This window comes from Vibrio hangzhouensis, assembly GCF_900107935.1.
Taxonomy (GTDB): domain Bacteria; phylum Pseudomonadota; class Gammaproteobacteria; order Enterobacterales; family Vibrionaceae; genus Vibrio; species Vibrio hangzhouensis.
The window spans coordinates 1-56,896 of the sequence record NZ_FNVG01000005.1; the positions used below are offsets into that span (position 1 = coordinate 1).

Annotated in this window: 58 protein-coding genes (1 of these 58 cut by a window edge); 25 read left to right on the forward strand and 33 right to left on the reverse strand. The window is 47.6% G+C overall.

What is annotated here, in order from left to right; genetic code table 11:
• Positions 1-118: 118 nt before the first annotated feature.
• The 3 genes from C4S60_RS06410 to C4S60_RS06420 all read right to left on the reverse strand — a co-directional run bounded on the left by C4S60_RS06410 (position 119) and on the right by C4S60_RS06420 (position 2,493).
• Positions 119-604, reverse strand: coding sequence for a VOC family protein (locus C4S60_RS06410; protein WP_103879518.1), 486 nt, complete (start codon positions 602-604; stop codon positions 119-121).
• A 188-nt stretch (positions 605-792) separates the two neighbouring features.
• Positions 793-1,470 carry an SDR family oxidoreductase gene (locus tag C4S60_RS06415; RefSeq protein WP_103879519.1) on the reverse strand — a complete coding sequence of 226 codons (678 nt, stop codon included), beginning with the start codon at positions 1,468-1,470 and terminating at the stop codon, positions 793-795.
• 153 nt (positions 1,471-1,623) lie between these two features.
• Positions 1,624-2,493 carry an AraC family transcriptional regulator gene (locus C4S60_RS06420; RefSeq protein ID WP_103879520.1) on the reverse strand — a complete coding sequence of 290 codons (870 nt, stop codon included), beginning with the start codon at positions 2,491-2,493 and terminating at the stop codon, positions 1,624-1,626.
• Between the two features lie 181 nt (positions 2,494-2,674).
• Here C4S60_RS06420 and C4S60_RS06425 point away from each other — a divergent pair, with 181 nt between their 5' ends.
• A complete protein-coding gene (locus tag C4S60_RS06425) occupies positions 2,675-3,826 on the forward strand; it encodes an aminotransferase-like domain-containing protein (protein ID WP_103879521.1) in 1,152 nt (383 codons plus the stop codon).
• A gap of 40 nt (positions 3,827-3,866) precedes the next feature.
• On the opposite strand, the gene C4S60_RS06430 is transcribed toward C4S60_RS06425, so the two are convergent.
• From C4S60_RS06430 to C4S60_RS06475, 10 genes are all read right to left on the reverse strand, one after another.
• Positions 3,867-5,003, reverse strand: a complete 1,137-nt coding sequence (locus C4S60_RS06430; RefSeq protein ID WP_103879522.1) for an AI-2E family transporter — start codon at positions 5,001-5,003, stop codon at positions 3,867-3,869.
• Positions 4,996-5,682 (reverse strand): potassium channel family protein, encoded by a 687-nt coding sequence (locus C4S60_RS06435; protein ID WP_103879523.1) that lies wholly within the window; start codon positions 5,680-5,682, stop codon positions 4,996-4,998. The genes C4S60_RS06430 and C4S60_RS06435 overlap by 8 nt, the downstream gene beginning before the upstream one ends.
• Positions 5,683-5,711: 29 nt before the next feature.
• Positions 5,712-6,593 carry an HlyD family secretion protein gene (locus tag C4S60_RS06440; RefSeq protein WP_103879524.1) on the reverse strand — a complete coding sequence of 294 codons (882 nt, stop codon included), beginning with the start codon at positions 6,591-6,593 and terminating at the stop codon, positions 5,712-5,714.
• A gap of 12 nt (positions 6,594-6,605) precedes the next feature.
• Positions 6,606-6,809 (reverse strand): DUF1656 domain-containing protein, encoded by a 204-nt coding sequence (locus C4S60_RS06445; protein WP_103879525.1) that lies wholly within the window; start codon positions 6,807-6,809, stop codon positions 6,606-6,608.
• Positions 6,810-8,432, reverse strand: a complete 1,623-nt coding sequence (locus tag C4S60_RS06450) for a TolC family protein (RefSeq protein ID WP_103879526.1) — start codon at positions 8,430-8,432, stop codon at positions 6,810-6,812. It lies immediately after the preceding gene.
• A gap of 11 nt (positions 8,433-8,443) precedes the next feature.
• Positions 8,444-10,636, reverse strand: a complete 2,193-nt coding sequence (locus C4S60_RS06455; protein ID WP_103879527.1) for an FUSC family protein — start codon at positions 10,634-10,636, stop codon at positions 8,444-8,446.
• 144 nt (positions 10,637-10,780) lie between these two features.
• Positions 10,781-11,878: a permease gene (locus tag C4S60_RS06460; RefSeq protein WP_103879528.1), complete on the reverse strand. Its 1,098-nt coding sequence runs from the start codon at positions 11,876-11,878 to the stop codon at positions 10,781-10,783.
• A 185-nt stretch (positions 11,879-12,063) separates the two neighbouring features.
• The gene (locus C4S60_RS06465) at positions 12,064-13,434 is read right to left on the reverse strand and encodes an L-cystine transporter (protein WP_103879529.1); all 1,371 of its coding nucleotides are present in this window, start codon (positions 13,432-13,434) and stop codon (positions 12,064-12,066) included.
• A 156-nt stretch (positions 13,435-13,590) separates the two neighbouring features.
• On the reverse strand, positions 13,591-14,274 hold the full coding sequence (locus tag C4S60_RS06470) for an NAD(P)H-binding protein (protein ID WP_103879530.1): 684 nt from the start codon (positions 14,272-14,274) through the stop codon (positions 13,591-13,593).
• 77 nt (positions 14,275-14,351) lie between these two features.
• On the reverse strand, positions 14,352-15,233 hold the full coding sequence (locus C4S60_RS06475; protein WP_103879531.1) for a sigma-70 family RNA polymerase sigma factor: 882 nt from the start codon (positions 15,231-15,233) through the stop codon (positions 14,352-14,354).
• Between the two features lie 505 nt (positions 15,234-15,738).
• Here C4S60_RS06475 and C4S60_RS06480 point away from each other — a divergent pair.
• The 5 genes from C4S60_RS06480 to C4S60_RS06500 all read left to right on the forward strand — a co-directional run bounded on the left by C4S60_RS06480 (position 15,739) and on the right by C4S60_RS06500 (position 19,478).
• Complete coding sequence (locus C4S60_RS06480; RefSeq protein ID WP_103879532.1) at positions 15,739-16,056, forward strand: hypothetical protein; 318 nt, start codon at positions 15,739-15,741, stop codon at positions 16,054-16,056.
• Between the two features lie 388 nt (positions 16,057-16,444).
• Positions 16,445-17,473 carry a nicotinate-nucleotide--dimethylbenzimidazole phosphoribosyltransferase gene (gene cobT / locus C4S60_RS06485; RefSeq protein ID WP_103879533.1) on the forward strand — a complete coding sequence of 343 codons (1,029 nt, stop codon included), beginning with the start codon at positions 16,445-16,447 and terminating at the stop codon, positions 17,471-17,473.
• Positions 17,470-18,258, forward strand: a complete 789-nt coding sequence (locus C4S60_RS06490) for an adenosylcobinamide-GDP ribazoletransferase (RefSeq protein WP_103879534.1) — start codon at positions 17,470-17,472, stop codon at positions 18,256-18,258. Before cobT ends, C4S60_RS06490 begins: the two co-directional genes overlap by 4 nt.
• Before the next feature lie 30 nt (positions 18,259-18,288).
• Positions 18,289-18,837 (forward strand): bifunctional adenosylcobinamide kinase/adenosylcobinamide-phosphate guanylyltransferase, encoded by a 549-nt coding sequence (cobU, locus tag C4S60_RS06495; protein ID WP_103879535.1) that lies wholly within the window; start codon positions 18,289-18,291, stop codon positions 18,835-18,837.
• Positions 18,838-18,854: 17 nt separating this feature from the next.
• Entirely contained in the window at positions 18,855-19,478 is a 624-nt protein-coding gene (locus C4S60_RS06500; protein ID WP_103879536.1) for a histidine phosphatase family protein, read from the forward strand.
• On the opposite strand, the gene C4S60_RS06505 is transcribed toward C4S60_RS06500, so the two are convergent.
• A complete protein-coding gene (locus C4S60_RS06505) occupies positions 19,475-21,184 on the reverse strand; it encodes a bifunctional protein-serine/threonine kinase/phosphatase (protein ID WP_103879537.1) in 1,710 nt (569 codons plus the stop codon). The genes C4S60_RS06500 and C4S60_RS06505 overlap by 4 nt on opposite strands.
• Before the next feature lie 31 nt (positions 21,185-21,215).
• A complete protein-coding gene (locus C4S60_RS06510) occupies positions 21,216-22,052 on the reverse strand; it encodes a formate/nitrite transporter family protein (protein ID WP_103879538.1) in 837 nt (278 codons plus the stop codon).
• Between the two features lie 379 nt (positions 22,053-22,431).
• On the opposite strand from C4S60_RS06510, the gene C4S60_RS06515 reads away from it, so the two are divergent.
• From C4S60_RS06515 to btuD, 4 genes are all read left to right on the forward strand, one after another.
• Positions 22,432-24,231 carry a M3 family oligoendopeptidase gene (locus C4S60_RS06515; protein WP_103879539.1) on the forward strand — a complete coding sequence of 600 codons (1,800 nt, stop codon included), beginning with the start codon at positions 22,432-22,434 and terminating at the stop codon, positions 24,229-24,231.
• 188 nt (positions 24,232-24,419) lie between these two features.
• Positions 24,420-25,448: a succinylglutamate desuccinylase gene (locus C4S60_RS06520; RefSeq protein WP_103879540.1), complete on the forward strand. Its 1,029-nt coding sequence runs from the start codon at positions 24,420-24,422 to the stop codon at positions 25,446-25,448.
• 45 nt (positions 25,449-25,493) lie between these two features.
• Positions 25,494-26,492, forward strand: a complete 999-nt coding sequence (gene btuC / locus C4S60_RS06525; protein WP_103879541.1) for a vitamin B12 ABC transporter permease BtuC — start codon at positions 25,494-25,496, stop codon at positions 26,490-26,492.
• Complete coding sequence (gene btuD, locus C4S60_RS06530) at positions 26,476-27,234, forward strand: vitamin B12 ABC transporter ATP-binding protein BtuD (protein WP_103879542.1); 759 nt, start codon at positions 26,476-26,478, stop codon at positions 27,232-27,234. The genes btuC and btuD overlap by 17 nt, the downstream gene beginning before the upstream one ends.
• A 57-nt stretch (positions 27,235-27,291) precedes the next feature.
• On the opposite strand, the gene C4S60_RS06535 is transcribed toward btuD, so the two are convergent.
• The 3 genes from C4S60_RS06535 to C4S60_RS06545 form a co-directional block, all read right to left on the reverse strand.
• Entirely contained in the window at positions 27,292-27,864 is a 573-nt protein-coding gene (locus C4S60_RS06535) for a nucleoside triphosphate pyrophosphohydrolase family protein (RefSeq protein ID WP_103879543.1), read from the reverse strand.
• A 521-nt stretch (positions 27,865-28,385) separates the two neighbouring features.
• Complete coding sequence (locus tag C4S60_RS06540; protein WP_103879544.1) at positions 28,386-28,646, reverse strand: hypothetical protein; 261 nt, start codon at positions 28,644-28,646, stop codon at positions 28,386-28,388.
• A 254-nt stretch (positions 28,647-28,900) separates the two neighbouring features.
• Positions 28,901-29,116, reverse strand: a complete 216-nt coding sequence (locus C4S60_RS06545; RefSeq protein WP_103879545.1) for an acetyltransferase — start codon at positions 29,114-29,116, stop codon at positions 28,901-28,903.
• A 172-nt stretch (positions 29,117-29,288) separates the two neighbouring features.
• On the opposite strand from C4S60_RS06545, the gene C4S60_RS06550 reads away from it, so the two are divergent.
• Both C4S60_RS06550 and C4S60_RS06555 read left to right on the forward strand, forming a co-directional pair.
• On the forward strand, positions 29,289-30,338 hold the full coding sequence (locus C4S60_RS06550; RefSeq protein WP_103879546.1) for a cysteine synthase A: 1,050 nt from the start codon (positions 29,289-29,291) through the stop codon (positions 30,336-30,338).
• Between the two features lie 350 nt (positions 30,339-30,688).
• Positions 30,689-31,177, forward strand: coding sequence for a c-type cytochrome (locus C4S60_RS06555; protein WP_244183036.1), 489 nt, complete (start codon positions 30,689-30,691; stop codon positions 31,175-31,177).
• 113 nt (positions 31,178-31,290) lie between these two features.
• Here the strand turns inward: C4S60_RS06555 and C4S60_RS23865 are convergent, their stop codons facing one another.
• The 3 genes from C4S60_RS23865 to C4S60_RS06565 all read right to left on the reverse strand — a co-directional run bounded on the left by C4S60_RS23865 (position 31,291) and on the right by C4S60_RS06565 (position 33,361).
• Entirely contained in the window at positions 31,291-31,419 is a 129-nt protein-coding gene (locus tag C4S60_RS23865) for a hypothetical protein (RefSeq protein WP_261314705.1), read from the reverse strand.
• Between the two features lie 105 nt (positions 31,420-31,524).
• Positions 31,525-32,088, reverse strand: coding sequence for a DUF1415 domain-containing protein (locus C4S60_RS06560; RefSeq protein WP_103879547.1), 564 nt, complete (start codon positions 32,086-32,088; stop codon positions 31,525-31,527).
• Between the two features lie 64 nt (positions 32,089-32,152).
• The gene (locus C4S60_RS06565) at positions 32,153-33,361 is read right to left on the reverse strand and encodes an MFS transporter (protein WP_103879548.1); all 1,209 of its coding nucleotides are present in this window, start codon (positions 33,359-33,361) and stop codon (positions 32,153-32,155) included.
• Between the two features lie 103 nt (positions 33,362-33,464).
• Here C4S60_RS06565 and C4S60_RS06570 point away from each other — a divergent pair, with 103 nt between their 5' ends.
• Positions 33,465-34,334 (forward strand): LysR family transcriptional regulator, encoded by an 870-nt coding sequence (locus C4S60_RS06570; protein ID WP_103879755.1) that lies wholly within the window; start codon positions 33,465-33,467, stop codon positions 34,332-34,334.
• Positions 34,335-34,414: 80 nt separating this feature from the next.
• On the opposite strand, the gene C4S60_RS06575 is transcribed toward C4S60_RS06570, so the two are convergent.
• On the reverse strand, positions 34,415-34,645 hold the full coding sequence (locus C4S60_RS06575; protein ID WP_103879549.1) for a glutaredoxin family protein: 231 nt from the start codon (positions 34,643-34,645) through the stop codon (positions 34,415-34,417).
• 147 nt (positions 34,646-34,792) lie between these two features.
• Positions 34,793-35,686, reverse strand: coding sequence for a DMT family transporter (locus tag C4S60_RS06580; RefSeq protein ID WP_103879550.1), 894 nt, complete (start codon positions 35,684-35,686; stop codon positions 34,793-34,795).
• A gap of 117 nt (positions 35,687-35,803) precedes the next feature.
• On the opposite strand from C4S60_RS06580, the gene C4S60_RS06585 reads away from it, so the two are divergent.
• On the forward strand, positions 35,804-36,286 hold the full coding sequence (locus C4S60_RS06585; protein WP_103879551.1) for a MarR family winged helix-turn-helix transcriptional regulator: 483 nt from the start codon (positions 35,804-35,806) through the stop codon (positions 36,284-36,286).
• Positions 36,287-36,324: 38 nt separating this feature from the next.
• Here C4S60_RS06585 and C4S60_RS06590 read toward each other — a convergent pair whose 3' ends face one another.
• Positions 36,325-36,762: a GlcG/HbpS family heme-binding protein gene (locus C4S60_RS06590; RefSeq protein WP_103879552.1), complete on the reverse strand. Its 438-nt coding sequence runs from the start codon at positions 36,760-36,762 to the stop codon at positions 36,325-36,327.
• Positions 36,763-36,857: 95 nt separating this feature from the next.
• Complete coding sequence (gene aceB, locus C4S60_RS06595; RefSeq protein ID WP_425275111.1) at positions 36,858-38,456, reverse strand: malate synthase A; 1,599 nt, start codon at positions 38,454-38,456, stop codon at positions 36,858-36,860.
• A 330-nt stretch (positions 38,457-38,786) separates the two neighbouring features.
• Here aceB and gcl point away from each other — a divergent pair, with 330 nt between their 5' ends.
• The 5 genes from gcl (at position 38,787) to C4S60_RS06620 (ending at position 43,465) form a co-directional block, all read left to right on the forward strand.
• Positions 38,787-40,577: a glyoxylate carboligase gene (gene gcl, locus C4S60_RS06600; RefSeq protein WP_103879554.1), complete on the forward strand. Its 1,791-nt coding sequence runs from the start codon at positions 38,787-38,789 to the stop codon at positions 40,575-40,577.
• 11 nt (positions 40,578-40,588) lie between these two features.
• Entirely contained in the window at positions 40,589-41,365 is a 777-nt protein-coding gene (gene hyi, locus C4S60_RS06605) for a hydroxypyruvate isomerase (RefSeq protein WP_103879555.1), read from the forward strand.
• 25 nt (positions 41,366-41,390) lie between these two features.
• Positions 41,391-42,284 (forward strand): 2-hydroxy-3-oxopropionate reductase, encoded by an 894-nt coding sequence (locus C4S60_RS06610; protein WP_103879556.1) that lies wholly within the window; start codon positions 41,391-41,393, stop codon positions 42,282-42,284.
• 260 nt (positions 42,285-42,544) lie between these two features.
• A complete protein-coding gene (locus tag C4S60_RS06615; RefSeq protein ID WP_103879557.1) occupies positions 42,545-43,159 on the forward strand; it encodes a TetR/AcrR family transcriptional regulator in 615 nt (204 codons plus the stop codon).
• Between the two features lie 54 nt (positions 43,160-43,213).
• Positions 43,214-43,465: a hypothetical protein gene (locus tag C4S60_RS06620; protein WP_103879558.1), complete on the forward strand. Its 252-nt coding sequence runs from the start codon at positions 43,214-43,216 to the stop codon at positions 43,463-43,465.
• Between the two features lie 51 nt (positions 43,466-43,516).
• Here the strand turns inward: C4S60_RS06620 and C4S60_RS06625 are convergent, their stop codons facing one another.
• The 4 genes from C4S60_RS06625 to uraH form a co-directional block, all read right to left on the reverse strand.
• Complete coding sequence (locus C4S60_RS06625; RefSeq protein WP_103879559.1) at positions 43,517-44,878, reverse strand: 8-oxoguanine deaminase; 1,362 nt, start codon at positions 44,876-44,878, stop codon at positions 43,517-43,519.
• Positions 44,879-45,018: 140 nt separating this feature from the next.
• Positions 45,019-46,428 (reverse strand): nucleobase:cation symporter-2 family protein, encoded by a 1,410-nt coding sequence (locus tag C4S60_RS06630; RefSeq protein WP_103879560.1) that lies wholly within the window; start codon positions 46,426-46,428, stop codon positions 45,019-45,021.
• 167 nt (positions 46,429-46,595) lie between these two features.
• Positions 46,596-47,939 (reverse strand): NCS2 family permease, encoded by a 1,344-nt coding sequence (locus C4S60_RS06635; protein WP_103879561.1) that lies wholly within the window; start codon positions 47,937-47,939, stop codon positions 46,596-46,598.
• 238 nt (positions 47,940-48,177) lie between these two features.
• Entirely contained in the window at positions 48,178-48,531 is a 354-nt protein-coding gene (uraH, locus tag C4S60_RS06640) for a hydroxyisourate hydrolase (protein WP_103879562.1), read from the reverse strand.
• A gap of 357 nt (positions 48,532-48,888) precedes the next feature.
• On the opposite strand from uraH, the gene puuE reads away from it, so the two are divergent.
• The 5 genes from puuE (at position 48,889) to C4S60_RS06665 (ending at position 53,326) form a co-directional block, all read left to right on the forward strand.
• Positions 48,889-49,809, forward strand: a complete 921-nt coding sequence (puuE, locus tag C4S60_RS06645; RefSeq protein WP_103879563.1) for an allantoinase PuuE — start codon at positions 48,889-48,891, stop codon at positions 49,807-49,809.
• Positions 49,810-49,820: 11 nt separating this feature from the next.
• The gene (gene uraD, locus C4S60_RS06650) at positions 49,821-50,336 is read left to right on the forward strand and encodes a 2-oxo-4-hydroxy-4-carboxy-5-ureidoimidazoline decarboxylase (protein ID WP_103879564.1); all 516 of its coding nucleotides are present in this window, start codon (positions 49,821-49,823) and stop codon (positions 50,334-50,336) included.
• A 144-nt stretch (positions 50,337-50,480) separates the two neighbouring features.
• Positions 50,481-51,467: an allantoicase gene (gene alc, locus C4S60_RS06655; RefSeq protein ID WP_103879565.1), complete on the forward strand. Its 987-nt coding sequence runs from the start codon at positions 50,481-50,483 to the stop codon at positions 51,465-51,467.
• Between the two features lie 20 nt (positions 51,468-51,487).
• The gene (locus C4S60_RS06660; RefSeq protein ID WP_103879566.1) at positions 51,488-52,057 is read left to right on the forward strand and encodes an ureidoglycolate lyase; all 570 of its coding nucleotides are present in this window, start codon (positions 51,488-51,490) and stop codon (positions 52,055-52,057) included.
• Positions 52,058-52,078: 21 nt separating this feature from the next.
• A complete protein-coding gene (locus C4S60_RS06665; RefSeq protein ID WP_103879567.1) occupies positions 52,079-53,326 on the forward strand; it encodes a urate hydroxylase PuuD in 1,248 nt (415 codons plus the stop codon).
• Positions 53,327-53,370: 44 nt separating this feature from the next.
• Here C4S60_RS06665 and C4S60_RS06670 read toward each other — a convergent pair whose 3' ends face one another.
• Together C4S60_RS06670 and C4S60_RS06675 are read right to left on the reverse strand one after the other, a co-directional pair.
• Positions 53,371-53,922 (reverse strand): DUF2301 domain-containing membrane protein, encoded by a 552-nt coding sequence (locus C4S60_RS06670; protein WP_103879568.1) that lies wholly within the window; start codon positions 53,920-53,922, stop codon positions 53,371-53,373.
• 2 nt (positions 53,923-53,924) lie between these two features.
• Positions 53,925-54,860: a putative 2-dehydropantoate 2-reductase gene (locus tag C4S60_RS06675; RefSeq protein WP_103879569.1), complete on the reverse strand. Its 936-nt coding sequence runs from the start codon at positions 54,858-54,860 to the stop codon at positions 53,925-53,927.
• 101 nt (positions 54,861-54,961) lie between these two features.
• Between C4S60_RS06675 and C4S60_RS06680 the strand changes: the two genes are divergently transcribed.
• A complete protein-coding gene (locus C4S60_RS06680; RefSeq protein WP_103879570.1) occupies positions 54,962-55,432 on the forward strand; it encodes a DMT family transporter in 471 nt (156 codons plus the stop codon).
• 13 nt (positions 55,433-55,445) lie between these two features.
• Here the strand turns inward: C4S60_RS06680 and guaD are convergent, their stop codons facing one another.
• A complete protein-coding gene (gene guaD / locus C4S60_RS06685) occupies positions 55,446-56,780 on the reverse strand; it encodes a guanine deaminase (RefSeq protein WP_103879571.1) in 1,335 nt (444 codons plus the stop codon).
• 66 nt (positions 56,781-56,846) lie between these two features.
• Positions 56,847-56,896 carry the final stretch of a xanthine dehydrogenase accessory protein XdhC gene (gene xdhC / locus C4S60_RS06690; protein ID WP_103879572.1) on the reverse strand. Its footprint extends 775 nt past the window's final position, so 50 of the gene's 825 nt are visible here — the last part of the coding sequence; its start codon lies off the right edge, out of view — the gene reads right to left on this strand; its stop codon occupies positions 56,847-56,849.

Genomic DNA, 56,896 nt, shown 5'->3' on the forward strand with positions numbered 1-56,896 from the left:
TTTCTGCGTCAAATAGCTTCGAAAGGGAATAGCCATTCCTTCAACTATTTTCCTTGAACTGAACACCTTGATGCAGCTCTGAGTCCTGCATCTTGGGGTCACTTGAGTAAATCGGGACTTACTCGTAATCAGAAGCGTAAGTTTCTTCGTAAGTGTGCGAATATAGCTCGAAGAGGTTACCAAACGGGTCTTCCAGATACACCATTTTAGCTGGCTTGCTGTCATCTTCTGGGTGGTAACGCATAATGTCCATGCGAACCTTACCACCGTATTGTTCAGTACGTGCGATAGCACCCTCGAAATCATCCGTCTGAAGACAGAAGTGGAAGATTCCTAAGCGAGAAAAATCAACTTCGTGGCGTTCTTGACGCTCTTTCATTTCAAATAGTTCAACACCAATACCGTCAGTAGTGACAAGGTGAGCGATATTAAAGCCTTTGAAGCCTTCACCGAATACAGCAATACACATTCTGCCAATAGCGGTTTCACGCTCTTCAATTACTTTTGTGTTATCCATAACGATGTTAAGACCAAGCGCTTTGGTGTAAAACTCTACTGCCTGGTTCATGTCGCCAACCATAATGCCTACGTGATTCATTTTCATAATCTGCTCCGAATTCTGTAACGTGTCTGTTTCGATGAGGAGAGTATAGGAGGAAAGGTGAATCACCTGAAATTATTATTAATGATTATAATAATAACATTTGGTTATTGATTGTTGCGAGAGAACAATCGCCTCAGCATTAGATTCTGATGAACGCGCCGAGGCGGGTAGGAATGACAATGATCAAGCTATTCGAGCTCTACAGGGGGCCGAAAGGTCATTTCATGCATGACTACGTCATCGGGCAGTTCCAACAGAAGGGCGATAGTCTGTGCCACACTGGCTGGATGCATGTATTCAGGACGCTCCGCTTCTCTAAAGTTGGTATCTGTACCTCCCGGGAAAAGAGAGCTGACTTTAATGCCGTGAGGCTGTGCTTCTTTCATCAAGATGGCGCTAAAACCGGCGAAGCCTTGTTTCATTGCCGTGTATACACTCATAGTTTCATTTGCGCGTTTGGCCACTGTACTGACAATGTTAATGATGTGTCCGGATTTGTTGGGCTTCATGACTTTCAGAGCTTCTCTGCTCAAAAGTGCAGGCGCACGCAAATTGACAGCGTACTGGGCGTCAAATTCTTCCAAAGTAAACTCATCGATAGGACATTTTCGAGAGTTCATCCCGGCATTATTGATCAACACATCGAGGCCATCTAACGCCTGGTGTGCCATATGGAACATCTCGAGAGTTTCGTCTGCGTTGCCGAGATCGGCAGCGATGGTATGGCAACCAGTTTGCTGCTGAAGCTTGGCCAGCTGGTTTTCATTACGCCCTGTTGCAACCACACGGTGCCCTTTTGCACATAATGCCTTGGTAAGTTCATAACCAATGCCACTGGTGGCACCTGTGACTAAGACCTTTTTCATAAGTAGTATTCCTGAGAAAGAAGAGTGAATTTAATCATCACATAAGGGTCGCGGATAAATGAGAAAATTACTAGAGTGCGTTACGATTTGTGACGTTTTTGGGCGTATCGACTGCCATTTTGGATCCATTAACCGTATCGCATTACTCTGGGTTCAGTAAAACCCAATAGGTAGATAAAAATCGAGCTCGAAGCTTTCGTCCGGTTCCAAAAAGTGGTTTCGGTGATAATGCACATAAGCGGGTGTCGAGCCAGCTTTGAAGCCCGAACGAGGTAGCCATTTTTCCTGTATCCGGCTGATTTGTGGTAGTAGCTCACCGTATACGCCTTTTAATCTGAAGATAGCGTGCAGACCTCCAGGAATGGTCATCTGATTGACTACACCACGAAGTTTTACCGGAGTATCGATTTCCAGACAGGCGACATAACGACAGCGATCCAATTCCACCCAGGCGGGATTGGAGTGATGTAGACCAAACTGCGATGTAAAAGGGCGCTTTTCCGATGTCGCCCATGCCTGTAAAACCCGCCACGCATTCTGTATTGAACGGTTATAACCAACATGTCGAATGTAGGCCACACGTCTTGCGGCGGTGTCGACAATTCTGGGCGAGGGAATGGGTTGCTCTGCAGTACGAGCATAACCTGCCGCGACATCGGGATCGGCCAGATATGGTTTATGGGAAACTTGCAAATCGTGTTTGCGCCACTGACCGGGCGACATACTGAAATGGGATTTAAAGGCGCGCGAAAAAGACGATACCGAACTGAAGCCACTTTTGTTGGCGATTTGTAGAATGCTGGAATCCGTATCGAACATCAGTTGATTCGCTGCATATTCGAGACGTGTTCGACGAATATATTGATGAAGTGATTCGCCGACGACTTCTTTAAATACACGATGAAAGTGTTGTTCAGAGTAGGCCCCAACGGTCGCAAGCGCCTTTCCTGAAAGCTCGCCACTGATATCGCTGTGTATGTAAAACAGAACATCGTTGATTCTGGACAAGTGACGGGATTTCATGGGCTAAAATATCGCATAAATGGACATGTCTATAAGCATATATGGACATGATGAGGACTGCAATAGTGTGTAAGCTGCTAGGCAGCATAATGTCGCAATAGAATTTTACGCTTGTTTCTCGTCAATGACAGTTAAAGATAGAAATAATGCACCGCGTTTTATATCAACGATAAGGATAAATATGGAAATCGCTCGCTCACTTCAAAATGTCCCATCCTCCTATATAAGAGAGATTCTCAGTGCAGCCAGCGATCCTAAGGTGATTTCTTTAGCAGGAGGCTTACCCGATCCCAGCACTTTCCCGATCGAACTGATGCGTCCAACCTTTGAAGGCCTTTGTGACACACCAGAAGTATTTCAATATGGCACAACGGCGGGTTATACGCCTTTGCTCGCTTTTCTACGTGACTACTTACGTTTGCCAGAATCGCACGCCGCAGTGGTTTGTACGGGCTCACAACAAGGGCTTGATCTGGTAGCCAGAGCTTATATCAATCCTGGGGATAAGGTAGCGATGGAAGCGCCAAGTTATTTGGGGGCAATGCAGGTTTTTGGACTGGTTGGGGCGAATATGATCACGGTATCACAAGTGGAGTCCGGGCCTGACTTGCTGCAACTTGAACAGTGCTTTAAAACCGAGAAACCGAAAATGTTTTATGCGGTGCCAGACTTCCATAACCCAACGGGTGTATGCTGGACGCTGGAGACACGCAGGAAGGTTGCAGAGCTTTGCATCCAGTATGATGTGGCGTTTATTGAAGATGCGCCATATCGTGAGTTGCGTTTTTCTGGTGAGGCATTGCCATTAGTTTCTTCTTTCTGTCCCGAACACTCTATCGTATTTCGCTCATTCTCCAAGATTGCCTCGCCGGGACTGCGAATTGGGGTGGTAACAGGAAAAGCTGCGTATATCGAACCGATCGTGAAGATCAAACAAGGGGCAGATCTGCACTCCAGTATTCCAATGCAAGCCGCCTTATTGGGCTTGCTAAAACATCAAGATTTTGACGCGCACCTCGACAAAGTCAAAGCCTTGTACCAGTCACGCTATCAAACTTTGTATACTGCTTTGGAGTCTCACATCCCGAAAAGCTGCGCTGTAAAGCCTGTAGATGGTGGCATGTTTGTCTGGGTTAATATTCCTGAGTGTGACACGTTTGAACTGGCTAAGGTACTGTTGTCAAAAGGTGTGGCCGTGGTGCCAAGCCCTGTATTTTATCCAGACGCCAATGGGCAACCCGCAGCCTTGCGATTGAACTTTACCAACTCATCACCAGAAGAGCTGGTGAAAGCGGTGAAGATCTTTTCAGAGGTCATAGAAAACTTTTCTTGAAGATCATAGTGGGCCGAGCAATACGCTCGGCCCACTCAATTTAGTGACTTTCAGTTTCTGATTTGGCCTGTTTTGACGGTTCGGTATCATCATTCGCCAGTTCAGTCTGCTCCTCATAGTTAACCCAGAACAGAAATAATTCATACCAAATGGCCAAAATGATGGCACCGAGGAACAGGCCGATAATGCCTGAAAAGAGCATACCGCCGATAGCACCAATCAGGATGATAGGCATCGGGACATCGACCCCTCTGCCCATCAGCATGGGTTTCAATATATTGTCTGAAAGGCCGCCAGCCAAAGCCCAAATAGTGAAGAGTGTCGTCGTCGTGGTATCCCCCGTTGAGTACACGTAGAAGATAACCGGAAGTACGACCAGAAGTGCCGGTAATTGGGCAATACACAAAATAAGGGTAACTAAAGTAAGCAGTCCCGCTGCGGGTACTTTAAACACAAACATGGCCGCGCCGATAATCGCAGCCTGAATAAAGGCTACGCCAACCACTCCTAGCAAGACACTTCGTATCGTTGCTGCCATCAGACTCGCCCATTGCTGTGCCTTCTGACCTACGGCGCGTACCGCTACGGTTTCTAGTGCCGAGGAGATCTTCTCGGCATGTGCCATAAAGCCTCCGGCGATGGCCAACGAGATGATAAACATCACCAGGCTTGTCAGCGCCCCACCCAGTATAGAAGCAATCGTGGCCAGGAATCCCTTAATTTCTGGCAGAAACTGCTGTATCGCCTTTTCCATATTGGTGGCGAACAGGTGCCAAACAGAGAATAGTTGCTCACCGATGACAGGAATGTCCGCTATTTTCTGGGTCGGTCCTGGGAGTTTGATCTCGCCACTCTGTATTACATCTGTAGTGCGTGCAACGCCCTCGTAGATCGAACCGGAAACCATGACGAACGGAATAACCAGAATGGTGATACATATTAATACGATAAGTGCAGATGCTAATCCGCGCTTCCCGCCGAGTGTACGTTCAAGTTTTTTCGTGACGGGCAACAGAGCCACTGCAATTATGGCACCCCAGAGAACGGGAATGATAAAAGGTTTGATGATGTCATAGGTAAAGGAGAGCAATAGCAAAAGCAAACCGATACGTATTGCAGACTCGACCATATTGTTCACGAAGAGCATACTTTGACGCTGTTCAGTTTGTCTATCCATTATGATGTTCCCTCTGTTCAATATTTGCACTTACTAAGCTAGAAACGACGATAGCCATATAAAATACGCCCACAATAGCCTCCAAATACACGATGACTTGTGCCAAGGGGGTAAGTGGACTGATATCTCCATACCCCAATGTTGTTAAAGTCACGAAACTAAAGTACGCCGCATTAGAAAAATTTTCTCCCCATGAAATGGCTTCCATGCCCGTAAAGGCATTGGGGGAATATTCAATTACGATTAAGTAAACGATAGCCCACATTAAGCCCAGTAGCAGAAATAATGCGACTGAACCTATGACCTTGTTGATGGTGACATCTCCCTGAAACAGAACTTGCTTCGCGGTGGATTTAAACGTGCCAAAGAAGAAGGCGAAGGTGAGAGCGAGCATGATGAAGTCCATTTCCCGGATGCTCAGTGCTAGCTTAATCACAGATACAATGACCCAACAGATGGTCAGTGAAATAAGAAACCTTGACCAGTTGCGATCAAACCGCAGGCTAAACAGGCAGACGATAAATGTAATGATGATAAATAGTTGCAACAGGTGGTTAATTATCCCTGTTCCGACTACTTCGGCCATAGCTGAGCTGATTAACAGCGCGATAAGTGCCAACGTGAGGTAGAAGAAGTTGTTGCCTTCGTCGATTTTTTTTAGTCGTTTGCCCAGTTTCATTATGCTTTCTCCCTTGTGGTGTCCAGGCGTCATTCGTCAGATTCTGAGGCCATCACCATAATAGAGGCCGACAGACCAAATCTAAGATGAACCTCTTCAGGTAGTGCGCTCAAAGAAATGCGAACGGGGATACGTTGCGCCAATCTTATCCACTGGAAAACAGGGTTCACGTTAGGAAGTAAGTTGTAGCCTACGGTTCCATCTTTGGGCGCGATACCCCAACCAATAGAGTCTACTTGTCCTTCGATAGGAGAGTCTGGGTGTGACATCAGAGTCACCTTTGCTTTGCTGCCGGGGTGAATCTGGGCCAATTGGTTTTCCCTAAAGAAACCGAACACCCAAAAACTGTTTTCGTCGATAAGAGCGACCAAAGGTTGATTGGCTACGGCCTGAGTGCCTGTGCGTATATCCAGATTGGAAACATAACCATCAACAGACGCAGTAATTTTTGTGTAGCTCAAGTTCAGGCGTGCGGACTTGATCTGTTCTTCGGAGGCTTTGATCTGTAGTAACGATTCTTGGTAGGCGATTTCTCGACGAATGAGATCTTTGTGAGACACCGCGCCTTTGTCTTTCTTTCTGATATCCAGTAAGCGGTCATACTCAATCTTCTTTCCTTTTGAACTGATGATAGCGCGCTCTAACGAGACTTCTGCTTGTGTCAGCGCAACCTGATAAGTCTCCGGGTCGACTTCAAACAGTAAGTCTCCCCGGCTCACTCTTTGGTTATCGATGACCGCAACGTTGACAATAGGACCGGAGACACGAGGCGCAACTTTGATGATATTGGCTCGGACCTGACCGTCACGGGTCCAGGGGTTGTTAAAATAGTCCTGATATTTCTGGTAACCCAACCACGCAGCACCTCCCAGAATGATAAGATTTAGGACAATAATCAGACTCTTTTTCATGGAATTGTGCTCCTAAAACTTTAAATACAAGTGGTCTATCGCGACCACATAGAGAACCAGGATGGCGAGAAAAGTGAGTGATGGAAACGCGATAAATCGTGACACTCTCACTTTGTTGAAAATCACAACGGTTAGCCAGGTAGCAATCAGTGCTAAAACAAGTACCAGAATCAAAGGAGAGAAATAGACGTCTCCCCATGCAAGTTCATGTGGCATTTATGGTTGCTCCTCCGGGTTTGGGGGCGTTACTGTACCCGTGCGAAGTGATAACGAAGGAACGATGACATTCTCTGGCTCGAGTTGGTCACTCCAGTCCGTACGCTGTTTCATCTGCTCGGCTTGGTCAGGAGAGAGGAATGCTTTACCAGTGTTGATTTGCCACCCCCCTCCTAACGATTTGTAAAGTGCCACCACCTGATTGGCCACATTGCCTTTGATTTGCGCGTAACTGTCTTCGCTGCGCGTCATCTTCTCTACCGAATTGAGCAGACGCTCAAACGAAATCTGTCCATTTTCATACTGAGTCAGTGAAATATTGAATGCTCTTACCGAAGCATTGACGGACTTGAGTCGCAATGCTTTTTGTTGCTGATACAGTTCGTAAGCTTCCAGTGCATTGGTCACTTCCTGTACCGCCTGCAGAACCTTCTTATTGTAATTGGTGAGCGTTTCCTGAAATCTGGCGTCTTCGAAACGAATATTATTTTTTACACGACCGTACTGAAAAATGTTCCAGCTGAATGCAGGTCCGGCAACCAGTGTCAGCGAGTCATTAAAGCTAAAGCTGCTTCCGGCTGGTACTGAGCTGTTTATACCAATGGAGCCAAACAGAGAAAAACTCGGGTAGAGTGCGGCTTCAGCAACGCCAATCTGTGCACTTTGAGCATGGGCCTGAAGTTCAGCGACCTGCAAATCGGGTCGCCGCATCACTAAACTGGCGTCCACTGAGTTTGAAATGGAGGGGGGCTGGGGAACGATGGAGCCATCCTCCTGCTCTGAAATCGGGACTTTTGAACCAGAAGATTTAAAGCGCTGTTCGTATTGAGCTAGTGTTTGTTCCAATTCGTCTTGCAACAGGGGTTCTATTGTCTCTGGTAAGGTGCCAAGGAGCACAGCTAATGCATTTTTAGCCTGCAACATAGCGATATTGAGCCCTGGTAGCGCGGCTTTGGTCGTAAATAATTGATTCTGAGCTTGCTGTACGTCTAGCTCGGTTACGTTGCCCGATTCAAACTGAACCCGGGTTATATTGACAACACGTTCCTGAATTTCAATATTGCGTTGGGACAACAGCATTCGCTCTTGAAAGGTACGATAGTTGATGTAGTTGCGGGCGACCTCAGAGGTGATGGTAACCAGGATATCGTTATATGAAGCGACAGAGGTGTAATAACTGGCTTGTGCCGACTCAATCCCTCGGGCGTATTTTCCCCAGACATCCATTTCCCAGGCTGCATCGAAGCTTAAAGCGGCGTTGTTGAATGAGCTTTCGTTAGCGTATGCTCTGGCAAGGTTGCCAGATACCGATTGCAGTTGAGGGTACCTCAATCCATCTGCAATACCCAGAATAGCCCGAGCTTGCAATATTCGTAGTCCGGCTGCTTCAATATCCAGATTTTGCTGAGCTGCCATCGAGACCAGATTGTTTAATGTAGGGTCATTAAATTGCTCCCACCAATTTGCCGTGGTTAAGGTGCTCTGTTCTGTCTCTGCGTCGCTCCAGGCGCTAGGAAGTTGGGCCGTTTGGCTTGGCTCAAAATCAGGTCCTAGTGTTGTACAGGCAGATACCATTAGGGCTAGTAATATATTGAGGCCATTTTTTATCGGGTTCCGTACCATTATTATTGGTCCTAAAATCGGTGCATTTTGAGGTTGTCGAGATCAATGTGTTCAGAGGCTTCCTTCACTTTTACCAGTGACTGGTACAAGTTACGTTTCAAGTTTAAAAAAATGTAAAAGGCCACGATGTCTCGACGACTGTACTGTTCCAAATTGAGTTGTTGGAAAAAATGCTCTATTTCCAATTCAACGTTTAAAAACTGTTGTTGTGCTTCCTCAAAATAGGATGCCGTTTGTAAGTCACCTTTTCCGGTTCTGAATAAGTGCAGTATTGTCGGAATCACGGTATCGGTGTAGTCGTCTCTAAGCTTAGTAATCAATGGGTTGTTTTGCAGGTTTGAGTGAGCAGCCACAAAGGTATTGACGTGACTGACCAGAATATCGCATTGTCTGGCGTAATGTTCTAAGGCTGGTTGAGAGTTGTTGCTAAAGTAGTTGACGTCCACTTTACCTGCCCAAAGCTTGAGTTTTTTGGCTGAAACGTTGGCTGTTTTGAGGTGTAAAGCCATCGACAACTTGTCGAGGTGCACCGATTGGGGAGATTGAATAATGAGAACCAGCTTATGAAGGTGATGGAATAAACGGTGTCTGACGACCAGAAAAAGATGTTCTGCTTTGCTCGAGAATGGGAAGTAGTGGGCGAACACAAGCATCAGTACGACCAGATAGAACAGTGTTATGACAAGCAGTAAAACCCCAAAGTGATAGTTCATTACATTGTCGATACCGAGAACGAACATCCCCAGCATAAAGAAGATCGTGATGGGACCTTTGAATACATAGAAACCAACAAAAGTATAAGTGAACAGAAAGACGGCGAGTTCTAGTCCCAGTTCTAATTGCGGCAAGATAAAGATGTACGCCGGAACTGCAAATAAAAATCCAAAGGAGAATAGGAACGCCATTGCTTTGGGGTGAACTGGGAGAAAAGAAAGCAACGATACAAAAATGGTTGAGAAAATAACGAAGCTGTACCCTCCAGGAGGATTGAAGAGGATCCAAATTAATGAGGCTACCCAATAGCTGACAAAGACTTTAATAGCCGTCTTAAAATTTTCAGCGTCCCACCACAAAAAGGAATCCCGAGGCGGTGATGGCGTCTCACTGAACGATACCGTTTTAGTTATTGAATCAATACAACTTAAGGTCTCAGCGAGTTTAGACAGGTGACCATGTAATCGGTTAAGCACGTAGCCAAGTGTGAGTACAGAACCACGGGTTAGGTGTGCAGCCTTGTCTAATGCTACCTCATCGATGACAACTTTATTCTCCTGCCATCGGTACTCAGGATCATGGTTATCGCTGAGAAGCTGTCTCTGACATTGTTCAAACAGACACTCAATGTCAGAGACAAAACCGTCACAGTCTACAATGAAGCTTTGACTATCAACCTGTTGGAAATGCGCATGCGATGTGGTGATCAACAATTGAGAGACTTTTTGGGTAAAGTGTAGGGTAAGTTGCCATTCACTGAGATAAGCGGAGACATCGCTGCATTCTTTGCTGACAAGACTATAGTGCTGTTCAAAAGCCGTTTGCGCGGTAAACAGTTTTTCCACCAGCTCATCGATGGTCTCAGCAACGTTTTCATTTTCCTCTAAGGGAGATAGTGATTCGGAGTTATCGACCTTACACTGAGGCTGACTTTGCTGCGGCATCATTAGTGACGCAGTAATCGCTCTGAACAACTGACTTTGGGTATTGAGCACTTCCTTTAAAAGGTGCTGCAGGTTCTGTTCTGTTTTACTTGGAAACAGATAGGTGCCAACCAGGGTGTAAATGATGACACCAAACACCGTCATGTGGGCGCGGTCGATGCCGTAGAGAAAAGCGCCTTCTGCGTCTCCACCGTTTGACATCATAAGAGTCATCACGCCCGTTAACATTAACAGGGTCGGATCTTTCTGGTAGGCATTTCTGAAGTAAAATATGAATGAGATGACCACAGAGACGCTAAGCATGTACAACAATCGATCCTGAGCAAACAGCCCGACCAGTAGCAAGCCAATGAGGGCACCGACGACAGTCCCCAGGATTCTCAATGTCCCTTTTGCTAACGACTCGCGCTGACTGCCTATCGAGGCAATCAGCATGACTGTTGTGGCTGCGGTAGAAGCCTGAGGCCAACCTAACGCAAAGGGAATAAGATAGGCAAGGGTAAGGCTGATAGCGACTTTAGTCGCGAACTGGACTTTGCTATTCATTTTCCGCACGTAACCCTCAATGACCTATAGCAAACTATAGACATTAACGAGCGTTTTGCGGCACAAAGTGGTCTAACGCGCCGCAAAAACAACAAAAGCACTGCCTATGCAGTGCTTTGTACGCGATTCGGGTGGAGCTATACGTTAGCCGAATAGTGAGGTATACAAATAGCCCGCGCTGATTGCCATCCCCAAAATGACCGCTAAGAAGGCAATGATCATTTGGTTTCTGAAGATGGACTTAAGGAGTATCACTTCAGTTAGGCTGGCACCAGCACTACCGATGATCAGGGCCATCACTGAGCCCAGAGCCATTCCTTTTGATACTAATGCTGCGCTTAGCGGTATTACTGCTTCAGCACGAATGTACAAAGGGATCCCAATGACTGCAGCGATAGGAATGGCGTACCAAACGCCTGCACCAGCATATTTGGCAATGAGGTCGGTGGGAATAAAACCGTATATGAAGGATCCAATTAAGATACCCAACATCAAGTAGGGGAATACTTGTTTGAAGTCCTTCCATGTCGACATCCAAATTCGCCACCATCGACTATCTTGTTTCACTACCTTCGAAGAGTCACAACAAGCGGTTCCATCATTATTGATGCTTGTGATCTTAGGTTCATTGTCTTGCTCAGCACAGCAAGATGTCGCGTTCACTGGTGCAGCAAAAGAGCCTTCATTTGAGTCGCTTACCGTAGATGCTACACAACTGGAGGGGGGGATCTTGGCGGAATTGGTATCTTCACAAGATGTCCCACAGCTACTCACCTTTGACGCTGCCTGATAAGCTTCTGGCTTGACGTAGCGTTCGAAACCAAGTTTTTCTAATACATAGCCGGCAGCAACAGACACAAGCATGGCGATGGCAAAGTAAAACAGTGCCACTTTAATCCCAAAGGTTACGACAAATAGGCCGATGATCACTGGGTTGAGCAATGGGCTTGCAAATAAGAATACCATCATCGGACCAAAGCCAGCTCTTGCACGAAGTAGCCCTTTAAGAAAGGGAATGGTGGAGCAGGAGCAAAATGGAGTAATGGAGCCTAAGAGTGCTGCGACCACATAGCCCTTACCATTTTTTGAACTTAGGATTGTCTGGATTTTTTCTGGTGTCAGAAACTCTTGCAGTACTCCGACGATGTAGCTGATGGCCAAAAAAAGAATGATGAGTTCGGTGGCTAAGAAAGCAAACATATTGGCCGTTTCACGGGCCATTTCCAAAATGTCAGTATCCATAACGATTTTACCTTATTAATGTTCACACTGGTTATTCGATATTACGAGAATTATAGAAATATAAACACTGCGATCAAGCTTTATTTCGAACTATTTGGAAATGAAAGTTTAACTCAATGAAAAGAAAATAAAAAAAGCGGCACTAAATTGTGCCGCTGTCCTGGAAGGGGGGGAGCCGTTTAGGTTTAGGCTTGTGCCTGCTCCAGTTTAGGTTCTTGCTTATTCTTGAGCAGTCGACTAGTAATGGTACCCGCTGTCATTGCTCCAGACACATTCAACGCAGTACGTGCCATGTCGATAAGTGGCTCGATAGAAATCAACAGAGCGGCGATTGTGACAGGCAAGCCCATAGCAGGAAGCACAATCAAGGCTGCGAAGGTGGCACCGCCACCGACACCCGCGATACCAAAGGAGCTGACAGTAATAATGGCAACCAGAGAAAGAATGAAATTGAAATCCATTGGGTCAATTCCAACGGTTGGAGCAACCATGACCGCCAGCATCGCCGGATAAATTCCTGCACAACCGTTCTGTCCAATCGTTGCACCAAATGATGCAGATAAGTTTGCGATCGCTGGTGGCACGTTCAGTTTGGTGACTTGAGCTTCAACATTGAGTGGAATGGTGGCAGCAGAACTACGCGATGAGAATGCAAATGTCAGTACAGGCCAAATCTTCTGGAAGTATTCTTTTGGACTCACGCCAACGAACGATACCAACAAGCCGTGTACCAGGAACATAAGCAGGATTGCCAGATAGGAAGCGACGATGAATCCCAATAAGTTCAGTATGTCACCGGCACTTGACGTGGCGACGACTTTCGCCATTAAGGCAGCGATGCCGTACGGTGTCAGTGCCATGATCATCTTGACCAGACGCATCACAATAGACTGAGTTGCTTCGACAAAGGTACGAATTGGTGATGCCAATTCTTCTTTCTCTGCCATGACTTTGCGTGCAGCGATACCTGTCAGTACGCCAAAAATAACCACAGCAATAATCGATGTAGAGCGAGCCCCTGTTAAGTCAGCAAACGGGTTAGTGGGAATAAAACTGACCAACATCTGGGGAATAGTGAGATCGCTTACACGGTCAACGCGACTTTCCAGCACCGCAATACGTGCGGTTTCACGTGCTCCTTCAGTCAGTCCTTCCGCAGTCAAACCAAATACCTGAGTAACGGCGATACCAATAACAGCAGAGATAGCAGTTGTTACGAGCAGGACAGAAATGGTCAATCCACTGATTTTTCCCAGTGAACCGCCTTTTTCTAGCTTAACCACTGCCGCGATCATGGAAACAAGCACCAGTGGCATGATGATCATTTTTAGCAAGCCGACGTAACCACGGCCGACGACGTTCACCCAGTCGAGTGTGCCGGCGATGGCTGCGTGGCCTTCACCAAACAACAGTTGTAACCCGAGACCGAATGCACTACCTAGAATGAGGCCCAGCAAAACAAGGCGCGAAAGAGAGTGTTGCTTTTGTTGTTGTCCATACAAAAAGACGAGTATGCCTAAAAATACCGCAAGCGCTGCGACAACCGCTACTGACATTAAGAGTTCCTTTTATTCATCTGACGTATAACCTTATATAAAATAAGGCATTTAGAAATGTAGGCGGCTAACTTACCGTTCTGGTGTAATCGTTAACAATAAATAAAAGTCATTATATAGTGCGATTGGTTGTATGCTCTCATTTGTATATGTTTTCTAGGTCTGATTACTGGAAAGTATATCGAGCATATTAGCAGAATTATATGCGACACAACTCTCATCATGATACTGTAAAATGCTATGGAGCATGACGCGTGCGACAGACTCTGCGGGGATAGGCGCGTAAGAGCGCAGAGGACCTTGCATGATGGGAGAGAAAAGTTTGAATACCTTTTGAACAATCACTTCATCTGATCGGATCTGTTTTTTGCGCCCGGCCAAAGGACCAGGCCTGACAAAAATGACCTGTTCAAACCCCATACTTTTAACCCGTTGTTCGACACGACCTTTGCATTTGAGATAATGAGACAGCGATTTGGCAGAAGCTCCCAGGCTTGACACCACAGCAATGCGGTCAACACCCAGAATCTTCATGGTTTGTGCCACATCGCAAACCAGTTCATAGTCGATCTTTTCTAGTGCGGATTTACTGCCAGCTTGTTTTAATGTGGTGCCGAGGCAGATGAAACCGATGGAAGGTGCAGGGAAATCACCATCCCAGTTAGTGACTCTTAGCGCGCCATCCATAAGTTGCACCACTTTATCCGACTCGGAGGCAACAGGAGAGCGACACATTGCATAAATGGTCTCAATGCAGTTGCTATGTTCAAGCAGGCGTAGCAAATGGCTGCCGACCAAGCCGGATGCACCGGCGATAATTGCGTGATGTTTCGCTGTCATTGAAAAGAGTCCCAATTGCTTTCAGATAACTGGGACTATAGTAAACAAGTGACTAACTTACTGTGATAGAAGCGAAATTAATCAATCTCGGCTCGGGTGAGGTTCTGATCTCTCAACTTAGTTCTCAGTGTATCCATCGCACCTTTTTGTATCTGTCGTACCCGTTCCCGTGTTACTCCCACGATTTCACCTACCTGTTCAAGCGTCTTGGGTTCATCATCGAGTAACCCGAATCGGTGACGCAGAATAATCCGTTGTTTTTCGGGTAAACTTTCGACCAGATTGACCAGGGTCTGACTAAGGTTCTGAGTCAGAATATCTTGTTCTGGGAGTTCGAAGACATCGTCGTCATCGATGGTTTGCAGGTGGTCTTTTCTGTCTTCGTCGTCATCCCAGCCATTGTCGAGTGATAGCGACTGTTCTGACAGTTTAAGTAGTCTGCTCACTTCCGTAATGTTACGTCCGGTTCGTTTTGCAATCTCTGCAGCGGTTGGTTCGTGGTTGCCTTCTTTACGCAGTTCACTGGCTGCCTTACTGCATTCACGAATCTGCTTGGTAATATGGACAGGCACCCGGATTGTGCGTCCCTGATTCATGATTGCACGGTCAATGGCCTGTTGTATCCACCATACGGCGTAGGTAGAAAAGCGATAGCCGAGCTCTGGGTCAAACTTGTCCACTGCCTGGATAAGCCCAATATTGCCTTCATTGATCAGATCATAGAAGTCGAGACCTCTATTCGAGTATCGTCTGGCGGTTCTGATAACTAGCCGTAGGTTGGCATTGATCAATTGTTGTCTGGCAAGGCTGTCACCAGATCGAGCTTTACGAGCTAAGTGTTTCTCACTCTCGGCATCCAACAAATCGTGAGTCGCAACTTCTTTAAAGTACGTTGCACCTATATTGAGGGACTCGCCATTGTTAGTAGTCCTGCTTTTCTTGTCCTCTACTGCTCTCATAGTTTTCCCTTACCAAGCTGCTAACACTCATAGTGACTGACTTAATAATTATTTTTCAGTATGAAATACGTTGCTTTATATTAAATTACTATAAATTTATTTAATAAGACAATGGTTATTTAATGATTTTGCTACATTAATGTGACATTATTACTTGTCGATAAAGCTATTAATCGATGTTATGAGCAAAATAGAGATATGATGTAGGATTAGCATTAGAGGTGGTTGGTCATATAACTTACTGTTATTTAATGATAAGCTATTCATTAATTCGGTTGTTGCTAATGTATATTGTGATATTAATCAGGACGCCTTCCTAATTTTAATTACATTATTAATATCTATTTTTTCGCGCTTGATCTCATAAATTAATTTATAAAATCACTCTTGGGTTTGGGGAAGTATGACAAATGTATCAGTTTCGCGATTGCTATTTGTGACTTTCAATAAACCTATTAGACTTTAGTATATAAATAGCTCAACAGCACAGCATCGGTACAGCGAAATGAATAAAGAACTACAACAAAAAATCGAAGAGTTACTTGCGTTGGCGAGGTTGCAAGGTGTGTCTATTCTCGGTTTAGTGGATAGCCCGGATTCGGATAGATGTCACGTTTTTAGAACGCTAGAAATGAACAGTAAGCAGGGTACCCGTAATCTGGATGATATATTGATGCGCCAGACATGCAGTGGTACCGAAAGTGACTGTTCGCAATGTCATGTTAACAAACCACAGGTGTCTGATGATGGACTGGCACAACTCTTTTCAGAGTTGCAGTTAGAAGGCCAACGTCAAGACGCGCCAAAGACAGACGTAACATAGTAAAGCAATTACACTTATCCGTTCAATAAATAACAAAAGCCCTCTTGTGCAAACAAGAGGGCTTTTGATTCTCCTAAGTATTATGTGAGTGATAACGGTATGGTAGAGCGCTTTTTATTGGATTTAGACGACCCTTTCTTGGCCGGAGCTCTTTGGTTAGTCAGCATACTTGCCTCCTCACTTCCTTTCTATTTTTATTCTACTAGTACCTAGTCAGGCTTGCTTCTGTTCCTTATAGTCAATGGGTTAGGGCGATCTCATCTTGGTTTGTGCCCACGTAATCAGTACACTAGGTGAACCTTAAGTATAGCTCATCAATTCTTAAGCCATTTTTGCCTTTATATTTAATGGCTTATGGACGTTCAGGGAACCACTAAGAAAGGACATTATGCTGCAATCTCATTTCGACGACCTCATTCAAAACCGTATTGACCAGAAAACCAAACCTCCGGGTGCTTTAGGTCAACTGGAAGCGGTTGCATTTCAACTGGCAAAAATACAAAGTTCATCAGAGGGCGTATTCGTACCCCATATCGATATTTCAAAGCCTTGTGTGATTGTTTTCGCCGGCGACCATGGTATTGCACAGCAGGGTGTCAGCATCGCTCCAAGTGCCGTAACACAGCAGATGGTGATGAATTTTTTGGCGGGCGGGGCGGCGATTAACTGCTTTTGCCGCGCCAATGACATTGATTTCAATGTGGTCGATTGCGGTATGCTAGCACCAGTAGCAGATCAGAGTGGCCAGTTGCAGTTAAGCCGATTGGGGCAGGGAACAGAAGACTTTTCCGTGCAAGCGGCAATGTCTTTGACTCAGGTAAAACAGGGAATCGCGGCGGGCAGTGAGATAGTTTCAGCTAAGATAGCAGCGGGTACCAATTTGCTCATGTTTGGCGAAATGGGTATTGGCAATACCAGTTCGGCTTCCGCTTTGTTGTCTGTGACGGCGTCACTTGATGTGGAGCAATGTGTCGGATTGGGTACGGGGATTTCGGATGAGCAACTGGCGCGCAAGATACAATTGGTGCGAAGGGGAGTCGAACGATGTAATTCGAACGACCTTGAAGTGCTGCTGAGTGAAGTCGGTGGCTTTGAAATAGTGCACATGGTGGGGGCATTCATTGAGGCTAGTCGTCAGCGGGTGCCGGTTCTGGTTGATGGTTTCATTGTATCGGTAGCTGCACTTATTGCAGTGAAAATGGAACCTCAGGTGCGCGACTATCTGTTTTTTGCCCATGCGTCTCAGGAGTATGCTCATCGATATGTTCTAGAGCTACTGAATGCAAAACCGTTGCTTGACCTATCTTTGCGCCTTGGCGAAGGGACCGGCGCGGCGGTGGCGTATCCGTTGCTGAAGTGCGCCGCCGAGTTTTACAATTCTATGGCAAGTTTTGATAGCGCAGGGGTAACAGTTTGAGTAACCCCACGACCGCCTCGTGGTGGCGGTATCAATGGCAGTTGTTCTGTCTGGCCGTCAGTTTTTTTTCTCGGCTGCCCATTCCGAAAAGCACGCCATATTCTGCTGAAAGAATGAATCGGGCCGGCCGCTATTTTGCTTTTGTAGGGGCATTGTTGGGCGGTCTGTGTGCCATGGTATTTACAATGCTAGAACAGGTATTGCCAACGACCGTCGCTGTGGTGTGCACCATGGTGTTCAGTTTGTTGCTCACCGGGGCCTTTCATGAAGACGGTCTGGCCGATATGGCCGATGGTATTGGTGGCGGTATGAGCGCAGAAAGGCGCCTGGCCATCATGAAGGACAGTAGGCTGGGTACTTATGGTGTTGCTACACTGGTCATGGCTTTACTGCTGAAATTTACCGTTTTGGTCGAGCTTGCCGATGTATCCTATCTGCCCTGGGTGCTGGTGTTATCCTACGTCTATAGTCGCGCGGTGGCGGCATCACTTATTTCGTCCATGCCTTATGTCTCTGATCCAGAGGGGAGCAAAAGTAAGCCACTGGCCAATAAGCAAACGCGAGCGGAATTGGTGTTTTTATTCCTTTGCGGCCTGGCACCTGTCCTGTTTTTCGGGTTTCAGGTTACGATTAGCCTTGTTGGACTGGCGTTGTTGTTCAGAATCCTGTTTAGCCGCTGGCTCATGGCGAGGCTCGGTGGGTTTACCGGGGATTGTCTGGGTGCGGCACAACAAATTGTCGAGTTGCTGGTGTATCTGGTGTTGCTGATTCATCTCACGCCTTAGCATTCCCCGCACAGCAGAAAAGGAGACAAAATGTCAGTCGAACTGATATTGGGCGGAGCCCGCTCAGGCAAGTCACATCATGCAGAATTGCGCGTTGCTGAGTTACTCAATTTGGACAAACGAACCGTCAAACATTACGTCGCCACGTCAGAGCCTCTTGATGACGAAATGAGACAGCGTATTGAGCACCATCGTCAGCAGCGCGGAGCGGGCTGGACTGAATGGGAATGCCCGCTGTCCTTGGCTGAGCTTGTGACTCGTTTTCAACCGGAAGATATCGTGTTGATTGACTGCCTTACGCTTTGGCTCAACAACCAGATTTTCTATCAGGGCGAGGCTTGCAGTAACGCAACACTGGAGCGCGAAATCGAGCGCCTTATCGTCGCGCTTGAACGCTGCCCAGCCCAAGTGATTCTGGTTTCTAATGAAGTAGGGCTTGGTGTTGTGCCAATGGGCCAGGTCTCGCGCCTGTTTGTCGACAATGCCGGGCGTATGAATCAGAGAGTGGCCGTTATAGCAGATAAGGTCGTCTTCGTTGCAGCTGGTCTGCCGATGCTGTTAAAGCAAGCCAAAACCTAGACAGGAGCCAGTAAGCGATGCATAACATTTTGTTGATGAGACACGGTAAAGTCACCGCGCCCCCAGCGTTATATGGCTCGACAGATGTGGAGGTCACGGAGTTGCTCGACAGCAATACCATTAACGCCTTGTTGGCTAACGGACCGACAATTCACCGGATACACAGTTCGCCGTTGAAACGGTGTGCGGCCCTGGCTCAGAAGCTTGCCTCGCAAATGAACATCCCCTTATCTCTGATGCCGGATATCGCGGAAATGGATTTCGGTATTTTCGATGGTGTTCCTTTTGATGCAATGAGCGCAGAACAGTGGCAACAGTTAGAGCCGTTCTGGAGTGCACCTGCGGAGTATTGCTTGCCGCAGGGAGAACCCCTCAGCGACTTTCGTCAACGGGTGCTGAAATACTGGGATCGAGTCATCAATGAGAGCCAGGATCATGAAACAACACTGGTGATTGCACACGGCGGAGTGATTCGCATCGTCATTGCATCGGTTCTGGGTTTAGACTGGGCAAACCCCAGACTTTACTCTTCGTTGAATATTGCTAATGCGTCGCTGACTCACATTCAGTTTGATCCCGAGAACACGGCTCATGTTCAGCTAAAAGCGATTGGTGTCCCACCTGGCGCGATAGCGATTTAGCCAATCCACGAAATGAGCAGCAGCACAAATAAGCCCAGTGACAGTCGTTGCCAAAACAGTATCGGATGGCGCTCAGCGATTGGCACCCAGCGTTTAGCCTGACTTGCCGGATTGGGGTTTTTTAAGTCGTAGATAAACTCAGACACTTCCTGATAGCGCTTGTGTGGTTCAATCCGCAGTGCTTTCTTGAGTGAGTAGTCTATCCAAGCGGGAAGATTATTATTCAAAGCGCTGGCAGAAACGTATCGCAGTTTTTGTTGAGCTTTGGTTGAGGTGGACTTGGCAACGTGAGTTCCGTATGGCAATTTTCCGGTAAGCATTTGATAGGTGATGACGCCCAGTGAAAAGATGTCGGCTCGATGGGTGCCGGATTGACCGACAAAGTACTCAGGCGCACTGTATTGCGCCGTTCCGGGGATGAGGTCAGATGCCGGATATATCTCATTAAGCCCTGCCACTTTGGTGGCCCCAAAATCTATGATAATAGCCGTCCCATTGGTATCGATGAGAATATTCTCTGGTCGCAGATCCTGATGTACCATTTCCTGCCGGTGCATGGACTGCAGACCTTTAGCTACCTGCTCGATGATGTTTCGTACCGTGCCGATATCGGGGCTTGGGTTGTCCTTCATCCACTGAGCCAGAGTGATCCCTTCGACAAACTCAGCTACCGAATAAATGCAGCTTGGAGCGGTCTCTCTCTGAACTGACTTCACTAAATGAGGACTGTTGAGTCTTCGGGCAATCCAGTCTTCCATCAGAATGGTGTCTGTGTGGGCAGCATCCAGGCGACTTTCTGCCGATGGGGTTTTAACCACAACGTATTTGCCACTTTTGACATCTTGCGCCAAAAACACATGGCTACGGCTGCTGACATAAAGCTCGCGAAGTATCAGCAACCCATCAAGCGTATCTCCGGGTTGCAATAACGGGGCAGGAGGAAGTGGAGTGTTTTTGAGTTCCGAGAGGCTGGCTTGAGGCAGAGACAGAATCTCTACAACAAGCACTGAAATATTATCGTCACTCCCTGCGCTGAGTGCCTTATCCAATAACTTTCTGGCTCGTGTGTCTGGGTCCAGATCGCGTTCATTAACGGTGCTGGCAATGTCGCTGGAACTCACAAAATCAAACAGGCCATCACTGGCTAAGACGAATATTTCGCCCTGATTAACACGGTGAGCCTGATAATCAACTTCCAGGCTATCATCCATTCCGAGCGCACGACTCAGGTAGCTGACGTCAGAATTCAGTTTCTGTCGATGATCTTCGGTGAGTTGTTCCAGTGACGAGCCTAATACCCGATAGACCCTTGAGTCACCAATGTGAAAAATGTGGGCAGTGTTTGACTTGATAACCAGCGCGCTACAGGTACACACGTAGCCCTGATTGAAGTCGAATCGATATTCACTATTCTTGGTTTGGGCGTAAAGCCAATAGTTTGTGGCCTTAAGCACTTTTTCTGCTGAGCGTTTGACCGACCACGCTTCCGATGTGGAATAGTAATCTGTCAGAAAACTGTTGACGGCGGTTTTGCTCGCAATCTGACTGACTGTGCTGGAACTGATCCCGTCACACAAGACAGCAGCAAACCCTTTGGTCGCGAGAAAAGCCCCTTGAGAGGGGCTAGTACCGATGCAGTCTTGATTGACAGACTTCAGTCCAGCGACTGAAACCTGTCCGATTAGTATGTTGAGCTTGGTACTCACGGTTAGTGATTCCTGTTTCAGGCAAAAGCGATTATGAGTTTAGTGTGCTTTTTGTCAGGTTCACTTTGCGTTCGGGGGTTGTACGAACGTGAGTCAGATACAGTGGCAGACCCACCATCATGAAACCACCCACCAGGTTACCTAGCGCAGTAGGGATCTCGTTCCAGATAAAGTAGTCGACGATTGTGAATTCACCACCCATGATCATTGAGAAAGGGAACAGGAACATGTTAACGATCGAGTGTTCAAAGCCCATAAAGAAGAACAGCATAATAGGCATCCACATTGCCATCATTTTTCCGCTTGCTGAGGTTGAGATCATTGCGCCTACGACGCCCATGGATACCATCCAGTTACACAGCATGCCGCGGATAAAGATAGTGAACCAACCTGAGACACCGTGCTCCTGATAACCAAGCGTACGGGATTCACCAATCGTACTGACTTTGGCCGCCAGCGCACCGCCATCGGTATTGTAGCCATAGGTCAAAATGAACGATGCAAAAAAGGCGACGGTCAGGGCACCAGCGAAGTTACCTAAGAAAACCAGTCCCCAGTTGCGCAATAGTTGGTCTGTAGTACACCCGGAACGTTTATCGATCACGGCCAATGGCACCAGAGTGAACACACCCGTCAACAGGTCAAACTTCATCAGATAGAGCATGATAAAGCCGACCGGGAATAACACAGCACCGATAAGTGGGCTCCCTGTTTTTACAATAACAGTGATAGCGAAAAAAGCCGCCAATGCCAGAATGGCACCCGCCATGAAAGCCCTGACTAACGTATCTTTTGTTGACATAAATATTTTTTGTTCGCCAGCGTCGACCATCTTGGTCACAAACTCTTTGGGTTCTATATAAGACATCTTTACTCTCCTTGGATTGATTGTCTGCTGACCTAATAGCTAGTTTTATGCCAAGTTGAAAACTCGTTTTAAATCATATATTTGTGTTGACTCTTGGTAATCTGGTCATTTCTGGCTTGATTGGCGTTGAGGCAGGGTGCACCTTTCAGGGGCGATGGGAGTAACCCTAAAGTAGTATGTTTTTAATTGCGATATTTCGCCTTGGAATTGGAAAAGTGACCGTCAAGCAACATGTTGATTTTCATAATATACGGTATGATATGGAGATGAATGACATCAGCTTAGGCTGATCTCGCAACAATAAGTACAGGAAGTGCAGTGAAATTATCGTTTCGACGGCAACCATTTCACTTCAAATAAACCAACTGGATGTGTATCGATGAAAAAAGCCGTTTGGGATTTATCCATTGCCTACCAAAACCTCAATGACCCGAAAGTTGAACAAGATATCGCCCTGATAGAGCGTTCGATTGAACTACTGAACAGCCATCATGAAGAGCGAGAGTACGTGGTTGCTATGCAGAATGCGATTCAAACAATGGAAGCGGCAGGGACTCTGTTAGCAACCGTGAACACTCTGGCAAACTGCTACGCGTCAACTAATGCATTGAACACGCAAGCCAAACAGTTAATTGGACGTATTGCTCAACTCAATTCAGAGCTTGAGCAGGCGTTTACCCCGTACGAAAACACACTGGCTCTGGCGGATGTCCGCTTCATTGAGCAGGTGCTCGATCATGATAATCCAACGGTCTCTGGACAAGGCTTCCAGATAGAGTTATTGCAGCGCAAAGCCCAGACACAACTGAGTATCGAGGAAGAACAATTGTTGTCTGCGATGCAAGTAGATGGACGTGATGCCTGGGGACGCCTGTATGACAACATTACCGGTTCGTTAAATATCGAAATAAACACAGCGCAGGGCACTGAAACCGTGGGTTTCTCGACAGCTGCAAGTCTTCTGTACGGTGGTGAGTTTGAGAAGCAGGAGGCGGCCTGGAAAGGAATTCAGTCTGCCATGAAGAGTAATGAAACGTCTTTCTCTGCTATCGTTAATGCGCTGGCGGGCTGGCGTCACAATGAGGGCAAGAAGCGCTCACTGACCAGTCCAGAGCATTTTCTTGATCCTAGCCTCAGAGAGAACCGCATTCAGCGAGAAACCTTGGATGCTATGATGTCGGTGGCTGCGGAAAACAAGTCCATCGGACAGAAAGCGGGTAAGTTGATGGCTAGGGTACACGGGATGGAAGCCATGAAGCCCTGGAATCATCTCGCCGCTATGCCACCACTCAGTACTGGCGATGCGCACGTATACACATTTGATGAAGGTATCGAGGTTATCAAGTCGGCGTTTGCACAGGTTGACCCGGAGATGGCTGAGTTTGTACAAACTATGGTCGATAATGGTTGGATTGATGCTGAGCCTTCAGAAAACCGCCGTTTGGGTGCATATTGCACCAAACTTGCCGCAACGCGCACGCCACTGGTCTTCATGACATGGGGCGGCAGTCGTTCCGATTTGCTTACTCTGGCTCATGAGCTTGGTCATGCCTTCCATAACTGGGTGATGCGCGATCTGCCACTATGTCGCACTCACTACCCGATGACACTTGCCGAAACCGCATCGATTTTTGCAGAGAACATCGTTCGTGATTACTTGCTTGATCAGGCACAGTCGGCAGAACAAAAATTGGAAATGTTGTGGGAAGAGTTGTCTTCTGCCTACGCACTAACGATCAATATCCCAGTGCGGTTCGAATTTGAGAAAGCCTTCTATCAAGCTCGCCAGAAAAGCGAGCTTGATGCAAACCAATTGTGTGAATTGATGTCGGAGACGTGGCAGGCATGGTATGGAGACTCGATGGAGGGGACGGACCCGTATTTCTGGGCCAGCAAGCTTCACTTTAGTATTTCAGAGCTCAGTTTTTACAATTATCCCTACCTGTTTGGCTATTTGTTTAGTCAGGGTGTCTATGCTCAACGTACAACGAAAGGAGAGACATTCTATCCAGACTATGTGGCTTTGCTAAGAGATACGGGTTCGTATCTCGCAGAAGACGTGGTGGATAAGCATATGGGGAAAGATCTGACTCAGGTTACATTCTGGCAAGAAAGTATGGCGCGACTTGAGGTTAAGGTGAACCAATTTGCTGAACTTCTGGACAGTCTGGGCCGTTAATAGAAGCTTGTGAAAGTGTGTGGTGATTTTGTGGTTATGTCACCACATGCTTAGTAAACTGGGGAATTTTTCAGCAAAATGGCGTTTTAGTCTTAAAGTTACGAGACTTACTTCGATAAACGCGATCATATCCGTATAATTTTGTTGGATGTTTCATTAACATACCGCTGTTAGATAGGGAGCAGCGCATGACGAAATCGCTTTTTCGCCAGTCATTTCTGAAAGATACATTAGAAACCGAAACTGAGTTCACTGCACAGTCACAAGTCACTCCGGATGGAGTGAAGATGGATTTAAGTTACCGAGGGGTACTGGAAGTCACCCCTAGTCATTTGGACGAAGACAGTAAGCACATCATAATTTCCTGCGGTATTCACGGTGATGAAACCGCACCTATGGAACTGGTGAGCAAAATGGTCGACGACATTGAGTCTGGTTTTCTCAAACTCAAGGCGCGTTGTCTGTTTATTATCGCCCATCCAGAGGCGACAAATCGTCACACCCGTTTCATTGACGAGAATCTCAACCGGCTTTTTGGCAGCAAAGATCATGCTGTGAGTCGTGAAGTCGCGATAGCCAAACACCTGAAGTCGCTTGTTGAAGCATTCTATCAGGGGACGGAAGAGGCGAACCGCTGGCATCTGGATCTGCATTGTGCCATTCGTGAGTCTAAGCACTATTCATTTGTTGTCAGCCCGCGCTCGCGTCATGCCGTAAGAAGCAAAGCGTTGTTCGATTATGTAGCCAGTGCGCATATGGATGCGGTGTTACTTTCCAATGCGCCTTCAAGTACGTTCAGTTGGTTCTCTGCCGAGAATTATGGTGCACAGGCGTTGACGATGGAATTGGGCAGAGTCGCGCGCATTGGCGACAACGACCTCGACAAGTTGCTAGCATTTGACATAGCAACGCGTGATCTAATCGCTGAAGAAGTCCCAGAACACCTTGCCAAACAGCCTACCATCTACCGTGTTTCTCGCACCATCGTTCGTCACCATGACGACTTCGATTTCCTTTTTGATGATGACGTTGAAAACTTTACCGAGTTTAAACATGGTGAAGTCTTTGGACATGATGGTGACAAACCGCTAATGGCAAAGAATGATCACGAAGCGGTGGTGTTTCCAAACCGAAAAGTGGCCATTGGCCAGAGAGCAGCTTTGATGGTGGTTAAAGTGGCAACCCGCTATGAGGATGACCAACTGGTCTACGATTGATCGAAAAACAGTGGCGTTATTTGATGCCGCTGTTATGCTTCTCAGATGGAATTCAATCAGTTACTGACTCAAAACCAAAGGCGCTGGCGCAAGTTAATCTTTGCGATGATTGGCGTCTTATTCGGTTGTGCTCTGCTTCACCTCTCTGTTGGCGAGCTTTTCATTAATCCGTTTGCGCCACAAACTGCTCTCGAATCGCGTTTACTTTATGATTTGCGATTGCCGCGCTTGCTGGCGGCCGCTGCCATTGGCGCGGCGTTAGCGCTCTCTGGCGCGTCTTTGCAAGTGCTGCTGGGTAATGTACTTGCGGAGCCGGGTGTATTGGGGATATCAGGTGGTGCCGGTCTCGGAATGGTGGTGGTGTTGTTCGCCGTGCCCGCCGCCGCAACCCCCTTTGGTTTCATGCTCGCAGGCGTCGCTGGTGCTCTGTGCTTTACGCTGCTGCTTGTAAGTATGGCTAAGGTAATGAGACTGACCACCACGCGGTTATTACTGGTGGGCGTCGCTCTGGGTATTCTTTCCGGGGCCGTTGTCACATGGGCGTTCTACTTCAGTGATGATCTTAGTATTCGCCAATTAATGTATTGGCTGATGGGCAGTGTCGGCGGGGTGAGTTGGTACCAGCATGTGCTCACTTTGCTAATGATTCCTGTGGCAGTCTGGTTGTGTTTCAAAGGCACTGTGCTCGATAAGCTGATGGTCGGTGAGGTGCATGCAAAGCAACTAGGAGTAGACGTTAACCGAATTCGCTGGCAGCTCATACTGGCCGTCTCGCTGCTGGTAGGAGGCTCAGTGGCGTTGGGTGGTGTTATTAGCTTTGTTGGATTGGTTGTACCTCATCTTCTTCGATTAGCCTTTGGTACAGAAAATCGCTATTTACTGCCCCTGTCCGCAGTGACGGGCGCCACTCTATTGGTCGTATCCGATATTCTTGCCAGACTGGTTCTGGACTCTGCTGAGTTACCGGTAGGTGTGATGACAACGACGATAGGGGCTCCTATCTTTATCTGGATGTTGGTGAAAAGTCATGATACAGGTTCATAATCTTTCGGTAGGCACTCGTCTGTTGCCGCTCTCTGCCAAGTTTCCCCCAGGTAAACTCACGCACGTCATTGGACCAAATGGGAGCGGCAAAAGTACCTTGTTGGCAGCCATCGCCGGTGTGCTGGAATATCAGGGAAGTGTCATGGTCAATAAGGACGAGCTGGCGTCGTTGTCACTACCCGATGTCGCCCTGACACGTGCTTATTTGAGTCAGTCTGCCAAGCCGGCCTTCAATATGCCAGTATATCAATTCTTGTCCCTCTCTATTCCAGCCAACAGTGATAGTAACGGTCCGAATGTGGATAAGGCAGTCGCCGATATTGTCGAGCTGCTGAATCTCACTCATATGCTCACTCGTACGGTTCATCATCTTTCAGGAGGAGAGTGGCAAAGAGTTCGACTGGCAGCCTGTTGTCTTCAGATTTGGAAACCGATTAACCCACTTGCGCAGTATTTGATTCTAGACGAGCCTTCAGCCCCACTGGATATTGGACAAACCAAGTACCTGCACAGGCTAATTGACATAGTAAAGGCACAAGGCACGACAATATTGGCTGCGAATCATGACCTTAACGTCACACTACGCAATGCGGATTTTGTTGTATTGCTGGCCAATGGCGTGCTGAAAGCATCGGGACAAGCGAGCGAGGTGCTGACTTCGGATAACATCAGCGCGGTGTACAAGACGGCGGTGCAAAAGGTTCAGATTCAGGAGCGTGAATATTTGGTGTTTGAAGATTAGATATCAGATGCACTCTCGTATCAAAAGAAAACGGCCTCAACAGAGGCCGTTTTGCTACTAAACTAACGGTGTGAGATCCGCTGGTCGGTAGTAGACCGACTTGAGTACCTTGCCTTGACGAATCGTTTTGGCTTCAGAGACAAAGTCTTCAGCACATTTTGCGATAATGTACTCACCTTTTTGTACCGCCATCAGCTTGATGCCTTGTTTGGCGTAATGCGCTTCGGTTTCATTGTATTCTTGCTCATTACGGCAAACTTTACTCATATTGCTTGAGTGGATTTCGTCCCAGCACTGAATAAAATCGATATCGCGGTTAACAGCCACATGCAGCAGCAGTTCGATAAGGTAGCTAATCGCCACATTGTCTTCAACTTTGCTGTCACCCAGATGAACAAGACGACCCATAAGAACATAGACAGAGTCGATGATTGCGTCAGCTTGTTCTTCTTTGCAGTCGGCCTCTGCAAGTTCCGTCATTTCTTCGATAGCCAGCGAGCTGTGAAGCGTATCTGCCGCATCATCCAGTGAAGCTGGGTTATTTACAGGTAGGTCAAACGTAGTACGGAATTCAGTAATGTCGCGGTACAGGTGATCAAAGATCTCCTGAGTGAGTTTTGTCAGTTTCATTGATTATTTTCATCCAGAAATAGTGCTTTGATCCTACCAAACGGTCCATTCGATGGCTAGCTGAAGTTGAACTACAATATTGTTGTCATTTCAATTTACGAAAATAGTATTGTGTTTTTTGGACTTGAAAGATAACATCTTTACAATTCAGGAGGTTATATGAGAACAGTCAAAAGAATGTTCGCATTATGTTTCTCCATGGCAATCGTATCAGCTGTTAATGCAGGATCGACTTCTGGTGGTACACCGAATGTCCCATGTTACGTTGACGGCAAATTAATTGGCACTATACCTATTACGCAGTGCAAAGGCGCGACAACTAGGAAGAAAAGCTTAGAAATGTCAAAGCAAAGTGAATAAAATTAGCGCTCTTAATCTATGCAGGGTTTCTTGCCAACATAGATTGAGCAAAGTTTTCAGAAAGTACACGTACTTTTTGGAAAACGACGTTTCGGATTAGGGTCCCGAGTCGTCGTATTTAAAGGCCACCTTTCGGGGTGGCCTTTTAACATCCAGAGCGATCACTTTCCACAAGGTAGTTCCTGATAGAACTGGTCAAACTCACCCCACAATTCTAGCAACTGGCAGACATGAGTATAGCGGATAAATTTGCTGTCCAAATGCTCTTCACCCCGCCTTAAAACTAAAAAATGTCCTGTCACTCCCTGTGCGGGTGGAATGGCTTCCCATTGAGAGAGCAATGGTGTTTGAGACTTTGATGGGTGTTGAGCCAGAACGATGCCAGAAGCGCCTGTATTGGAATAGATGACGAGAGAGAACATTTGAATTCGTCTTATGAATGCTTTGTGGGTTTGCTATTTGTTGAGTTTATCAGTGGCTCATGGAACAGAGAAGAGGGAAATTGTAAGGGTGAGAAGGGCGGTACTGAAGAAACACATCCCAATTCAAACGGCATGACTTTCCACACCCTCAGTTCTAGGCCAAGAAAAAAGGCCACCAATCGGTAATGTTGGTGGCCTTTCAGGCTATTACTAAAAGGGTTTCAGCACCACGTCAACGCGGGATTATCTTCAGGTTATTTGGTCTTAGAGCGGTAATTTGGGTCTGTCCAGCAGCGCGGAAGTTCTTCACCTGACATAAAGACGAGTTCGGATTTTTTAAACATCTGAGGGTCTTGCTGCTCTTCTCCAGCCTGGAGTCGACCCTCGACACTATCCCGAAACAAGTTGGTCAATGTCGTCATTTCAATAACGTCGACCAGATCGCCGCTTTTTCTATCTTTCAAAAACATCTTGTTTACCCTCAATCGAATCGATCATTTTTAATTATAATTGTTATTTTGAAAATGAGAGTCTTTTCAACTTTCACACATCTTGACTAAACATACCGCAGAGCTACGCTTATGAATGTCATCTATCCAATTGATGCTTATACCAATTGATTAACAAAAAAGTGGAGCCGCTATGTCAATCGCCCCTATCGCAAACAATGTCACTGAACTTATTGGCCATACCGACCTTGTCAGAATCAATAGTCTTTCAGAAATATCGGGCTGTGACATTCTTCTTAAGTGCGAACATCAAAACCCAGGAGGTTCAATCAAAGACAGAGCGGCGTTGCAGCTTGTCAAAGATGCAATAGAGGCAGGCAAGCTCAGGCCAGGAATGACAATCGTCGAAGGAACCGCAGGAAATACCGGAATTGGTCTGGCACTCGTAGCGAACTCCCTTGGCTACAAAATGTTGGTGGTGATGCCAAAAGGGCAGGCTCAGGAGAAGGAGCGTATGATCTCCCTTTATGGTGCTGAACTGTTGCTGGTCGACCCTTGCCCCTTTGCAAATCCGGATCACTTTTATCACACCGCTAAGCGACTTGGTGTCGAGCACGAGGACTACTGGTGGGCGGATCAGTTTGAAAATCTGAGTAACTACCGAGCGCATTATTTACATACCGGGCCGGAGATCTGGCAGCAAACCGAGGGAAAGATCGATGCTTTGGTTACGGTAGCAGGCACGGGCGGGACCATCGCGGGAAACTCCCACTACCTATCGGAGCAACAGCCGAACTTAAAAACCTGGTTGGTCGACCCTGACGGATCCGGTATCTATTCTTTTCTGAAAAACGGAAGCTATCAATCAAAAGGAAGTTCGTTTACCGAAGGGATAGGTATTATGCGAATGGTTGAAAACTTCAGGCAGGCGAAAGTCAATCACGCAATCACACTGCCCGATCAGGATTTGGTGACAATATCTCGCATTGTTGCACAGCGTGACGGCATTCTCTTGGGAAGCAGTTCGTCATTGAATGTGGCTGGGGCGTTATACGCCGCCGCCAGAATGGGTAAGGGAAAAACCATTGTCACTTTCAGTTGTGATCTTGCCGAACGTTCCTACTCAAAGCTATACAACGAAGAGTTCCTAAAGGAAAAAGGGATAGAGCTCAACAAAGAGAACCTCCCGGAACTATGGGCACGCTATCAGGCTGACGATGGCAGTATGGTGGTCAACGTCTAGCGGCTTGTGACATGAACGGATAAACCCCAAAACACCGTCATCTCCTTGGAAAAGGAGATCTTCTGCAGCGTGTCGTGAATTCAACTTAGGTGATTTAGTTGTTTGCTTTCAGTGAAGTACGCGTTCCTGGCGGTGCTCACTTTCGTCAGGGTAACGGTTTTTGGGAAATCGTTGATAACGACAATTTGGCATTCAAGCACCAAATTATTGTGCTATAGATCACTTTTGAATGCTTGCTATTTAGCTTAGCGACGGGAACATGAACCGCCGAGAACTACGATGTAAGAGGCAAGAACAAACGAACGAGTCTGCAAATTATCTTCTTATAAAGTAAGAACATAGGAGTCGACATGATATTCTCAAGTTTCAAATGGTTACAGTTACGACCTGCGGTTGTAACGAGCATTGTGCTTTGTTCGAGCGCAGCGATGGCCAGTGACTCAGACGTCATGAGAGGTAAGTATCTTATAGAAATTGGCGGCTGTAATGATTGCCATACGACAGGCTATGCGCCAAGTGGTGGCACTGTACCTGAAGAGCAATGGTTGTTAGGTGACGCTCTCGGTTTCCGGGGGGGATGGGGCACCACGTATCCAGTCAACTTACGTACTTATATGAATAACTTATCTAAACAGGAATGGATAGACAAAGCTAAGACCCTTAAGACGCGGCCACCGATGCCCTGGTGGGTTCTTAATCGGATGACCGAAGAGGATCTGAGCGCTGTTTATGCGTACATTGCGCAGCTTCCTGTGATTGAAAATCGTGTTCCTGACTATGTAGCACCCGGGGAACAACCCAACGGGCCCTATATCCAATGGCCACAAGGCCCTAAGTAACGCTGAAATTTCCAGTAGTGTTATCACAAGGCTGACTGGTTGATTGAAGCGCGAGTAGGAGCACAGTGCGCATTACAGCTAAAAGAAAGAGCCCGCATAAGCGGGCCCTTTTTTTAATTGTTTGATGCGACTTGTGCGCTGGTTTGCTCAACGCTGTCGTGACTCATTTGATCCATGATGTCGTAGGTTACGAAGTAAGTCACAAGCATAATCAATGGAATAAATTTAAACCAAGGTTTCATGGGGGTAATCTCTTTTGATGCCTGGCGCGAAATTACCACCTCTCTATCTCGGTTTATATCTCTAAAATCGCAATGTTAAGTTGAAGGCGATCGATCTTGAATTGTTCAGCTACTGAACAGGTATGGAAACAAACGCTTTCTTTCTGTTTCGTTAAGCGAACTTACCCGCTCAATATTTGTATCCGGAATTGCTTCAGGATTTGGGTAATGTTTGAGGACACGCTCCATGCTCTCTTCACGTATGAGGTGGAAGATGGGGTAGGGTGAGCGGTTGGTCAGGTTTTCTGGATCTTCCGGTTCTGCACCACCAAAACAGTAATCTGGGTGGAATGTTGCCACCTGATAGATCCCTTCCCAGTCGTTTTGCTTGATCAGGGCTTCGACCCAATCAATGAAGAAGTTGTAGTCCATAAAGTCCTGAAGCATGTTTGGCACGACTACCAAGGTGGTTTCGAGGTCTTTGGCATCGGTCTGTTCAAGCAGCATCAGTTCGCCAAGAATATCTTCCAGCAAACCTTCTTCTTTATCCGCAAGGCTGACAAAGGTTTTGATTTGCTTATTGCGCTCGGGTTTGGCTGCGAAAGGACACAGATTAAGTCCAATCACTACCTCTTTTAGCCATTGCTGTACTTGTTGTTCAATCTTTACTACTTCTTCACGTAACGACATAGCATCTTTTACCACTCATAATATTGTGGCAATTATATGATGCCCTGACGAGAATCGCGAATCTTTAGTCTTTGAGCAAGATCGGTTGTGGGCCCATGTGCTTGTTAAGCTGATTCAGTTTCCAACACAGCGCGAATAAGGCCAGGTACAGCACCATACCGCCCTCAACTACGGAGAGCCACTTGCCATGCTGCCAGCAATAGAGCAGGAAGAAGCCTCCTAAGCTGCCTCCTACGTAATAGTGGACCAGATATAAGGCTGTTGCCGTTGCCTTCGCGCTGGTGGCCTTTTGACTCACCCATGCGTAGGCGAGAGTGTGTGTGAAGAATGCACCACCGCTGATGAGCAACAGGCCGAGCAACATGGCCGGGACCGATTCGATAATTGCCACCAACATCCCCGTCATGCTCAGTACGGTGCCGAGCACCATCCCAGTTATAGGGGAGTAATGGGCGCGCCACTTACCGGTCCATTTTGAAGTTAGTGTCCCCGCCAGATAACAAAGAAATATCAGAGATGTCAATGCGACGGGCAGGTTATGAGGTGCCGCGACCAGGCGAAAACCCATGACCGAATAGAGGTTTACAAACAGGGCAAAGTTAACGCCACCAATGATCATGGCCACCCAGACTATGGGGGTCGATAAGTGTGTGACAAGTGCTCGGTTATGGTGGAAAAACAGCCCGCGTGTTGGCTTAAAATGCTGCTGTTTTGGCAGTAGCAGTGCGACGATGGCAACACCGAGCAAGGTAAAGCTGGAAATAGCGAATACCGCTGTTTGCCAGTCGAAATGGCCTGTAAGTACACCGCCAGCCACTCTTCCGGCAATTCCACCCAACGAGTTCGCGGCAATATAGCCCCCAATGGCGCGTGTGAATGCTTCGCTGGATAACTCTTCCACCATATAGGCTACCGCAACAGAGGCAAATGCCGCCAATGCCACCCCCATACAAGCGCGCAAAAAAACAATGGTCGGCAGGCTTTCGGTCAATAACATCATATAACCAATCACGGGAATGGCGGCCAATCCGGTGAGCATTACAAATCGCCGACCCAAACTTTCGGAGGTAATGGCCCAGGGAACCAGGCAAACTGATAACGCCAGAGTAGAGGCAGCGAAAACCCAGTTAATCTCGATTTCAGATACTTGAAAATGTTGCGCCAGTTGCGGCAGTATGGGCTGAAATACGTAGAGGTTGCAGAACACCAAAAATGACCCCAGCGCCAGGGCAAAGGTCAGGTTTCGGTATGATTGGGTATGCAGCTCTATCACAATAACATTCTCGATGGTTCCAGTTCACTTTGTGATCAACTTAGCACTCTCTTTTTGATTAATGAAATATATTAAATCTATCGTATCAATATATTTTGTTAATATGGATATTAAGCAACTCAAACATTTTTTGGCGGTGGCCAGACACCAGAACTTTACCCGAGCCGCGCAAGATGTCGCGATTGCCCAGCCAGCACTCAGCATTTCCATTAAAAAGTTTGAGCAACAGTTGGGCGTGCAACTTTTTTCCCGGGTAGACAAGCAGGTTATGCTGACCCAGGAGGGGAGATCGCTGGTTCCCCATGCTCAGAAGATCCTGCAACAAATCGATGACGCGACACTGGCCGTCGATGAGCTCAAAGGGTTACTGAAAGGAGAAGTGCGTTTAGGGACGCCAAGCATGATGGGATCTTACTTTTTTCCTGATATTGTCATGGCTTTTAAGAGCGCGTATCCCAACCTGAAAATGACAGTGGTGGAGGCGGGCACGCAGGATATTCGTAAGATGTTGCTCAATGGTGAGATTGACCTTGGAGTGATTAGAAATACCGATGTGCCAGACGATCTTGAAGTGGACCCGATTTATCGCTCTGAGATGGTAGCGGTGGTCAGTCAAAATCATCCGTTTGCACAGCAAAACTCGCTTACATTTGATGAGTTCTTCGATGAGGAATTGGTGATGTTTAAGCCTGGATACTTTCACCGTGACTTCATTGACGAAGAGTGTGAAAGGCGTGGCATGGAAGCCAAATTTTCATTTGAAACCAACTTGTTGCCAATGATTTTGTCCATTGTCAAAAGAGAATTTGCCATTACAGCGTTACTGGAACTGGTGACAGAGCATGAGCCGGAAACGAGGGGAGTCTCGTTCAATCCGCCTGTGTTTGTCGATCTGGCTCTGGCGTGGCGAAAAGAGGGTTACTTGTCCAAAGCGGATCGAACCTTTATAGAGTTCATCAAGCAGGCTGGATAACCCCTGCGAGACGCAGGAGTTGAGCGACGGCGATTGTACATTGCCCATTTGGCGGTGGAAGCAGTATAGGAAGCGTTGGGTTACTTGCTGTTGTACATACGCTCAAAGTTCTTTGGGTTCCAGCCAACCATATACTGGTCACCAATCTTGAGTACGGGTAGCGAGCGCGCACCAATGGCATCAAGTTCTTTACGGCCACGCTGCATTTTGGCATTCGTAAGGCGATATTTGTATCCCTTGCTATCTAAATAACGCTGCGCGTCTTTGCAATGTGGGCATTTATCTGAAACATAAAGTACTAGGCGTTTCACAATCAATCTCTGTCGGTAAAAACTGGCGCATATGGTACGTTTCTGCGCCAGTTTGTAAAGGGGGGTGGTTACAATAAAAGTTGACTGCAGACGAGTTGCTATCAGACCTTCAGCAAAAAGAGCAATCGGTTATCAGATACAACACGATTAACGGTTAGCCAGTCGAGTGATACGGTGCTGCTTAACGGCCATGATCATTTGCGGCAGCAAGGACGTGATGATCATACCTGTCATTAAGGTGTACTGAGTTTGAGTAAAGGACTCACCGAGTAACACCATCCCACATACTATTCCGGCCACTGGATTAGCGATGCCGCCAAATGTGAAATCGACAACGGTCATGCGTTGTAATAGCCAGACATACATGCCGTAGCTCAGCGCGGTGTTAAGTCCCACTACCCAAATCAATCCGAACAGGTTGCGAGCGTCAAAGCCGGTGATGACCGAATGGTAAGTCTCAGGCACCAGCGACGCATGTACGGCGGAGGCGAGTGACAGGATGACACCCCCTAAGATCAGCTGCCAGGTCAAAATGGTCCACCAGTGAATACGTGAGCCTAGCGTTTTGGTGATGCTACTACCGACCACAATACACATAATAGCTGCGAGCATAGCTGCCAGTCCTACCGGGTTCAGACTGATTGAGCCGGGAGAAAATAGCACGAAAGCGAGCAGAACAAGAGCCAGTCCACTGAGTGCCTGAGTCCAGCTTGGAGGGTGCTTCTTAATGAGCCACTGATACAGCATCGCAAACACTGGAACCGAAACCATACCAACACCAGATATGGCGGACGGTAAGGTCTGCGCCATCACGAATATTAGCCCGAAGAAGGTGGCAATATTAATCAGCCCCAGAGTCAGCAACACCTGCCACTCGCCCTTTTTAGGCAGTGTCGGTTTGACCAGCAGCAGGATCAATCCAGCAGGCAAGGCTCGCAATGCCCCCAACAATATGGGCGGCCAGTCTGGTAGTGTAAATTTGGTCACGGCATAAGTTGTTCCCCAGAAAAAGGCGGGGATCATTGCCAGCAAAATGTTCATCTCATTTATCTTTACGTTAAGATATTTACGCACACTCTACTGATAAATTGGCTGCCTGTAAAGTATCTTTATGTTAAGCTAAATTTTCTCGATGAATAATAGTGGGATGTTTTAGACATGGATGCGATTGATCGCGTAGTAGAGCAGTGGGCAAACCAAAAGCCAGAACTCGATACAGAGCCTATGGCGATGATGGGGCGTTTAATGCGTATCGCCAAATACATGGAAACAAAAGTCGCAGAGCTGCACAAAAAGTACGAACTGAAGTTGGGCGAATTTGATGTGTTGGCGACTCTTAGACGAAGTGGCAAGCCATATCGACTGACTCCTTCCGAGCTGATCAATACGATGATGCTGACATCAGGTGCAATGACCAATCGCCTCGACAAGCTCGAGTCGAAAGGGTTGATTTCCAGAGAGCACAGCAAAGAAGATCGTCGAAGTGTGTCTGTACAGCTAACACAAGATGGTTTGGTATTGATTGACAAAATGATCGAAGAACACGTTGAAGTGCAGAATGGATTGGTTAAATCGTTGTCTGCAGCACAAAAGAAACAGGCGAATCAGTTGTTCAAGGTTTGGCTCAGCCAGTATGAATAATCTTTCGGGTCCTAGGCCCTAGTTCCTAGGACCACTACTTACGCGGCTAACTCGTCGCTAAATAGATTGGCGGTGCTGATGCCCGCCAGTGCACAGCGTTCGTCAATATCAGACAGATCTCCACTGACACCGACTGCGCCCAGCACGTTGTGTTCTGCATCCCGAATCAGCAGGCCACCGGGAACCGGAACCATGTTTCCATGCGCAAGTACATTCACAGCGGAGATGAAGGCTGGGCGGGAGTCGGCATCCTGAGCCAGTTTTCTGGACGAGCAACCTAGCGCGAGCGCGCCCCATGCTTTGGCAATCGCAATGTCGGGGCGCATCATGCTTGAACCGTCCTGGCGCTGCAATGAAATCAGTTTTCCCCCATTATCGAGCACCGCAACGGTTAACGGTGCACAATCGTCTGACAGCCCGGCTTGAAAAGTGCCATCAATTATCATGAGTGCCTGTTGTAGAGTTAAACTTCCCATGTTATCTCCTCGTTTATTTGCTTGCGCTATTCGCACAGACAGAGCCTGACTAACGGTTCCGTCTGCGAGATGTGCTGCGCCCAATGGTTACTGAGCTATAGCAACGAATAGCTTGGAAGGGTCAGGAAGTTGGCGAACTGTTTTGCTGTGGAGAGCTTATAAAAAAGGTCAGCGGTTTCATTAAAGCGACCAGCAGCATAACGGGCTTCGCCCACTTCCTGTTTAATCGTGGTGAGCTCCTCATCGAGCCATGTGTGAAATAAAGGTGCAGTGAACTTTTGTCCATCGTCCAGCGTGATACCGTGATGGATCCATTGCCAGATATTAGCGCGTGAGATCTCTGCGGTGGCAGCGTCCTCCATCAAACCATAAATAGGGACACATCCATGACCCTGTATCCAGGCCTCGATGTAGTAGAGGGCAATCCGAATGTTTTTACGCACGCCAGCTTCGTCTCTGACACCGTTACAGGGTGCCAGCAATGTCTCGGCAGTGATCTCTGCATCTGTGCTGACAAAATCCAACTGATTGACTTTACCTTTTAGGTGGTCATCAAATACGGACATAGCCAAATCGACCAGCGCTGGGTGAGCGACCCAGGTTCCGTCGTGACCGTTGTTGGACTCGCGTTGTTTATCTTCAATCACTTTCGCTTTAACGCGAGCCATCTCTTCGGGATCTTTGGCTGGGATAAAGGCCGACATTCCACCCATCGCCAGTGCACCACGTTGGTGGCAAGTTTTGACCAGAAGCTGGCTGTAGGCATTGAGAAACGCTTTATCCATGCCAATGCCGTGGCGGTCCGGCAGAATTCGGTCCGGATGGTTTTTAAGGGTTTTAATATAACTAAAGATGTAGTCCCAACGACCGCAGTTCATCGCCACAATGTGGTCCTTCATCGCGTATAAGATCTCGTCCATCTGAAATACTGCTGGCAGCGTTTCAATCAGCACGGTTGCTCGAATCGTGCCGTTGGACACCTCAAAATAACTTTCTGCATATGAAAATACATCATCCCACCACTGGGCCTCTTCCATACTTTCTAGCTTTGGAATGTAGTAGTACACGCCCAAGCCTTGTCTTGCGCGCGACTGGTAGTTATGGAAGAAGTACAATGCAAAGTCCATCAGGCAGCCTGCAATAGGTTGGCCCTGAAACTGAATCGATTTTTCAGGAAGATGAAGTCCCCTTGGTCGTGCAATCAGCAGAGCGGGATCATCATGAAGTGAGTACAGCTTACCCTTCGATTCGTCGTAATAGCTGATGGAGCCCAGATTGGCGTCACGCAAGTTGATTTGACCTTCGACCATATTTTCCCATGTGGGTGAAGAGGCATCTTCGAAGCAGCACATGAATACTTTCGCATCGGAATTAAGGGCATTAATGACCATTTTACGGTCAACGGGGCCAGTAATTTCTACGCGACGATCCAATAGTGGAGCGGGTGGTGGGCTAACCTTCCAGCTGCTATCTTCCCGAATTTTTTTCGTATCAGCACGAAAATCAGGCAGTTCTCCTGCGTCGAATGCAGCTTGTTGAGTTTCGCGGTCGCGCAGCAGTTGATCGCGTCTTTGACCGAACTGTTTCACCAGGCTTTCCAAAAAGGCGAGTGCATCTGGGCTGAGAATCGTTTGGTAATCCGGTGACTTAATTTCACCGACTACCTGAATACAATCTGCCAGTGCTGTGTCCATTACCTCATTAAGTGCCATTGTTTGTCTCCTTTAAACAATACTTTCTTATTTTGTATACAAAACTGTATCCTCGTATCTACTTATATGAGAAAACAAACAAATGATCAAAGAGTATTTAACATTATTTTCTCATCAATTTTTTGGGGAATTATTTTTACGTAAAGATATTCCATGTAAAGCTATAGTTTTCATGATGCCCGAGGTAAGTGGCTACTTAGTGCATAGGCTCTATGTTGCAAAAATGTTGAATTTGGGGTTGCGATTCTCTGGTATTGAGTCATAGTACACAATATGGTTTTCAATTGTATACAATCTGAGAGGGATATTGGAATGGCAAAAATGAAAGCAATCGAAGCAGCCGTTGCAGTGCTTAAGAAAGAGGGCGTGGATATCGCGTTTGGAGTACCAGGGGCGGCGATTAACCCTATGTATGCGGCAATGAAGCACCTTGGCGGCATTAATCATGTGTTGGCTCGTCACGTCGAAGGGGCATCGCATATGGCAGAGGGTTACACCCGAACTAATCAGGGCAATATCGGTGTGTGTATCGGCACATCGGGACCTGCGGGGACCGATATGATTACCGGTCTGTATTCGGCCTCTGCCGATTCCATCCCTATTCTTTGCATTACAGGACAAGCGCCCAGAGCGAGATTACATAAAGAAGATTTTCAGGCAGTAGACATAGAGTCGATAGCTAAGCCAGTTACTAAGTGGGCCACGACAGTACTGGAGCCAGCGCAAGTGCCGCGTGCATTTCAGAAAGCTTTCCATCTGATGCGTTCAGGCAGACCTGGCCCGGTACTTATTGATCTGCCGCTGGATGTGCAGTTGGCTGAAATAGAGTTTGATATCGATACCTATCAGCCGCTGGAAACGTACAAACCATCAGCGACACGTGAGCAGGCAGAAAAAGCACTCGATATGTTGTGTGCGGCAGAAAAACCCGTGATTGTTTCTGGTGGCGGCGTCATTAACGCCGGAGCGTCAGAGTTGTTGCAACAATTTGCTGAAATTACCGGTGTACCTGTGATTCCAACGTTGATGGGGTGGGGGTCTATCCCGGACGACCATGAGCTGATGGCAGGCATGGTAGGGCTACAAACCGCTCACCGTTATGGTAATGAAACTCTGCTGAATTCTGACTTCGTATTTGGCATTGGTAACCGTTTTGCGAACCGACATACGGGCTCCTTAGATGTGTATACCCAAGGTCGTAAGTTTGTCCACGTCGACATCGAGCCTACACAAATTGGGCGCATCTTCTGTCCGGACCTTGGTATTGTTTCTGATGCGAAAGCAGCACTTGAACTATTGGTGGATGTGGCCAGGGCGCGTGCCGCCGACAATCAACTGCCTGACCGAGCTTCCTGGGTCGGAGAGTGTCAGCAGCGCAAATCCACCATGCTGCGTAAGACTCACTTTACCGAAGCGCCTATCAAGCCGATGAGGGTCTATGAAGAGATGAACCAGGCCTTTGGCCGTGATACGTGCTACGTCAGCACGATTGGTTTGTCCCAAATTGCTGCCGCGCAGTTCCTCCATGTTTACAAACCAAGACATTGGATTAATTGTGGGCAGGCGGGTCCTTTGGGATGGACAGCTCCGGCAGCGTTGGGCGTGAAAGCGGCCGATCCAAATCGTGATGTCGTGGCCATTTCAGGTGACTATGATTTTCAGTTCATGATTGAAGAGTTAGCGGTGGGCGCGCAGTTCAACCTGCCGTATATCCACGTGGTGGTGAACAATTCGTATCTGGGGTTGATTCGCCAGGCGCAGCGTCAGTTCGACATTGATTATTGCGTACAATTGGCATTTGAAAACCAGAATTCTCCCGAAGTTAAAGGTTACGGTGTCGATCATGTCAAGGTGGTTGAGGGGCTGGGTTGTAAAGCGATACGAGTGACCAAACCTGACGAGATTCAAAATGCATTCGCTCAAGCGCGAGAACTGATGGCGAAGCATCAGGTACCGGTTGTGGTGGAAGTCATACTGGAGCGTGTCACCAATATCGCTATGGGTACAGAGATTAACGCCATCAATGAGTTTGAACCTCTGGCGGAGTCGGCCAGCGATGCGCCAACGGCTTTATCTTCAGTGAATGCAACAAACGGTCAGTAAGGGAGAGCACAATGCCAAAATTTGCAGCCAACTTATCTATGTTATTTACCGAAGTCGATTTTCTGAGTCGATTCGAACAAGCCGCAAAAGCCGGGTTTCAGGGGGTAGAGTATCTGTTTCCTTATGATTTTGATGTCGCAACGATCAAAACGCATCTGGAGCAACATGGCCTGACGCAGGTGCTGTTCAATCTTCCTGCCGGGGACTGGGACGCCGGAGACCGAGGCATCGCTGTAGACCCAACGCGTATTGAGGAGTTTCAGCAAGGGGTAGGTAAAGCCATTGAATATGCGCAAGCGCTCGACTGTCGTCAGGTCAACTGCCTGGCGGGGATTGTGCCTGAAGGGGTGACCGAACAGGATGCACGTACCACCTTTGTGATTAACCTCAGGTATGCCGCGCAGCAGCTTGAAGCTGCAGGCATCAAACTGGTGATAGAAGCCATCAATACCCGAGATATTCCGGGTTTCTTCCTGAACACAACGGAGCAGGCGAAGTCGATCGTGGAAGAGGTGGGCAGTGATAACTTGTCACTTCAGTACGATATCTATCATATGCAGATCATGGAAGGGGACCTTATCCCAACAATGAGTAGCAACTTATCGCAGATTTCCCACGTTCAACTGGCCGATAACCCTGGTCGTCACGAACCGGGAACGGGTGAGATTAACTATGACTTTGTGTTACGCGAGCTCGATGCCCTTGGCTATCAGGGTTGGGTCGGTTGTGAGTACAAGCCGAAGACCACCACGGAAGAAGGACTTTCTTGGTTAAACGCATTTCAATAAACCGAAACGTTAAGGAGAACACACTATGAAAATTGCATTCATTGGCACTGGTATTATGGGCCTGCCTATGGCGAAAAACCTACAGGCAGCGGGTTACGACATCGTACTATCCGACCATTTTAGTGCACCGCCAGTCGAACTGGTGACACGTGGTGCGATGGTTTGCCATTCCCCAAAACAAGCGACAGAAACGGCAGATGTGGTCATCCTGATGGTGCCTAACACCCCGCAAGTTGAAGACGTATTGTTTGGTGCTAATGGCGTAGAAGAAGGATTGGCAGCGACGTCAGACAAGCTTGTTATCGACATGAGTTCCATTTCTCCAATTGCAACCAAGTCATTTGCTAAACGCATTAAAGAAAGCGGGGCTCACTATCTCGATGCTCCGGTCTCGGGTGGTGAAGTCGGCGCTATCAACGCCACGTTGAGCATCATGGTTGGCGGAGATCAGGAAGCGTTTGACCGCGCTCGTCCAATTTTCGAAAAACTCGGCAAAAACATCACCTTAGTGGGTGATAGTGGAGCCGGTCAAACCTGTAAAGTTGCCAACCAGATCATTGTTGCGCTCAATATCGAAGCGGTATCCGAAGCGCTGGTGTTTGCATCCAAAGCAGGGGCTGATCCGGCACGCGTTCGTCAGGCGCTACTTGGCGGCTTTGCCAATTCGAAAATCCTTGAGGTCCATGGCGAGCGCATGGTGGAAGGCACGTTTGATCCTGGCTTTAAAATTGCCCTTCACCAGAAAGACCTGAATCTTGCGTTAACTGGCGCGAAAGAACTGGAAGTAGCATTGCCAAATACTGAGAACGCTCAGATTCTATTCGGTGAATGCGCAAAACTAGGGGGTGAAAATTGGGATCACTCCGCGTTGGTCAAAGCGATAGAGGCGCGTTCCAACCATTCAATCCGCAATGATTGATTCTGATGCTCAGGCCGTTGCGCTTGAGCCGGTAGAGTTATGATTTCCGCATAAATCGCGTAGTTTTGTCTCCTTTTATACGCGTTCTCGAAACTGTGCAGGTCGTTATTGGAGTTTTTGGGCTTCTAACTTCAATATTAACAGGCAACGGTCTGTATCGGTTTCGGGATTTTTTATCTCTCACTTCTCCCGTTAATATTTGGACTTCTTCTTTGATTTCATTAAGATGACATAAGTAGCGAAGGAATGCAGGGAATCCTATGTCTCGAATCAGACGAAAGAACCAAGACCTTATTATCGAAGTGGCCAGCGAACAGTTTGCTACGCATGGTTACGCTGCAACAAAGATGGTCGATATTGCCAAAGCGGCAGACATTCCCAAGCCTAATGTGTTCTATTACTTCAGCTCAAAAGACAAGCTCTATTACGCGGTATTGGAGACCGTCACTCAGCCACTGCTTGAGGCCTCGCATCCCATTGAGCAGCTTGACGATCCTGTCGAAGCACTGACGCAATATATTCGCACCAAACTCACTATTTCTCGTGATCACCCACACGCTTCAAGAGTCTTTGCCAGTGAAGTGATGTCCGGTGCTAAAGTGCTGCCAGAATCGATTCGCACCAAACTGCTGGAACAGTCGCAGATGATCATTGCTAAGTTCGCGCGTTGGTCTCAACAGGGGCTGATGGACGATGTGCCCCCTCATCATCTGATGTTTGCCATTTGGTCTGCAACACAAACCTATGCGGATTTTAACTGGCAGATCTGTAGTGTGCTCGACAAGACGGAACTGACCGATGCAGATTACGAAGAAGCGGCCCAGTTTTTAACAAAAATGGTGATTCAGGGCTGTGGCGTGATGAGCCGGGTTTGATGCTCAGTGAGTTCGCGAGAAGTAGGCTTTTAAGGTGAATAAAAAGGGAACAAGATGAACAAAGAGATGAAATTATTGGTGGTTGCTGTGGTTATTGCCTTGCTTAATATCATCTCTCACTTGCTATTATCTAAATATTTCACCGACTTCCCCTGGTTAGAAATCTCGCTCGCTTCCATCCCGTTTATTATGATGCTGCTTTGTGTGTTTGCAGTTCGTTATGCAGCTCGTGCGTTAGATGAAAAAAGAGCAAAGGAAGTAGAGTTGCTAGAGAGTTTTCACGACAAACATGGAGAGCCAGAATAATTCTGGCTCTCAACGGATAGGCAATTTTTTTAGCCAGGCACATTCGGGCAATTAAATACCTGTAGCCTTTTGTCTCAACCTCTTCGCAGCGGTTCTGTGCCTATCAATAAGTTGCGCTAAATCGACACCAATCACCGCGCCATCATGCACTCGCCATTGTCCAGCTACCATTACTCGATCGGCTTGTTGTGCACCGCACAGTAGCAAAGCGGCTAGAGGGTCGTGGCTGCCAGAGAAGCGGATGTCGTCGAGCCTAAACATGGCAATGTCGGCTTGTTTGCCTACACTGAGTTCGCCAATATCTGTTCGCCCCATCGCTCGTGCTGAACCTGATGTCGCCCAGCGAAGCGCATCAAAATGACTCACATTATTGGAGCCATAGCGAAGACGCTGTAGGTACATCGCCATGCGAACCTCAGCTATCAGGTTAGAGCCATCATTGGAGGCAGAACCGTCCACCCCAAGCCCCACTTTCACTCCGGCGGCCTCGAGTTCGTTATTCTTACAGATACCGGAGGCCAACATCATATTGGATGTCGGGCAGTGACAGATGCCGACCTCAGCCTTGCCCAGTCGTTGGATCTCTTCACTGTTGAAATGAATCCCGTGCGCCAACCAGGTTCGCTCGTTCAGCCAACCGACATCCTCTAGGTAATCAACCGGACGCATGCCAAATTTCTCGAGACAGAAATCTTCTTCATCAAGCGTTTCACACAGGTGCGTGTGCGTCATCACTGACTCATTTTTGGCGATTCGCGCCGTCTCTTTCATCAGCCCTGTGGTTACCGAGAATGGCGAGCAAGGTGCGAGCGCGATTTGGGTCATCGCTCCATCCTCACGTTGATGATAGCTACTGATCAAACGTAAGCTGTCGTCAACGATGGTCTGTTCGGTTTGTATTGTATGACGTGGTGGCAGTCCACCATCATCTTCTCCCAGGCTCATGGAACCACGAGTGAATATGGCGCGAATTCTAAGCTTCTTAGCGGCTTCGACCTGAAGATCTATCGCATGCTCCAGTCCGTTAGGGATAAGGTAGTGGTGGTCTGACGCGGTGGTGCAGCCTGACATGAGCAGCTCGACCAAAGCCAGCTCAGTCGCCACAGTCATCATTTCTTCATCGAGGTTAGCCCAGACAGGATATAAGCTCTGTAACCAGTGGAACAACTCTTTGTTGAGAGCGTCGGGATAAGCGCGGGTGAGAGTCTGATAGAAATGGTGATGGGCGTTGACTAGGCCCGGGGTCACCACATGCTGTGAAGCGTCAACGACACTGGTGATAGTGGTTGTGGGCTCTTGGTGTTTTGCGACCAGTTCGATAATCTGATTGCCTTCTACGACAATACCGCCGCTGGCATCTTCTGATGAACCTGTGTAGATCGCAAGTGGATTCTTAATCCATACGGTTTCCATTCATAGTAATCCTTAGCCATCTCAGCCTTTTCAGGGAAGAGGGTCTTTATGGTTTTTTAGATGAATATAAGGTGCTCTACATCGATATCTAAGCCAATATATCAGAGCACCGGTGAGTGATAGCCAAACGTTGTTAATGACTAATTATTACTTTTTGCCGGTAATTCTGTCTGTGATATTTCTTGGCTTTCTTCCTGTTGTTCCAGCTCATTCATTTCCTCTTTTACCATCGCGCGTATTTCAGCGTGCGCTTCTTGTTCTTCTTGTTTAGAGGACTTGGGCAACAATTGATGCAGTAAAACCGTGACGATTGTGCCTGTGGTAATGCCAGAATGGAGAAAGTTAGATAACTCATGAGGCAAGTGCTGCAATAAGCGCGGTTCAAAAGTCACGGCCAGCCCTGATGCTAAGCCCACACAAATGACCAGGGCGTTGCGCTTGGTATCCGCCGCTTTGATTAACATGCGAATACCCGCGTAGGCGATCATACCGAACATCACGAAGCCAACTCCACCCAGAACCGGCTTGGGGATGGTGACTGCGATCGCTGCCAGTTTGGGAAACAGGCCAGCAAGGATAAGCAGCGCCCCAGTTGCAGCCACCACATAGCGACTAGCCACACCCGTGATGCCGACTATGCCTACGTTTTGACTGAATGAAGCCAGAGGCATCGCGGTCAGACAAGCGGCGAGCGTGCTACCCAGGCCATCGCCGAGCAGTCCTCGTTTGAGATCTTTACCATCAATTTTCGTTTGGCAGTTATTGGCAAGGGCCATAAAGTCACCAGTGGCTTCGGCGATGACCACGATATAAACCAGACTCATGCTAACGATGGCACTGGCGGAAAAAGTCAGGCCGTACTTGAAAGGCTCTGCGCCACCAATCCAGGCCGCTGTGCTAATTTGCTCCAGATTGACCATGCCCATCGATAACGCCACGAGATAACCGCCCGCCAGCCCGATAACAATGGCCGAAGCAGCAACGGCACCTTTACAGTAAACGGATACCGCAACGACGATTCCAAGTGAAACTGCAGCAAGAAACAACTTGGGCAGGGTTGCAAACTCACTGCTCACGGCGGGCGCATCGCCCACCCAGTTCATGGCGACAGGTAAAATAGTTAACCCTATCAGTGTGACGACCACGCCACTGACGACGGTCGGGAAGAGTTTGCGCACTTTATCCATATAGAAGCTGGCGATGACGACGACGAAAGAGCCGACCAGTGCTGCGCCCATGATGCCTGCGACGCCGCTTTCATTGCCGATTGAAATGGCGACGCCGAGAAACGCAAAGCTCGAGCCCATGACCACTGGGAGTTTAATGCCAACGGGTCCGATTCCGACACATTGGGCGATGGTGACAATACCGGACACCAGAAGAGCGGCATTGATCAAAGAAACGATTTCATCATTGGGAAGCCCGATTGATGCACCGACAATGAGTGGAACAGCAACGATTCCACCAATAGAGGCCAGCATATGTTGCAGGGCGAGTAAGAAAGTCATGCCATGAGGCGGTTTTTGGTTCAGGGTATACAGAAGTTTCATACTTGTTCCTTTAGAGAGCGTTATCCCGGCTCTTCCTTGGTTGTGACATGGTGACTTCTACAAACTTCGTAGCGACAGAACTCCTGCACGTTCTGTATGCTGACCTCAACGCGCAGGGAGAATAACGGGTGGTAAGCACTGATAGCGCTTACCACCGGAGGAAGTGTCTAGCCGATGAACACCAGTTTGGCGACAAAGATGGCGCTTAGCAGATACATCGAGATAGAGACGTCTTTGGTTTTACCAGTGGCGACTTTAAGCACGGTATAGGTGATGAAGCCTAAAGCGATGCCGTTCGCAATAGAGAAGGTAAGCGGCATCATCAGTGCGGTAATGGCTGCGGGTGCACCGTTGGTGAAATCCTTCCAGTCCACATGCTGCATGCTGCTCATCATGACGAACGCAACGTAAATCAAAGCACCTGCGGTGGCATAGGACGGAATCATTCCAGCGAGAGGGGATAGGAAAATGGCCGCCAGAAATAACGCCGCAACCACGATAGCGGAAAGGCCGGTTCTGGCGCCCGCAGCGACACCTGCGGCACTCTCAACATAACTGGTGACCGGGGGACAACCTACACAAGCACCCGCTACACTTGAGATACTGTCCGCTTTGAGCGCTTTACTCAGCCCTTCGATGCGTCCGGTTTCCTTATTGATGAGGTGAGCACGCTCAGCAACGCCCATCAGGGTTCCTGCGGTGTCAAACATGTTTACAAACAGGAAGGCAAGAATAACGCTTATCATAGATACATTAAGTGCGCCGGTGATGTCCATTGCCATAAAGGTTGGCGCGATACTTGGTGGTGCGGAGAAGAAGCCGTTGTATTGAACCAAACCCAGCATCATACCGATAATGGTGACGCTGAGAATACCGATGAGTACTGCGCCAAATACGCGACGTTCGCTGAGTACGGCAATGATCAAAAACGCGATTGCTGCCAGCAGAGCATCGGGCTTGGTGAAGTCGCCAAGTGATACGAGAGTGGCTGGATTTTCAACCACAATACCTGCGGTTTTTAAACCAATCAGGCCGAGGAACAAGCCGACACCAGCTGTCATTGAGTAGCGCAAACTTTCCGGAATACTTTCGATAATCCATTGTCTGATTTTGTAAAAACTCATGCCGACAAATAGGATCCCGGAAATAAACACAGCGCCTAGTGCCACTTCCCAGCTATAACCCATTTCACTTACTACTGTGAAAGAGAAAAAGGCGTTAAGCCCCATGCCTGGTGCCAGCCCTACAGGCCAATTGGCAAACAGCCCCATGAGTAAGCAGCCAATGGCTGCTCCGATACAGGTTGCGACAAACACCGCTCCCTGATCCATCCCAGAGGCTGCCATAATGCTTGGGTTAACGAAAATGATGTACGCCATGGTAGCAAAGGTCGTGACACCTCCGACGAGCTCATTCTTAACGCTCGAGCCGTGCTGCTTGATCTTGAAAAAGCGATCTAATACGCCGTTTCCTGTCGATTCGTTGAGCACTTCTGCTTTGCTTTCATTCATTTGAGTAAGTCCTTTATACAATACCCTTAATGCCGAAGGCGGGTATGATTTTGTTGCTTTTCCTTAAATTGAAAACAGCAGTACCCGTGACGTCACTGTGGTGCAGCGATGCCATACCTCTATTGAGGAAGGTGCATTCCAATTTACTCGTTGCTCCGGTCAGAGAGCGGATTCTCGGTCAGTGTGAGGTTGCCTGTCTGTGTCTCATACTGGCCGGGAGAGGGTGAACCTGACTAGGTTAACTGCCTCGATAGGTTGAAAAACTGTAAGGGGAGACGAGTAGGGGAACATGATAGTGTGACTCGTCATCATGAATACCAAACCTAATAACAATATCATCGAGGAAAGGAATGGGATCTAACGGAGTGTTTTTGCGCTCAAAGTAACTGGCCACATGGAAAATCAGCTGATATTTGCCAGTGGTAAATTCGTCTCCCTCCAGAATTGGAGAGTCAGTTCTGCCATCGAAATTGGTCAAAACACTCTTAACAAAATGGCTTTCTTCCCCTTCTATACGAAATAAGTCCACCTGAATTTCTGCTCCCGGCACACCACTAGCTGTATCCAAAACATGCGTTGTTAGTCGTCCCATAATCCACTCGCGCTGTCGCGCGCTCCTATAATGTCAAAGTCCATATCCTGTATACAAACACCAGGACGATTTCATTCTACTGATATTAATATGTACACAATTTGCACCAATAGTAAAGGTTGATGTTATAAAAATGTTGCATCAAAACGGTGCGCTTCATTGGTGAATGTGCCCTGTATTTGGGCGTAAGATCTGTTCTTAAAATAATAAGTGCTTGAATATTATAGATATATTCCCGCAATGTAATTTAATAAACAAAATCTTTACATTGAGATAAATTATTGTATACAATTAAGTAAACCAAATAGAAAACCTGTGTAATAAAGCGCACGTGATAAATCAACAAGGAGTCTGTGGATGAATAAGGATTATTCGCGCAACCTCATCGGCTACGGAGCGAATCCCCCTCACCCCAAATGGCCTAATAACGCACGAATCGCGGTTTCCTTTGTATTGAATTATGAAGAGGGTGGTGAACGCTGTTTGCTACATGGTGATGAGGAGTCTGAGGCTTTTTTATCAGAGATCCCTGGCGCAATGCCAATCAAAGGTGAGCGCCACATCAGCATGGAATCTATCTATGAATATGGCAGTCGTGTCGGAGTATGGCGAGTGCTTCGCTTGTTTGAGCAATATGATATTCCGTTGACCATATTCGCGGTAGCAATGGCGGTAGAACGTTACCCTGACGTCGCTAATGCAATGAAGGAAGCGGGTCATGAAATCTGCAGTCATGGCTATCGCTGGATTGATTACCAATATATGGATGAGTCGCAAGAACGTGACCACATGATCAAGGCGATTGAAATTATCAAGCAAGTGACGGGTGAACGCCCTTTGGGTTGGTATACAGGGCGAACGGGTCCAAACACCCGTCGACTGGTTGCCGAAGAGGGAGGCTTCCTTTACGACTCCGACGCTTATGACGACGACCTGCCATACTGGCACACCGAAGCCGGCAGGCCACAACTGGTTATTCCCTACACCTTAGATGTCAATGACATGCGATTTGCTACCGCACAAGGGTTTAATTCGGGCGAGCAATTCTATCAATATTTAAAAGATACGTTCGACACACTTTATGAGGAAGGAGCCACCGCACCCAAAATGATGTCCATCGGACTGCATTGCCGACTGATTGGTCGCCCGGGGCGCATTGCGTCTCTCAAGCGTTTTCTCAATTATGTAAAGCAGCACCAAGATGTTTGGTTGTGTCGACGTATCGATATTGCCAGGCATTGGCATGAACACCATCCCTATCAACCTAGCGAACAGTAAGGAGCAAACTAATGAGTCATTTTAAATCTTGCAAACCAACAGAGATGGCACGTGACGAGTTTGTTTCCTGCTTTGCGGATATTTATGAGCACAGTCCCTGGGTTGCTGAGTCGGTGTTTGATTCTGGTATCCATTCAGAGGATGACCAGATTGAAGTTTTACATCAGAAAATGGCACAAACTCTGTTAAGTGCTTCAAAAGAGCAGCAACTGGATTTGATTAATGCTCACCCAGACTTAGCCGGGCGAGCTGCGATAAACGGCGAACTCACAGCGGCATCGACCGCAGAGCAGGCTGGTGCAGGTATCGACCAGTGCTCTGAAGAGGAGTTTGCAAAATTCACCACCTATAACAACAGCTACAAAAGTCGCTTCAACTTTCCCTTTATCATGGCGGTAAAAGGGGCCAATCGTTACCAAATTCTTGAATCGTTCGAGATGCGATTAGGCAATGATAGTGAAACTGAGTTTGCTACAGCGATTAACGAAATCAATAAGATCGCGTTATTTCGCTTGAGAGATATGTAAGTCAAAGGAAAGGCAGCTATCTCTTATCACCTGTCTATAACGTTAAGCGCCCTCGGCCACAAGGTTCGTAATAAAGGGATAACGCAAAGTTCGACAGGTACTCATTTTATTATTTATTGGATTAATTGAACTGGATGACAGGAAATGTCTTTGAATATTGAACAATACATCAACCTTGCAGATGACAAACTGGGCGCACAGGCGCTCTACGCTACTGACGATTTCTTTGCAGATAAGAGTCGCTTACTTCGTCGTGAAGCTCCGGTATGGAAAGAGGACCTTTATGATGACAATGGTAAATGGATGGACGGCTGGGAAAGTCGTCGCAAGCGTGGGGAAGGTTATGATTACTGCGTTGTTAAACTCGGGCTGGCCGGTACCATTGCCGGAATAGACATCGATACGTCGTTTTTTACCGGAAACTTCCCCCCTTCAGCATCTATCGATGCGATTTACAGTCCGGACGCGGATCCAACGGACGCCACGGACTGGGAGGAAATACTTCCGTCACAAAGCCTGGAAGGTGATAAACATCATCTGTCTGAAATCAATAGTGATAAGGTCTACACCCATGTTCGACTCAATATCTACCCAGATGGTGGCGTGGCGCGGTTACGTGTTTATGGCAGTCCAAGTGTCGACTGGGATGCGATTGACGAACTGCAACAAGTCGATTTGGCCGCAGTTGAGAACGGCGGTCGAGCGTTAGCATGTAGTGATGAACACTATGGCAACAAATCCAATATTCTCGGTCCGGGTCGTGGTGAGAACATGGGGGATGGCTGGGAAACGGCACGTCGCAGAACACCGGGTAACGACTGGGTGATTGTTGCTCTCGGTCATGCAGGAAACGTTGGCAGAGTGGTGGTAGACACGGCGCACTTTAAGGGCAACTACCCGGACAGCTGCTCTATTCAGGCCGCTAATGTCAAAGGAGGCACTGATGATCAGGTGGCAACGCAGAGTCTGTTCTGGAAAGAGTTGCTTCCATCGCAAAAACTCAGTGCACACAATATCCATGAATTTGTGGCTGAAGTGAATGACATTGGGCCGGTTACTCATGTCCGGCTGAACATCTTCCCGGATGGTGGGATTAGTCGCTTGCGCCTGTTTGGCACGAAAGCGGACTAAACTTAACAGAGGGAATTTTTATGAGTACTGGTATACGTCGACTCACTATTGAACCGTTAACCAAACAGGCGTTTGACGCATTTGGCGATGTTATTGAGGTAGAAAATAGTGATTATTTCATGATCAACAACGGCTCAACGCGTCGCTACCACAAATTAGCGCAAGCGGATGTGGAGGATCAGGGTGGGCATGCCATTATGAGCATCTTTCAGGCTACGCCACTTGAGTATCCGTTAACGATATCGATGCTAGAGCGCCACCCACTAGGTTCTCAGGCGTTTATACCACTACTTGGTCAACCGTATCTTATCGTCGTAGCTCCTAAAGGAGACAATCCGTCATTAGCAGAGTGCAGAGCATTCTTAAGCAACGGTCGTCAAGGCGTCAATTATCACAAAGGGGTTTGGCACCATCCTGTCCTGGCGTTGGTCGATCAGGATCAATTCCTGATTGTAGACAGAGGCGGGGAAGGGCATAACTGTGATGAGGTGTTTTTTGAACATGACCTTGTACAGCTCGACCTGCAGGAGCTGCCAGAAGACTTCGGTAGGAACAAACAAGATAAAGAGAAGCAGCAAGCGAGTGTCTAAGCTGCTTACGAGGAGTGTGTTATGGATCCACACATGACAGAATGGCTGAATCTGGCTATTCGCTGGGTTCACATGATAGTAGGTATCGCATGGATTGGTGCGTCATTCTACTTCGTTTGGCTTGAAAATAACCTGAATCGTAGCAATCCAAGAGAGGGCCTTTCGGGGGATCTTTGGGCGATTCACGGTGGCGGTATTTATCATTTAGAGAAATACAAACTGGCTCCACCAAAAATGCCGGAAAATCTGCACTGGTTTAAGTGGGAAGCGTACTTTACCTGGATAACAGGTGTCCTGCTCCTTGGCGTAGTGTATTACCTTAATGCAGAAATCTATCTGGTTGCGCCAGGCTCTGGAATAGATTCGGCGACCGCAGTTATGATTGGCGTCGCTTCATTGATTTCCGGTTGGGTTATTTACAATTTACTGTGTAACTCGCCATTGGGAAAAACACCGTTACTATTGGGTATCGTGCTGTTTCTAGCCTTGGTTGCTGCCGCTTATGGTCTTACTCAGGTATTCAGTGGGCGCGGAGCCTACATCCATGTGGGTGCAATTATCGGCACCATCATGGTGGGTAATGTATTCTTTGTGATCATGCCCGCTCAGCGAAACCTGGTAAAAGCGATTGAGGAGAATGTTGAGCCTGATCCAAGCTTGCCCGCTAAAGGATTACTGCGTTCTCGACACAATAACTACCTGACGCTTCCGGTACTGTTCATTATGATCAGTAACCATTTTCCGAGCACCTACGGCTCAGAGTTCAACTGGTTGATTCTGGCAGGCTTGTCGGTGTTCAGTATCCTGGTTCGCCACTATTTTAATACTCGTCATGGTAGTCAAAAGTTTGCATGGACGATACCAGCTGCAGCGCTGGGGATGGTCACACTGGCGTTCGTGACATCACCGTACGCGAATAAGCCAGTGGCTCCAGTCGCCAACGTCAAATCAGTACAACATGGCGGTGAAGTAATGACTGAGGCACAGGTCGCGAATAGCGATGGTACCATTCCATTCTCGCAAATTAATCAGGTGATTCAGGAACGTTGCTCGGTGTGCCATTCTGCGACCCCGACACATGCCGCGTTCCAAACTGCGCCAGCGGGTGTCATTCTGGATACTCCAGAAGAGATCAAAGTGAATGTACCGAGAATAGTGGCACAAACCGTTACGACGAAAGTGATGCCATTGGGCAACCTGACTCAAATGACCGATGAAGAACGCGTTCTGATAGGTGAGTGGGTTGAGCAGGGCGCTCAGATCCAATAGCAAAAGTGATGAAACTAGAAGCCAGAGCATATGCTCTGGCTTTTCTATATCTGGTAATTCGCCTTAATACCGATGTCAAAGTGCAGAGGCATTTGCCATTTTTTGACAGAAAGAAACCCCATAACCAGTCCCACCACCAAAAGCAGAGCACTTAATACTAATAACTTGCTTAGCATCATACATAACACGGCAATAACCAGACAAACAGGAACCAGCTTCAACCCGGGAACCTTAAAACAGAACGACTCTTTAAGAGCGATGCCGGAAAACGTGATAAAGCTAAATCCGAGAGTAAGCCAGACAGGAGATAGCATGGAAGCAAGCAGGATGGATATCCAGCCACTCCAGGCAATGACCATTCGTATTTTTTTATCGTAGATATGAATATTCGCAGCGCAGAGCGCGGTTGCGATAAGCATACTCCAATAAGCCGGGAGCTCATAGGGTGAGCCCTTGCTACCAATAGCGATGGCCTCATAGGAGAGTGCTGCCAGAACCAGACTGGCGAGTGAAAACAATGAAATGCCAACACGGTAGAGGCACACACTCAGTTTATCAGTACGGTCCAGTTCTTCCTGGTATTCGGGGTTCGCCATGGTTAACCCTCATTCTTTATTTGTTGGTTAATAAAACACAACTGCTGATAAAGCGCTTGTGTTTTGGGCATCGACACACCCTGTTTATCGGCCATGTCGATGGCATTTTTGTACATATACTGAAGCTCAAGTTCGCGTTGATGGCGCCTGTCGAGCAGCATGCTTGTCAGGTACGGCTTCATTTTGGCTGTGTTGGTTAACATCGCATCGATGAGCGCGTCTTCTATCAGTGTATCCGTTGTCTGCGCAGCCTGCTGAACTTCACCCATAATGCTTCGGGATAATTCAACCAGTTCATTACAGTTCATCATTTGTTTGGTATCGGCGTTTAACACCGTGGATAAGCCGTTAAACGGGATGTTCCAAAGGAGCTTTTTCCAGCGCGCATCGATGATGTTGCGGTCGATTTCGACATCGACACCTGCCTGAAGCAGATCCTCGGCAAATTCATCCAGAGCAGTTGTCTGTTTTTCTCCATAGAGACCCATGGTAATGCGGCCATAATCGATATGATGAATGTGGCCTGGCCCGGTCTTGTTTGAGCAGATAAAGCACAGACCGCCCCCCACGTAGGGTAAATCGAAGTGTTGTGCAATTTCTTGTTCTGCTCCAATGCCATTTTGCAGCAGCATCACTAAAGAGTCTGGCTTGAGCAGTGGCTTAAGAAGGGTATCAAGCAGATGATTCTGGGTTGTTTTCAAAGCGATCAGAATTACATCGGCTTTTGGCATCTCGCTTGTGTCTGCGTAAGCGTTGAGTTGCTTTTTATCAATTGAATAGTCACCGTAATGGGAATCTACGGTTAAGCCGTGCTCGGTGACGTGCTGATAATCGCTGTTAAAAAGAAAGTGAACATCGTGGCCACCATGATGAAGGCGGGCTCCGTAATAGCCACCTATTGCGCCGGTTCCGATGACTGCGAAAACCTTTTCTGTCATTTATTGTCCCTATATCCAACTGGTCGTATTAATAATGTACAGGAAATTTTTCAGGATTGAAGTGCTACGCTTGAATGAGTGATGGCGGATAAGGAGCAGATGTGGCAAACCTAACCAGTTTTGTATTAGTGATACTCAGTGTCATTGTAGGAATGACACTGGCATCGCAGGCAGGGATCAATGCTCAATTACGCAGTGGGCTTAGTTCACCACTGCAGGCCGCGTTTATCTCATTTGTGATTGGAACCCTGGTTCTGGGTACTTTAGTCCTCATCGAAGGTAAGCCTTGGTTTCCATCCGGATCTATCAGGTCAATACCCTGGTGGGCATGGTTGGGTGGTTTTCTGGGGGCGTTTAATATTGCAATGTCGATATACCTGGCACCCATGCTAGGGGCTTTAGCTTTGGCGATCTCGATAGTGTGTGGCCAGGTGATTGCCTCGCTGTTTTTTGACCAGTATGGGTTGCTGGGATACCCAAAAATCGAACTGTCACCACAGAGGTTGGGTGGGGCAATATTGATTGTGATTGGGGTGATCCTCGTTGCTAATCACCCCAGTAAAGGCAGTTAAATGTAGCGGTTGGTTAGCTCACCAATCGCTTGTCTCGTTCTCCTTTGGCATCATAGGCGAGGTCGCCATAGATATAGGTTTCGCTCACGGCTCGGTCATCCCCAAGGCTCATTAACACGAACAATTTCTCTTCGAGGGTTCTGGCTTGATTCATTCTAAAGCGCATCAATTGAGTGGCATGCAGATCTAAAACCACAAAGTCTGCTTCTTTGCCAACCGCCAGATTACCGATCTTATCATCCAGATAGAGAGCTTTGGCTCCGCCAAGTGTGGCCAGATACAGTGACTTCAATGGATGCAGTTTCTTTTGCTGCAACTGCATTATTTTATAAGCTTCACTCATGGTCTGAAGAATGGAAAAGCTGGTTCCAGCTCCGACGTCGGTGCCCATACCTATGCGAATGCCTTTGTCTTCAAGCTTATTAAGTTTGAACAGACCTGAGCCCAAAAACAGGTTTGATGTAGGGCAGAAGGCGATGGCAGAGCCTGTATCCGCTAGCCGCTGACACTCACAGTCTGACAAATGGATGCCATGTGCAAACACAGAGCGTTCATGAAGCAGGCCATAATGGTCATAAACATCGAGATAGCTGTCGCGCTCAGGGAACAGTTCCAGAACCCATTCAATTTCCTTTTTATTCTCTGATAAGTGAGTGTGCATGTACACGTCAGGGTATTCCTCAAGAAGCTTGCCAACCGTTGCCAACTGCTCGGGCGTACTGGTTGGAGCGAAGCGGGGAGTGACCGCATAATGGAGTCGCCCACGATTGTGCCATTTCTCAATCAGTTCCTTTGACGCCTGATAGCCAGATTCTGGGGTGTCGGTGAGATAGTCCGGTGCATTGCGATCCATCAGAACTTTCCCGGCAATCATTCTAAGCTGTCGCCTTTCGGCTTCTTCAAAAAACACGTCGACTGATTCTTTATGCACCGTGCCAAATACCAACGCGGTGGTGGTTCCGTTGCTGGCAAGTTCGTCGAAAAATAGCTTGGCGACTTTCAGCGCGTACATTGGGTTTTTGAAGCGTCTCTCCTCTGGGAAAGTGTAGTTTTCCAGCCAATCAAGTAGCTGTTCGCCGTAGGAGGCGATCATGCCCGTCTGAGGGTAGTGGATATGGGTATCGATAAAGCCTGAGGTGATGAGTTTATCTTTGTAGGTTTTCACCTTTAATGACTTAGGTTGCCTGGCCAGTACGTCAGTGGCGGTGCCGATATCAATAATCAACCCGTTTTCGACGACGATCATACCATCTTCAAAATATTGGTATGAGTTGTCTAAACCGACATCTTTGGGGTCGGCAATACTGTGTAATATACTGGCGCGATAGGCCTTGCGTTGCGATGTCATGGTACTTCCTTTTCGCCAATCCCATCGTGAATTGGCGGCATTGATTCTGAGTCTTTGAGTAAGTTTTTAACTTACTTCATGCAATGATTGAGACGAATCCGAGCGCTTTTGCTCCA

What these genes read in the sequence shown, in the direction of transcription:
- C4S60_RS06510 (WP_103879538.1), bottom strand. Translation starts at nt 22,052, where the DNA reads ATGTCTTATATAGAACCCAAAGAGTTTGTGACCAAGATGGTCGACGCT.
- guaD (WP_103879571.1), bottom strand. Translation starts at nt 56,780, where the DNA reads ATGACATCGCAACGCAAGGCCTATCGCGCCAGTATATTACACAGTATT.
- C4S60_RS06590 (WP_103879552.1), bottom strand. Translation starts at nt 36,762, where the DNA reads ATGGGAAGTTTAACTCTACAACAGGCACTCATGATAATTGATGGCACT.
- C4S60_RS06585 (WP_103879551.1), top strand. Translation starts at nt 35,804, where the DNA reads ATGGATGCGATTGATCGCGTAGTAGAGCAGTGGGCAAACCAAAAGCCA.
- uraD (WP_103879564.1), top strand. Translation starts at nt 49,821, where the DNA reads ATGAGTCATTTTAAATCTTGCAAACCAACAGAGATGGCACGTGACGAG.
- C4S60_RS06545 (WP_103879545.1), bottom strand. Translation starts at nt 29,116, where the DNA reads ATGTTTTTGAAAGATAGAAAAAGCGGCGATCTGGTCGACGTTATTGAA.
- C4S60_RS06610 (WP_103879556.1), top strand. Translation starts at nt 41,391, where the DNA reads ATGAAAATTGCATTCATTGGCACTGGTATTATGGGCCTGCCTATGGCG.
- C4S60_RS06620 (WP_103879558.1), top strand. Translation starts at nt 43,214, where the DNA reads ATGAACAAAGAGATGAAATTATTGGTGGTTGCTGTGGTTATTGCCTTG.
- C4S60_RS06665 (WP_103879567.1), top strand. Translation starts at nt 52,079, where the DNA reads ATGGATCCACACATGACAGAATGGCTGAATCTGGCTATTCGCTGGGTT.
- C4S60_RS06570 (WP_103879755.1), top strand. Translation starts at nt 33,465, where the DNA reads ATGGATATTAAGCAACTCAAACATTTTTTGGCGGTGGCCAGACACCAG.
- C4S60_RS06475 (WP_103879531.1), bottom strand. Translation starts at nt 15,233, where the DNA reads ATGAGAGCAGTAGAGGACAAGAAAAGCAGGACTACTAACAATGGCGAG.
- C4S60_RS06550 (WP_103879546.1), top strand. Translation starts at nt 29,289, where the DNA reads ATGTCAATCGCCCCTATCGCAAACAATGTCACTGAACTTATTGGCCAT.
- C4S60_RS06555 (WP_244183036.1), top strand. Translation starts at nt 30,689, where the DNA reads ATGATATTCTCAAGTTTCAAATGGTTACAGTTACGACCTGCGGTTGTA.
- C4S60_RS06430 (WP_103879522.1), bottom strand. Translation starts at nt 5,003, where the DNA reads ATGGATAGACAAACTGAACAGCGTCAAAGTATGCTCTTCGTGAACAAT.
- C4S60_RS06425 (WP_103879521.1), top strand. Translation starts at nt 2,675, where the DNA reads ATGGAAATCGCTCGCTCACTTCAAAATGTCCCATCCTCCTATATAAGA.
- C4S60_RS06480 (WP_103879532.1), top strand. Translation starts at nt 15,739, where the DNA reads ATGAATAAAGAACTACAACAAAAAATCGAAGAGTTACTTGCGTTGGCG.
- C4S60_RS06520 (WP_103879540.1), top strand. Translation starts at nt 24,420, where the DNA reads ATGACGAAATCGCTTTTTCGCCAGTCATTTCTGAAAGATACATTAGAA.
- aceB (WP_425275111.1), bottom strand. Translation starts at nt 38,456, where the DNA reads ATGGACACAGCACTGGCAGATTGTATTCAGGTAGTCGGTGAAATTAAG.
- C4S60_RS06470 (WP_103879530.1), bottom strand. Translation starts at nt 14,274, where the DNA reads ATGACAGCGAAACATCACGCAATTATCGCCGGTGCATCCGGCTTGGTC.
- puuE (WP_103879563.1), top strand. Translation starts at nt 48,889, where the DNA reads ATGAATAAGGATTATTCGCGCAACCTCATCGGCTACGGAGCGAATCCC.
- btuD (WP_103879542.1), top strand. Translation starts at nt 26,476, where the DNA reads ATGATACAGGTTCATAATCTTTCGGTAGGCACTCGTCTGTTGCCGCTC.
- C4S60_RS06465 (WP_103879529.1), bottom strand. Translation starts at nt 13,434, where the DNA reads ATGTCAGTAGCGGTTGTCGCAGCGCTTGCGGTATTTTTAGGCATACTC.
- C4S60_RS06580 (WP_103879550.1), bottom strand. Translation starts at nt 35,686, where the DNA reads ATGAACATTTTGCTGGCAATGATCCCCGCCTTTTTCTGGGGAACAACT.
- btuC (WP_103879541.1), top strand. Translation starts at nt 25,494, where the DNA reads ATGGAATTCAATCAGTTACTGACTCAAAACCAAAGGCGCTGGCGCAAG.
- C4S60_RS06635 (WP_103879561.1), bottom strand. Translation starts at nt 47,939, where the DNA reads ATGAATGAAAGCAAAGCAGAAGTGCTCAACGAATCGACAGGAAACGGC.
- C4S60_RS06440 (WP_103879524.1), bottom strand. Translation starts at nt 6,593, where the DNA reads ATGAAAAAGAGTCTGATTATTGTCCTAAATCTTATCATTCTGGGAGGT.
- C4S60_RS06500 (WP_103879536.1), top strand. Translation starts at nt 18,855, where the DNA reads ATGCATAACATTTTGTTGATGAGACACGGTAAAGTCACCGCGCCCCCA.
- C4S60_RS06435 (WP_103879523.1), bottom strand. Translation starts at nt 5,682, where the DNA reads ATGAAACTGGGCAAACGACTAAAAAAAATCGACGAAGGCAACAACTTC.
- C4S60_RS06675 (WP_103879569.1), bottom strand. Translation starts at nt 54,860, where the DNA reads ATGACAGAAAAGGTTTTCGCAGTCATCGGAACCGGCGCAATAGGTGGC.
- C4S60_RS06615 (WP_103879557.1), top strand. Translation starts at nt 42,545, where the DNA reads ATGTCTCGAATCAGACGAAAGAACCAAGACCTTATTATCGAAGTGGCC.
- uraH (WP_103879562.1), bottom strand. Translation starts at nt 48,531, where the DNA reads ATGGGACGACTAACAACGCATGTTTTGGATACAGCTAGTGGTGTGCCG.
- C4S60_RS06630 (WP_103879560.1), bottom strand. Translation starts at nt 46,428, where the DNA reads ATGAAACTTCTGTATACCCTGAACCAAAAACCGCCTCATGGCATGACT.
- C4S60_RS06625 (WP_103879559.1), bottom strand. Translation starts at nt 44,878, where the DNA reads ATGGAAACCGTATGGATTAAGAATCCACTTGCGATCTACACAGGTTCA.
- hyi (WP_103879555.1), top strand. Translation starts at nt 40,589, where the DNA reads ATGCCAAAATTTGCAGCCAACTTATCTATGTTATTTACCGAAGTCGAT.
- C4S60_RS06460 (WP_103879528.1), bottom strand. Translation starts at nt 11,878, where the DNA reads ATGGATACTGACATTTTGGAAATGGCCCGTGAAACGGCCAATATGTTT.
- C4S60_RS06540 (WP_103879544.1), bottom strand. Translation starts at nt 28,646, where the DNA reads ATGTTCTCTCTCGTCATCTATTCCAATACAGGCGCTTCTGGCATCGTT.
- gcl (WP_103879554.1), top strand. Translation starts at nt 38,787, where the DNA reads ATGGCAAAAATGAAAGCAATCGAAGCAGCCGTTGCAGTGCTTAAGAAA.
- cobU (WP_103879535.1), top strand. Translation starts at nt 18,289, where the DNA reads ATGTCAGTCGAACTGATATTGGGCGGAGCCCGCTCAGGCAAGTCACAT.
- alc (WP_103879565.1), top strand. Translation starts at nt 50,481, where the DNA reads ATGTCTTTGAATATTGAACAATACATCAACCTTGCAGATGACAAACTG.
- C4S60_RS06450 (WP_103879526.1), bottom strand. Translation starts at nt 8,432, where the DNA reads ATGGTACGGAACCCGATAAAAAATGGCCTCAATATATTACTAGCCCTA.
- C4S60_RS06410 (WP_103879518.1), bottom strand. Translation starts at nt 604, where the DNA reads ATGAAAATGAATCACGTAGGCATTATGGTTGGCGACATGAACCAGGCA.
- C4S60_RS06660 (WP_103879566.1), top strand. Translation starts at nt 51,488, where the DNA reads ATGAGTACTGGTATACGTCGACTCACTATTGAACCGTTAACCAAACAG.
- C4S60_RS06670 (WP_103879568.1), bottom strand. Translation starts at nt 53,922, where the DNA reads ATGGCGAACCCCGAATACCAGGAAGAACTGGACCGTACTGATAAACTG.
- C4S60_RS06420 (WP_103879520.1), bottom strand. Translation starts at nt 2,493, where the DNA reads ATGAAATCCCGTCACTTGTCCAGAATCAACGATGTTCTGTTTTACATA.
- cobT (WP_103879533.1), top strand. Translation starts at nt 16,445, where the DNA reads ATGCTGCAATCTCATTTCGACGACCTCATTCAAAACCGTATTGACCAG.
- C4S60_RS23865 (WP_261314705.1), bottom strand. Translation starts at nt 31,419, where the DNA reads ATGAAACCTTGGTTTAAATTTATTCCATTGATTATGCTTGTGACTTAC.
- C4S60_RS06455 (WP_103879527.1), bottom strand. Translation starts at nt 10,636, where the DNA reads ATGAATAGCAAAGTCCAGTTCGCGACTAAAGTCGCTATCAGCCTTACC.
- C4S60_RS06415 (WP_103879519.1), bottom strand. Translation starts at nt 1,470, where the DNA reads ATGAAAAAGGTCTTAGTCACAGGTGCCACCAGTGGCATTGGTTATGAA.
- C4S60_RS06445 (WP_103879525.1), bottom strand. Translation starts at nt 6,809, where the DNA reads ATGCCACATGAACTTGCATGGGGAGACGTCTATTTCTCTCCTTTGATT.
- C4S60_RS06535 (WP_103879543.1), bottom strand. Translation starts at nt 27,864, where the DNA reads ATGAAACTGACAAAACTCACTCAGGAGATCTTTGATCACCTGTACCGC.
- C4S60_RS06515 (WP_103879539.1), top strand. Translation starts at nt 22,432, where the DNA reads ATGAAAAAAGCCGTTTGGGATTTATCCATTGCCTACCAAAACCTCAAT.
- C4S60_RS06560 (WP_103879547.1), bottom strand. Translation starts at nt 32,088, where the DNA reads ATGTCGTTACGTGAAGAAGTAGTAAAGATTGAACAACAAGTACAGCAA.